At 59.5% G+C, this 57,671-nt stretch carries 49 protein-coding genes and 1 riboswitch (2 of these 50 cut by a window edge); of the genes, 35 read left to right on the forward strand and 14 right to left on the reverse strand.

Annotated elements, in window-relative coordinates:
- Positions 1-9, reverse strand: the 5' portion of a protein-coding gene (locus ACZ25R_RS03430) for a DUF992 domain-containing protein (protein WP_223614686.1). The gene continues 510 nt to the left of window position 1, outside the view; 9 of the gene's 519 nt are visible here — the first part of the coding sequence; it begins with the start codon at positions 7-9; the stop codon falls past the left edge of the window.
- Between the two features lie 301 nt (positions 10-310).
- Between ACZ25R_RS03430 and ACZ25R_RS03435 the strand changes: the two genes are divergently transcribed.
- The 9 genes from ACZ25R_RS03435 (at position 311) to ACZ25R_RS03475 (ending at position 10,187) form a co-directional block, all read left to right on the forward strand.
- Complete coding sequence (locus ACZ25R_RS03435; protein ID WP_288192119.1) at positions 311-1,219, forward strand: LysR family transcriptional regulator; 909 nt, start codon at positions 311-313, stop codon at positions 1,217-1,219.
- A gap of 184 nt (positions 1,220-1,403) precedes the next feature.
- Positions 1,404-2,348 (forward strand): ABC transporter permease, encoded by a 945-nt coding sequence (locus tag ACZ25R_RS03440; protein WP_223614684.1) that lies wholly within the window; start codon positions 1,404-1,406, stop codon positions 2,346-2,348.
- The gene (locus tag ACZ25R_RS03445; RefSeq protein ID WP_223614683.1) at positions 2,345-3,163 is read left to right on the forward strand and encodes an ABC transporter permease; all 819 of its coding nucleotides are present in this window, start codon (positions 2,345-2,347) and stop codon (positions 3,161-3,163) included. The genes ACZ25R_RS03440 and ACZ25R_RS03445 overlap by 4 nt, the downstream gene beginning before the upstream one ends.
- Positions 3,160-4,791 carry an ABC transporter ATP-binding protein gene (locus tag ACZ25R_RS03450; protein WP_472460049.1) on the forward strand — a complete coding sequence of 544 codons (1,632 nt, stop codon included), beginning with the start codon at positions 3,160-3,162 and terminating at the stop codon, positions 4,789-4,791. The genes ACZ25R_RS03445 and ACZ25R_RS03450 overlap by 4 nt, the downstream gene beginning before the upstream one ends.
- A 22-nt stretch (positions 4,792-4,813) precedes the next feature.
- Positions 4,814-6,358, forward strand: a complete 1,545-nt coding sequence (locus ACZ25R_RS03455; protein WP_472460050.1) for an ABC transporter substrate-binding protein — start codon at positions 4,814-4,816, stop codon at positions 6,356-6,358.
- Between the two features lie 60 nt (positions 6,359-6,418).
- Positions 6,419-7,867 (forward strand): M20 family metallopeptidase, encoded by a 1,449-nt coding sequence (locus tag ACZ25R_RS03460; RefSeq protein ID WP_472460051.1) that lies wholly within the window; start codon positions 6,419-6,421, stop codon positions 7,865-7,867.
- Between the two features lie 183 nt (positions 7,868-8,050).
- On the forward strand, positions 8,051-8,680 hold the full coding sequence (locus ACZ25R_RS03465) for a DedA family protein (protein WP_464664774.1): 630 nt from the start codon (positions 8,051-8,053) through the stop codon (positions 8,678-8,680).
- Positions 8,681-8,746: 66 nt separating this feature from the next.
- Positions 8,747-9,409 carry a GntR family transcriptional regulator gene (locus ACZ25R_RS03470; protein WP_472460052.1) on the forward strand — a complete coding sequence of 221 codons (663 nt, stop codon included), beginning with the start codon at positions 8,747-8,749 and terminating at the stop codon, positions 9,407-9,409.
- A gap of 88 nt (positions 9,410-9,497) precedes the next feature.
- Positions 9,498-10,187: a nitroreductase family protein gene (locus ACZ25R_RS03475; RefSeq protein ID WP_472460053.1), complete on the forward strand. Its 690-nt coding sequence runs from the start codon at positions 9,498-9,500 to the stop codon at positions 10,185-10,187.
- Between the two features lie 16 nt (positions 10,188-10,203).
- Here ACZ25R_RS03475 and ACZ25R_RS03480 read toward each other — a convergent pair whose 3' ends face one another.
- Positions 10,204-10,470: a HigA family addiction module antitoxin gene (locus tag ACZ25R_RS03480; protein WP_223614676.1), complete on the reverse strand. Its 267-nt coding sequence runs from the start codon at positions 10,468-10,470 to the stop codon at positions 10,204-10,206.
- Positions 10,471-10,729: 259 nt separating this feature from the next.
- On the opposite strand from ACZ25R_RS03480, the gene ACZ25R_RS03485 reads away from it, so the two are divergent.
- From ACZ25R_RS03485 to ACZ25R_RS03515, 7 genes are all read left to right on the forward strand, one after another.
- Positions 10,730-11,452 (forward strand): FadR/GntR family transcriptional regulator, encoded by a 723-nt coding sequence (locus ACZ25R_RS03485; RefSeq protein WP_472460054.1) that lies wholly within the window; start codon positions 10,730-10,732, stop codon positions 11,450-11,452.
- Between the two features lie 108 nt (positions 11,453-11,560).
- A complete protein-coding gene (locus ACZ25R_RS03490; protein ID WP_472460055.1) occupies positions 11,561-13,066 on the forward strand; it encodes an ABC transporter substrate-binding protein in 1,506 nt (501 codons plus the stop codon).
- A 72-nt stretch (positions 13,067-13,138) separates the two neighbouring features.
- Positions 13,139-14,086, forward strand: coding sequence for an ABC transporter permease (locus ACZ25R_RS03495; protein WP_464664769.1), 948 nt, complete (start codon positions 13,139-13,141; stop codon positions 14,084-14,086).
- A 2-nt stretch (positions 14,087-14,088) separates the two neighbouring features.
- Complete coding sequence (locus ACZ25R_RS03500; protein WP_472460142.1) at positions 14,089-14,958, forward strand: ABC transporter permease; 870 nt, start codon at positions 14,089-14,091, stop codon at positions 14,956-14,958.
- Between the two features lie 19 nt (positions 14,959-14,977).
- Positions 14,978-16,759: a gamma-glutamyltransferase family protein gene (locus ACZ25R_RS03505; protein ID WP_472460056.1), complete on the forward strand. Its 1,782-nt coding sequence runs from the start codon at positions 14,978-14,980 to the stop codon at positions 16,757-16,759.
- 4 nt (positions 16,760-16,763) lie between these two features.
- Complete coding sequence (locus ACZ25R_RS03510; RefSeq protein WP_472460057.1) at positions 16,764-18,620, forward strand: ABC transporter ATP-binding protein; 1,857 nt, start codon at positions 16,764-16,766, stop codon at positions 18,618-18,620.
- Positions 18,621-19,145: 525 nt separating this feature from the next.
- Entirely contained in the window at positions 19,146-20,045 is a 900-nt protein-coding gene (locus tag ACZ25R_RS03515) for a recombinase family protein (protein ID WP_472460058.1), read from the forward strand.
- A 97-nt stretch (positions 20,046-20,142) separates the two neighbouring features.
- Here the strand turns inward: ACZ25R_RS03515 and ACZ25R_RS03520 are convergent, their stop codons facing one another.
- Both ACZ25R_RS03520 and ACZ25R_RS03525 read right to left on the reverse strand, forming a co-directional pair.
- Positions 20,143-20,847: a L,D-transpeptidase gene (locus ACZ25R_RS03520; protein ID WP_472460143.1), complete on the reverse strand. Its 705-nt coding sequence runs from the start codon at positions 20,845-20,847 to the stop codon at positions 20,143-20,145.
- 322 nt (positions 20,848-21,169) lie between these two features.
- Positions 21,170-22,537 (reverse strand): dicarboxylate/amino acid:cation symporter, encoded by a 1,368-nt coding sequence (locus ACZ25R_RS03525; protein ID WP_472460059.1) that lies wholly within the window; start codon positions 22,535-22,537, stop codon positions 21,170-21,172.
- A gap of 314 nt (positions 22,538-22,851) precedes the next feature.
- Here ACZ25R_RS03525 and ACZ25R_RS03530 point away from each other — a divergent pair, with 314 nt between their 5' ends.
- Both ACZ25R_RS03530 and ACZ25R_RS03535 read left to right on the forward strand, forming a co-directional pair.
- Positions 22,852-23,835, forward strand: a complete 984-nt coding sequence (locus tag ACZ25R_RS03530) for a helix-turn-helix transcriptional regulator (protein WP_472460060.1) — start codon at positions 22,852-22,854, stop codon at positions 23,833-23,835.
- Positions 23,836-23,873: 38 nt separating this feature from the next.
- Positions 23,874-25,163, forward strand: a complete 1,290-nt coding sequence (locus ACZ25R_RS03535; RefSeq protein WP_472460061.1) for a Hint domain-containing protein — start codon at positions 23,874-23,876, stop codon at positions 25,161-25,163.
- 55 nt (positions 25,164-25,218) lie between these two features.
- Here ACZ25R_RS03535 and ACZ25R_RS03540 read toward each other — a convergent pair whose 3' ends face one another.
- From ACZ25R_RS03540 to ACZ25R_RS03565, 6 genes are all read right to left on the reverse strand, one after another.
- Positions 25,219-25,992 carry a phosphodiesterase gene (locus tag ACZ25R_RS03540; protein ID WP_472460062.1) on the reverse strand — a complete coding sequence of 258 codons (774 nt, stop codon included), beginning with the start codon at positions 25,990-25,992 and terminating at the stop codon, positions 25,219-25,221.
- A 17-nt stretch (positions 25,993-26,009) separates the two neighbouring features.
- Positions 26,010-27,056 (reverse strand): LacI family DNA-binding transcriptional regulator, encoded by a 1,047-nt coding sequence (locus ACZ25R_RS03545; RefSeq protein WP_464664761.1) that lies wholly within the window; start codon positions 27,054-27,056, stop codon positions 26,010-26,012.
- A gap of 10 nt (positions 27,057-27,066) precedes the next feature.
- Entirely contained in the window at positions 27,067-27,876 is an 810-nt protein-coding gene (locus ACZ25R_RS03550) for an ABC transporter permease (RefSeq protein WP_472460063.1), read from the reverse strand.
- Complete coding sequence (locus tag ACZ25R_RS03555; RefSeq protein ID WP_472460064.1) at positions 27,876-28,697, reverse strand: ABC transporter permease; 822 nt, start codon at positions 28,695-28,697, stop codon at positions 27,876-27,878. Before ACZ25R_RS03555 ends, ACZ25R_RS03550 begins: the two co-directional genes overlap by 1 nt.
- Positions 28,698-28,762: 65 nt before the next feature.
- Positions 28,763-29,899 carry an ABC transporter substrate-binding protein gene (locus ACZ25R_RS03560; RefSeq protein ID WP_346306329.1) on the reverse strand — a complete coding sequence of 379 codons (1,137 nt, stop codon included), beginning with the start codon at positions 29,897-29,899 and terminating at the stop codon, positions 28,763-28,765.
- Between the two features lie 76 nt (positions 29,900-29,975).
- Positions 29,976-31,085: an ABC transporter ATP-binding protein gene (locus ACZ25R_RS03565; protein ID WP_472460065.1), complete on the reverse strand. Its 1,110-nt coding sequence runs from the start codon at positions 31,083-31,085 to the stop codon at positions 29,976-29,978.
- A 235-nt stretch (positions 31,086-31,320) separates the two neighbouring features.
- On the opposite strand from ACZ25R_RS03565, the gene ACZ25R_RS03570 reads away from it, so the two are divergent.
- Positions 31,321-32,295 carry an ABC transporter substrate-binding protein gene (locus tag ACZ25R_RS03570; RefSeq protein ID WP_472460066.1) on the forward strand — a complete coding sequence of 325 codons (975 nt, stop codon included), beginning with the start codon at positions 31,321-31,323 and terminating at the stop codon, positions 32,293-32,295.
- Between the two features lie 114 nt (positions 32,296-32,409).
- Positions 32,410-34,053: an ABC transporter permease gene (locus ACZ25R_RS03575; RefSeq protein WP_472460144.1), complete on the forward strand. Its 1,644-nt coding sequence runs from the start codon at positions 32,410-32,412 to the stop codon at positions 34,051-34,053.
- Position 34,054: 1 nt separating this feature from the next.
- Here ACZ25R_RS03575 and ACZ25R_RS03580 read toward each other — a convergent pair whose 3' ends face one another.
- On the reverse strand, positions 34,055-35,092 hold the full coding sequence (locus ACZ25R_RS03580; RefSeq protein ID WP_472460067.1) for an ABC transporter ATP-binding protein: 1,038 nt from the start codon (positions 35,090-35,092) through the stop codon (positions 34,055-34,057).
- Between the two features lie 108 nt (positions 35,093-35,200).
- A complete protein-coding gene (locus tag ACZ25R_RS03585) occupies positions 35,201-36,106 on the reverse strand; it encodes a LysR family transcriptional regulator (RefSeq protein WP_472460068.1) in 906 nt (301 codons plus the stop codon).
- Between the two features lie 113 nt (positions 36,107-36,219).
- On the opposite strand from ACZ25R_RS03585, the gene ACZ25R_RS03590 reads away from it, so the two are divergent.
- The 7 genes from ACZ25R_RS03590 (at position 36,220) to ACZ25R_RS03620 (ending at position 44,195) form a co-directional block, all read left to right on the forward strand.
- On the forward strand, positions 36,220-37,050 hold the full coding sequence (locus ACZ25R_RS03590; RefSeq protein WP_472460069.1) for an SDR family NAD(P)-dependent oxidoreductase: 831 nt from the start codon (positions 36,220-36,222) through the stop codon (positions 37,048-37,050).
- 240 nt (positions 37,051-37,290) lie between these two features.
- Entirely contained in the window at positions 37,291-38,307 is a 1,017-nt protein-coding gene (locus ACZ25R_RS03595) for a LacI family DNA-binding transcriptional regulator (RefSeq protein ID WP_403182541.1), read from the forward strand.
- Positions 38,308-38,364: 57 nt separating this feature from the next.
- Positions 38,365-39,420 (forward strand): sugar phosphate isomerase/epimerase family protein, encoded by a 1,056-nt coding sequence (locus tag ACZ25R_RS03600; protein WP_464664754.1) that lies wholly within the window; start codon positions 38,365-38,367, stop codon positions 39,418-39,420.
- A gap of 18 nt (positions 39,421-39,438) precedes the next feature.
- A complete protein-coding gene (locus ACZ25R_RS03605; protein WP_472460070.1) occupies positions 39,439-40,611 on the forward strand; it encodes a Gfo/Idh/MocA family protein in 1,173 nt (390 codons plus the stop codon).
- Positions 40,611-42,161: a sugar ABC transporter ATP-binding protein gene (locus tag ACZ25R_RS03610; RefSeq protein ID WP_472460071.1), complete on the forward strand. Its 1,551-nt coding sequence runs from the start codon at positions 40,611-40,613 to the stop codon at positions 42,159-42,161. The genes ACZ25R_RS03605 and ACZ25R_RS03610 overlap by 1 nt, the downstream gene beginning before the upstream one ends.
- Positions 42,158-43,168, forward strand: a complete 1,011-nt coding sequence (locus tag ACZ25R_RS03615; protein ID WP_288192149.1) for an ABC transporter permease — start codon at positions 42,158-42,160, stop codon at positions 43,166-43,168. The genes ACZ25R_RS03610 and ACZ25R_RS03615 overlap by 4 nt, the downstream gene beginning before the upstream one ends.
- 82 nt (positions 43,169-43,250) lie before the next feature.
- Positions 43,251-44,195, forward strand: a complete 945-nt coding sequence (locus ACZ25R_RS03620; RefSeq protein WP_346306407.1) for a substrate-binding domain-containing protein — start codon at positions 43,251-43,253, stop codon at positions 44,193-44,195.
- Between the two features lie 20 nt (positions 44,196-44,215).
- Here ACZ25R_RS03620 and ACZ25R_RS03625 read toward each other — a convergent pair whose 3' ends face one another.
- Positions 44,216-44,485: a hypothetical protein gene (locus tag ACZ25R_RS03625; protein WP_472460072.1), complete on the reverse strand. Its 270-nt coding sequence runs from the start codon at positions 44,483-44,485 to the stop codon at positions 44,216-44,218.
- A 188-nt stretch (positions 44,486-44,673) separates the two neighbouring features.
- Between ACZ25R_RS03625 and hemP the strand changes: the two genes are divergently transcribed.
- From hemP to metH, 8 genes are all read left to right on the forward strand, one after another.
- Positions 44,674-44,814 (forward strand): hemin uptake protein HemP, encoded by a 141-nt coding sequence (gene hemP, locus ACZ25R_RS03630; RefSeq protein ID WP_472460145.1) that lies wholly within the window; start codon positions 44,674-44,676, stop codon positions 44,812-44,814.
- Between the two features lie 24 nt (positions 44,815-44,838).
- The gene (locus ACZ25R_RS03635; RefSeq protein WP_472460073.1) at positions 44,839-45,897 is read left to right on the forward strand and encodes a hemin-degrading factor; all 1,059 of its coding nucleotides are present in this window, start codon (positions 44,839-44,841) and stop codon (positions 45,895-45,897) included.
- A gap of 4 nt (positions 45,898-45,901) precedes the next feature.
- A complete protein-coding gene (locus tag ACZ25R_RS03640; RefSeq protein ID WP_472460074.1) occupies positions 45,902-46,819 on the forward strand; it encodes a heme/hemin ABC transporter substrate-binding protein in 918 nt (305 codons plus the stop codon).
- Positions 46,816-47,937, forward strand: coding sequence for a FecCD family ABC transporter permease (locus ACZ25R_RS03645; protein ID WP_472460075.1), 1,122 nt, complete (start codon positions 46,816-46,818; stop codon positions 47,935-47,937). The genes ACZ25R_RS03640 and ACZ25R_RS03645 overlap by 4 nt, the downstream gene beginning before the upstream one ends.
- A gap of 2 nt (positions 47,938-47,939) precedes the next feature.
- Positions 47,940-48,731 carry a heme ABC transporter ATP-binding protein gene (locus tag ACZ25R_RS03650; RefSeq protein WP_472460076.1) on the forward strand — a complete coding sequence of 264 codons (792 nt, stop codon included), beginning with the start codon at positions 47,940-47,942 and terminating at the stop codon, positions 48,729-48,731.
- Positions 48,732-48,781: 50 nt separating this feature from the next.
- A riboswitch (cobalamin riboswitch) is annotated at positions 48,782-48,992 on the forward strand.
- 108 nt (positions 48,993-49,100) lie between these two features.
- The gene (locus ACZ25R_RS03655; RefSeq protein ID WP_472460077.1) at positions 49,101-51,980 is read left to right on the forward strand and encodes a ribonucleoside-diphosphate reductase subunit alpha; all 2,880 of its coding nucleotides are present in this window, start codon (positions 49,101-49,103) and stop codon (positions 51,978-51,980) included.
- A 53-nt stretch (positions 51,981-52,033) separates the two neighbouring features.
- Complete coding sequence (locus ACZ25R_RS03660) at positions 52,034-53,173, forward strand: ribonucleotide-diphosphate reductase subunit beta (RefSeq protein ID WP_130272649.1); 1,140 nt, start codon at positions 52,034-52,036, stop codon at positions 53,171-53,173.
- 192 nt (positions 53,174-53,365) lie between these two features.
- Complete coding sequence (gene metH / locus ACZ25R_RS03665; protein ID WP_472460079.1) at positions 53,366-57,142, forward strand: methionine synthase; 3,777 nt, start codon at positions 53,366-53,368, stop codon at positions 57,140-57,142.
- Here metH and ACZ25R_RS03670 read toward each other — a convergent pair.
- Positions 57,127-57,671 carry the 3' portion of an AraC family transcriptional regulator gene (locus ACZ25R_RS03670; RefSeq protein ID WP_223614644.1) on the reverse strand. Its footprint extends 283 nt past the window's final position, so only the last 545 of its 828 coding nucleotides appear in the window; the start codon falls outside the window, past its right edge; it ends in the stop codon at positions 57,127-57,129. The two genes, metH and ACZ25R_RS03670, sit on opposite strands and share 16 nt — an antisense overlap.

Genomic DNA, 57,671 nt, shown 5'->3' on the forward strand with positions numbered 1-57,671 from the left:
CTTCTTCATCATACTCTCCTTCTCAAATTGTGACCGGTGCACCGCAATCGATCCTCCAGCCCACAAATTCAGCAACAGGTTACAGAAGGTATCGCAGGGCGATCTCATTCGATATACCTGGAGCAACACATGTGAAGGCGTGCCGGAATGCGCAAGTGACAGACCATTCACAATTCGCCTCCCAATGGGACATTTTGAAGGCACGTGACGGATTGTTTACGCAAAATTAACAGTTTAGCTTCGACGCGGCTCAGCCTGTTCCATCGAATCGAGACACAATCGCCCTGTCCATGAGATCTGTGAGAATCCAATGAATGTCCGGCAGCTCGAAGTCCTGCGCACCCTGCTCGTTACCGGCTCCACAATTGCAACGGCGCGGGCCATGGGCCTGAGCCAGTCTGGCGTCAGCCGCCTGCTGCAGCAGCTCGAGGCCAACCTGTCGATGCAGCTGTTTGCACGGGACAAAGGTCGGCTGATCCCGACACCGGAGGCGGAAAAGCTCGCCTATGACGCCGAACTTGTCCTTGCCGGAATAGACCGCTTCACCAACCTTGCGCAAGACCTGCGCAGCGGGGCCGTCGGGCCGGAATCGGTGCGCATCGCCCTCCCAAACAGCCTTGCCGACCAGTTTACCCCGGATCTTCTCGCGGATTTCGACAGGGATTTTCCGCGGGTGCGCATAGAAACGTTCTTCGACACCTCGGGCGCCATCACCCGCCTGATCGAACAGCGCATCGTGGATTTCGGTTTCCTGCGCTATGAAGGACAGCAGAGCACCAGCGTCGAGCTTGAGGTGGTCGTGAGCGGCCGAAAGGTATGCGTCATTCCCGCAGAACACCCCCTCGCCGCGCTGGACATCGTCACACCCAAAGATTTACGCAATATTCCGTTGATCCTGACCGGCCGCAACAGGCCCACCCGCATGAAACTCGATGAGATTTTTCGCCAGGCCGGTGTGACGCAGACCGTCAAGATTGAAACGCACAGCAACAATTCCGCCTTTTCCTATGCCGCGCATGGGCTTGGGATAGCCATCATCAGCAGCTTCTTCGCGCACCTGACCAAGGATACAAGGATCGTCATACGGCCCTTCGATCCGCCGCTCACGCAGAGTTTCGGCCTTGCCAAGGCGGCTGGCGTTCCGCTGTCCATCGCTGCCGAAGCGCTCAGCAGACGGATGAAGCAAAGGCTTCTCAACGTCGAGGGCCCGCAAAACTGAATGGATGGCTTTCCGCCCCATATGGATGGTCCCGACATCCCGCAGCAAGTACCCGCTTGCATAGCACTATGACATTTACTCATAATATTGCGCATGGTTTTCACATATGCTCATAGTCCGGCACACAATGGCCAGATGACTGCGGGGAACTTCTGCGCAGCCAAAAGAGCAGAATGGGAACCACGTGATCAAATTTATACTCGGCCGAATGCTGATGGCTGTGCCCACGATTGTCATCGTGGCAGTGGCAGTGTTCACCCTTATCCGCCTCATCCCGGGCGATCCGGCAGCTCTCATGCTCGGGGATCTTGCCGAACCGCAGCAGATCGCCGCCCTGCGTTCCACGCTGGGGCTCGACCAGAGCATTCCGGTGCAGTTCATGATCTGGGTAGGGCATTTGTTCAACGGCGATTTCGGCAAGTCCATCGTCACGGGTGAACCCGTCCTGCACCTTGTCCTCTCGCGCTTTTTCATCAGCGCGCAAATCGTTGTTCTGGCGGTTCTGATTGCAAGCGTGATCGCCGTCCCGGCCGGTGTTATCGCGGCATGGAAGCAGAACAGCCTCACCGATCTGGCGCTGGTCGGCACGGCAACGGTTCTCCTGTCCATTCCCACATTCTGGCTCGGACTGCTGTTGCTGCTTTTCTTCGGGCTGAAACTCGGCTGGGTGCCGGTGCTCGGCTACGTCTCGGTGACGACGGACTGGAAGGCCGGGCTTATCTACATGGCCCTGCCGGTTGCCACACTCTTTATCCACGAGATGGGTGTCATCATCCGCATGGCCCGCGCATCGACGCTGGAAGTCTTGCGCCTTGACTACATCACCCATGCCCGTGCCAAGGGCCTGTCGGAACAGGCAGTTCTGTGGCGTCACGCCTTCAAGAACGCCTTCGGTCCGACCTGGACCATGATCGGTCTGATTCTTGGCAATCTGCTCGGCGGCATCGCCGTTATCGAAACCGTATTCTCCATACCGGGCCTCGGCCGCCTGCTCGTCGACAGCATTTTCCAGCGCGATTATCCCGTCATTCAGGGCTGTCTCCTGCTGGTTGCAGTTGCCTATGTCCTGGTCAACCTCGTCGTGGATCTTCTCTATCCACTCTTTGATCCACGGGTGGTGGCGGAATGAAAAAGCTTACATTCAACGGGGTGATCGGTGGCACCATCATCACTCTCCTCTTTATCGTCGCGGCCATCGGCATGCTCTGGACGCCGTTCGATCCGATGAAGCTCAGTTTTTCCGCGCGTCTGGCCGCACCGAGCGCAGCGCATCTTCTCGGCACCGACGAGTTCGGACGGGATGTCCTGAGCCGGCTGATGGTCGGGGCACAGGCCAGTGTCTGGATCGGCTTTGCCACAGTCTGTTTTGCCGTGTTCTTCGGCACCCTTATCGGCCTGATCAGCGGTTATGCACGCGGCTGGGTCGACGGCGTCATCATGGCGTTCAACAATGCCCTGCTGGCCTTTCCCGGTATTCTTCTCGCCCTCGGACTGCTCGCGGTTTTCGGCGCCAACCAGTACGGCATCATTTTCGCACTTGGGATCGCCTATACCCCGTCGATGGCGCGTATCGTGCGCGGTGCCGTCCTGTCCCTGCGCGAACGGGAGTTCATCGAAGCCTCCAAGGTCATGGGCAACAGCGAAATCTATACGATTCTCCGCCACATCCTGCCCAATTGCCTGGCACCGATTACGGTTCTGGGGACATCCATGTTCGGCTGGGCGATCCTTTCGGAAAGTGCGCTGAGCTTCCTCGGCCTTGGCGTTCCGCCACCCGCACCCACCTGGGGCAACATGCTTGCCGCCGGCCGGCCGTTCATCGAACAGGCAGCCTGGCTCGGCTTCTTCCCCGGCCTTTGCATCGCGCTGACCCTTCTCGGCATCAACCTGCTTGGAGATGCCCTGCGTGACAAGCTCGATCCCCGCATGAGAGGTTTGAAATGAGCAATCAAAACGCGCTTCTCAGTGTTCGCGGGCTGACGCTTGAGGTCATCCACAATGGCGGCGCCGTCGTCAAAGATGTGAGCTTCGATGTCTCACCCGGAGAGATCGTCGGTATCGTCGGTGAATCCGGGTCGGGCAAGACGCTGGCGACACGGTCGATCATCGGACTGATTGCGCCGGGCATCCGGCATGCCAGCGGTTCGATCGTTTACAAGGGTCAGGATACGCTTCAGGCCAACGACCGCACGTTGCGGCGTTTGCGTGGCGGCGAAATCGGCGTCGTCTTCCAGGAGCCGATGACCTCCCTCAATCCGTCGATGACCATTGGCCGCCAGTTGGAAGAAGGGCTCATTCTCCACACCAAACAGACACCCGAGATGCGCCGGACCAACATCCTGCACATGCTGACCCGTGTCGGCCTGAAGGACCCGGCCGGTGCATTGACCGCCTATCCGCACGAATTTTCCGGCGGCATGCGCCAGCGCATCATGCTGGCCTCGGTCATGCTCCTGAAGCCGGCGCTGCTGATTGCCGACGAGCCGACGACCGCGCTCGATGCCGTCGTACAGCGCGATGTCATGGAACTGATGGTGGAACTGACCAAGGAGCAAGGGACCGCCGTCCTCCTGATCAGCCACGATCTGCCGATGGTTGCCCGCTACACCCATCGTTTTGTCGTGATGGAACGGGGTGTGGTGGTCGAGCAGGGGACGACGGAAGAAATCCTCTCAAGACCGAAGCATCCCTATACGCGCAAGCTGCTGTCCTCCCTGCCGTTCCGCGGTGACGTGCGTGTCATTGACACGAGCGTCAGCCCGATCGTTTCAGCGCGCGACATCGTGGTTGATTATGCCGGACGCAAAAGCCTGTTCAAGAAAGGCATTGCCAAACGCGCCCTTCATGGCATCAGCATTGATATCCATCCCGGCGAGGTGGTGGCTTTGGTCGGCGGCTCGGGCTCGGGGAAGACCACGCTCGGCCGCACCATCGCCGGACTGGTCAAGGAAACCAGCGGCGAAATCCTGTTCCACGGCAAGCGCCGTGACAACGACTGGTTCAACTACCGCATGAACTGCCAGATGGTTTTTCAGGATCCCTATTCGTCGCTCGACCCGCGCATGACCATCATGGCACTTGTCGAGGAAGCGTTGCGACTTATTCCCGATCTGACGGCCGCGGAAAAAAAGCAGCGTGCTGCCGAGACGCTCGAAGAGGTCGGCCTCGACAAGGCCTTTGCCGATCGCTATCCGCACCAGCTTTCCGGCGGTCAGCGCCAGCGCGTTGCCATCGCCCGGGCGATCGCGCGCCGACCCAAATTCCTCATCGCCGACGAACCGGTATCGGCCCTGGACGTGACGGTGCGCGCGCAGGTTCTCGAGCTCTTTTCAAACCTGCAGAAGCGTTATGGCTTTTCCTGCCTCTTCATCAGCCACGATCTCGGTGTTGTCGAGCAGATCGCCGACCGGGTGATCGTCATGCAGGATGGCCGGATCATCGAGCAGGGCGAGAGGAACGCAATCTTCGATACCCCGAGGGAAGCCTATACGCGCAAACTGCTTTCAGCCATTCCCGCACTGGATCTCAACGACAATGGCGGCGTCAAACTCAAATGGCGGCTGGACGCCTGAACCTATGGAAAAAGAGTGGAACATGAAAAAGATACTTCTCGCAGGAACAATTCTGATGACGGCCGGCGGCCTTGCTCAGGCCCGTGACATCAATGTCGCGCAAAGCTCGGATATTCGCAGCAACGTCCCCGGCGTCAACCGCGACGGCAACACCGACTCCGTCATATTTCATCTGGTGGAAGGGCTGGTGGGCTATACGGAGAACGGCGATGTGAAGTCGCTTCTCGCCCAATCCGTCAATGTGTCGGCGGACGGTCTGACCTATACATTCCCGTTGCGCGACAATGTAAAGTTCCACAATGGCGACCCGCTAACCGCCGCCGATGTCGTGTGGAACTGGAACCGCTATATGGCAGAGGACACCAAGTGGACCTGCCGCGCCGATTTCGACGGCAGCCGAACCGTCAAGGTCACCGGCATCGAGGCCGTCGACGCCCATACGGTCGCCATGAAGATCGCATCGCCTTCGGCGGTGTTCCTCGGCCTGATGGCACGGCCGGAATGCGGCTACACCGGCATCATCAGCCCGAAGTCGGTGGCGGCCGACGGCAGTTTCGTCGCTCCCATCGGCACAGGGCCGTTCAAGTGGGGTGAATGGAAGCGCGGCGAATATGTCCGTCTGGCAAAGTTCGACCAGTATGTATCACCGCCGAACGACGGCAAGCCGGATGGCATGGTAGGTTCCAAGCGCCCCCTGGTGGACGGCGTAAAATTCACGGCGGTTCCCGATGCGTCCACGGTCAAGGCAGGCCTGCTGTCAGGCGCGCTGGATGCGGCGGAAGTGCCCGCCGATCTCGTCCCCGAACTGAAGGACAATGGTGCGATCCAGCTGATCATGAAGCGCAACAACGGCAAGAACCTTCTCTACATCCAGACCCGCGATCCGGTGCTGAGCAAAACGGGCGTTCGCCGCGCCATGGCCGCAGCCCTCGATCTCGACGATCTGGTCGGGGCCGTTTCCAACGGCACCGGCGCTGCCAATGCCTCCATGGTATCGCTGGACTCGATCTACTATTCCGACGTGCAGAAGAAGCGGATTGCCACCGATCTTGAAAAGGCCAAGAAAGAGCTCGCCGAGTCCGGTTACAAGGGCGAAGTCATCAAGATCATTGCCAACAAGCGCGGCAATGTTCCAAGCTATCCCGTCGCCGTGGTTGCCCAGGCCATGATGCAGCAGGTTGGCCTCAACGTGCAGATCGAAGTTCTGGACTACGCCACCCAGGTCGACCGCCGCCGCAGCGGCAACTACCAGGTGATCTCGCAGTCGGTGACGCCGCGCCTCGATCCCGCGCTGATGTACAGTTTCTATGTCGGCAACAAGGATAAGAACGCCTCCCTCATGTGGGACAACCCCAAGGCGATCGCGCTGATGGATGCGGCCTACCGGGAAGCCGACCAAGGCAAGCGTCAGGCCATCTTCGACCAGTTTCACGAGCTCATGCTGCAGGATGTGCCAGGTATTTTCCTCTATGACCTGATGGATCTCTGGGGCGCATCGAAGAAGGTGCACGGCACGCCTGTATGGCAGTCGAATGCACGAGTTTGGGAAGTATCACTCGACGATTAATTCGAAGGTTTGTTTGCGGGCGTTCGTGCCCGGACATTGAACAACCAAAGGGAAGACATGATGACCACCAAGCAAACTGTTGCAGCCGTTGCTGCAACTGTCGACCGGTTGCAGCCTGAATTTGCTGCAATGAGCGACGCCATCTGGGACTATGCGGAGTTGAGCTTTTCGGAACACCAGTCTGCGCAGACGCAGATTGCCATGCTGGAGAAGCACGGCTTTCGCATTGAGCGGGAGATCGCCGATATCGAAACCGCCTTTATCGGCGAGTCCGGTCATGGCAAGCCGGTCATCGCCTTTCTCGGTGAGTTCGACGCCCTTGCCGGATTGAGCCAGAAGGCGGGTGTCGCCGCCGAGCAACCGGAAAAATCCGGGGGCACGGGGCATGGATGCGGGCACAATCTGCTCGGCACCGGTTCGATGTTGGCCGCAGTCGCCCTGGCGAAGCACCTGGCGGAGAACAAACTGCCGGGCACCATCCGCTATTACGGCTGCCCCGGCGAAGAGGGTGGCTCGGGAAAAACATTCATGGCCCGCGCCGGTGCCTTCGATGATGTGGACACCGCGCTGACATGGCACCCTGCGCCGTTCAACGGTGTGCGTTCCACCAACAATCTGGCGGTGCTGGAGATCTACTATCGTTTCAAGGGTGTGGCCGCGCATGCGTCCAATGGCGCCCATCTCGGCCGCAGCGCGCTCGATGCGCTGGAACTGATGAATGTCGGCGTCAATTTCCTGCGCGAGCACATGCCGCAGGATTGCCGTGTCCACTACGCCATCACGGACGCCGGCGGGAAAGCCGCCAACGTGGTTCAATCCCGCACGGAAGCGCTCTATCTCGTGCGCGCGCCGGAACTGCCTGTGGCGCTTGATCTGGCGGCGCGCGTTGACCGGATCGCCAAAGGCGCAGCGATGATGACGGATACCGAGGTCGAAATCGTGTTCGACCGAGCGGCAACAAACCTTCTGCCGAACATCACCCTCGAAAGTGCAATCCACGCCAATATGGTCGATCTTGGTCCTGTGCCGTTTGACGACAAGGATGTCGCCTTTGCCCAGGAAATACAGAACACGCTGACACCGGAGGCCATCAAAAGCAGCGTCCGGCTCTATCAGATCAAAAAGGACGTGTTCCTCAACGGCAAGGTCGACGGTTCCAGCCCGCTGCATCTCGGGCTGCGCGACTTTGAAGGCGAATCGCATTTCCGCGCCGGTTCGACCGACGTCGGCGACGTCAGCTGGGTCACGCCGACCGCGCAGTGCTGGGCACCCGCATGGGCCATCGGTACCGCCCCGCACACCTGGCAGGTGGTGGCGCAGGGCAAGAGTCCGGCCGCGCACAAGGCTTTTGCCCATGCGGCAAAGTCCCTGGCTTCGACCGGCCTTGATCTCATTCTCAATCCCGGCCTTCTGGCCCAGGCTAAGGCGGAGTGGCTGGAAAAAACCGAAGGACGCCCCTATCAATGCCCGATTCCGGCGCATATCGGGCCGAAGATCGACCGTCCCTAGAACCCGGCCATCCATGGCTGTTTGGCGGGGACACTCCGTGGCCTCGTGTCACCGCCAATACATTGCTCTGGAAGTTATGCGACAATTGCCGTAGAGGTTCTGGCGCAACAGGGCCTTTCACAGGCCCGTGTTGGAGGAAAGACACTACACCGCCGACCTCGGCATAAAAGATCGTGAACTTGAATGCCTGCAGCCGATATAGCCGCCGAAGCGCCCGCAACCATCGCGACACTCCTGAGCTTTGGTCTCGTTGGTTTTGGGTCTCTGGCATTGCTTGAGAAGTTCATCCCGGTCATCCCCTCCTATGTCCTCTTCATGCTTCTGGGAATGACAGTGCCCGATGGCAGCGGCCTGGGTCTGGCGATTCTGGTCACGACAATCGGCTCTGCTGCCGGGGCATTGGGCTGGTTTGCCCTAGGATGGCTGCTCGGGCCGGAGCGAGCAAAGGCTATCGTCGCACGTTACGGCCGCTATGTTTTCCTCAAACCTGCCTTCTACGAGCGGTTGACCAATTCGTACCGCAGCAATCATTTCTGGGTAACGTTGACCGGACAGGTCATTCCCACCGTCCGTATTTACCTCGCGCTGCCGGCTGGCGTTCTGCGGCTGGATCCGCGCGCGTTCACCCTGGCCACAGCGGTCGGCACGTTCCTTTGGAACACGCCGTTTCTCTGCCTTGGCTATGCGCTGCGCGGAACCCCCTACGACCCCATTCATGTCGGCTTCTGGGCATCCGTCGTCTTGTTCATTGCCGAGGGCTCGATCATCCTGTTTTTCAGCCTTCGCCGAAAGCGCCGCACCAGCCAAAGTTAGGATCTGGTCCCGATGCGCTCCGGCACAGGCTCGGTACAGACAACGACATGAGGGCAACATCGTACCATGCGTGACCATGCACACGCTTCCACCGTTGAAAACGTGGTCACCGCCATTACCGCGCGCGTCCGCTCAGGCAATCTGGCGCCAGGCCAGCGCCTGACGGAAAGCGAATTCACCCAGCGCCTCGGTGTATCGAGGTCGACGGTCCGGGAAGCCTTTCAGCGCCTGGCTTCCGACGGACTCCTCGCCTTTGAGCCCAATCGCGGGGTGACGGTCAGACAATTGTCGCGCAAGGGCGTGGATCAACTGTTTCAGGTTCGCGGGGCGCTCGAGGTCCTGGCGGTTCGTCTGGCCGCTCCGGTCATCCTGGCAGAGCCGGCAAAACTCCAGACCTTGCAGATGCAGCTGGACGATGCGGTTTCCGGCGGCGATATGCAGCGATTCTCGGATCTGAACCAAGAGTTTCACGGCTTGTTCGTGACACGCGCCGGCAATGCGCTTCTGGCGGAAACCCTGCGACGCCTCAACAACTCCATCTACTGGCTGCAGTTCCGCATGCTGGTTCACCGCCAGGAGGTGTTGAACTCCAATGCCCAGCATCAGGCATTGGTGAGCGCCATTCTTGACGGACAGGTGCAACGCGCCGAGGCCATCATGCTCGACCATATCGAAGCGTCGCGCGCACTCATACAGTCGCTGACCGACGACCATTTCACTGCTGACTAGGAATAAAGGCCTGCCTCCTACACGAAGAGGGATTGCTTCGCGAGAATTGTCTGACAATATAAGCGGACAATATGCGAGGATTTTTACCATGAGCGAAGCCAAGCCCACGGCCTACCAACCCATTCCCCTGCCGGACTATCAGGAATTGCCCGTCGACCTCATGCGCCGCAATGCGCTTGATTTCTACGAGGAAATTCGCCGTCGTCATACCGTGCGGGATTTCGATACAAGGCCAGTGCCCCGGGATATCATCGAAAGCTGCCTGCTTGCGGCGGGAACGGCACCCAATGGCGCCAATCATCAGCCATGGCATTTTGCGGTCATCGGCGATCCCGACATCAAGCGGCAGATTCGCGTTGCTGCGGAAGAAGAGGAGCAGGCCTTCTATGCCGGCCGCGCCGGCGAAGAATGGCTCGAAGCCCTGGCACCGCTGGGAACCGACAGCAGCAAACCCTTTCTCGAAGACGCTCCCTGGCTTATCTGCATATTTGGCGAGCGAAAGAGCCGCTCTGCCGACGGGGTATTGCGCAAGAATTATTACGTGCCGGAATCGGTCAATATAGCAACCGGCTTTCTCATCGCAGCGCTGCACAAGGCCGGGTTGGCCATGCTGACCCACACGCCCAACCCCATGGGATTCCTGAACGAGATTTGCGGGCGCCCCGCACAGGACAAGCCCTATATCATGATGGTTGTAGGTTACCCCAGTCCCGGCGCCACCATTCCGGCGCATGCGACGGAAAAACGGCGGCTGGAGGATATCGCCACTTTTCTATGATCCCATTCAGATCGGGCTAGGACGCCTTCTGCTGGCGATGCCATTTTGACTGCAGAATGAACCAGAGATCCGGCATGATGCCGAGCGAACGCTCTATGCGCACGGCGATGTCGAGCGTGATGGGGTGCTGGCCGGCGATGATCGCGTCGATGGTTTCCACGGGAATGTCGGCGGCCCGGGCGAATCTCTCGCGTGAAAGCCCATGCGATCCGATACAGGCCGCCAGATGCTCGCCGGGATGAACGGCCCAGTGCGGATTCCATTGATCAGTTGTGGCGCGCATTTTCGTCACCGATTCCGTTTCGCTTCGGTGAAGGATTCCTACCAGCGCCTCATGTCAGACCGATGTAAAAAACATGGCTTCAAAGTGGCAAGTTGTGAACAAAAGTTTCAGCCGCAACACGTCTGATTCCAAAGGGTTAGCCCGTACGCGCATGCCCACAATTTGAGCAGAAACATAAATGCTCAAAATACCATCTTGACGTCATCGAAAAAATACCGTCGACTGAACCAATATCACAATTGGTCCGGACCAATACCGCATGGCAAGCAACCAGTCCCAGGAAAACTCGAACTACGCGCTTGACCGGTTGCGCCGGCTTCTCGCATCCGACGAATTTGGGAAAGACGGCAAATTGCCAACGGAACGCGCGCTGTCGGAATCACTCGGCGTCAGCCGCCGCTCGGTCCGGCGGGCACTGGAAGTGCTGGAGGCTGAAGGCCGGATATGGCGCAGGCAGGGTCAGGGCACATTTGCCGGACGCGAACCTGATAGCTGGGGCGAGCATGTCGATACCATTATCGCCGGCACGAACTTCATGGAAATCATGGAGGTCCGCTTGAGGATAGAACCGCAGCTGGCACAGCTCGCGGCCATGCGGGCCAAGAAAACCGACATCGACCGCATGCGTGAACTGGCGCTGAAATCGCGCGAAAGCCAGGATGCCGACTCGCATGAGCTGTGGGATGGATCGCTGCATCGGCAAATTGCCCAGAGTGCCGGCAACCAGTTTTTTCTGACCATCTTCGATGTGGTCAACCGGGTGCGCCAGGATGAAGCCTGGCAGATCATCCGTGAGCGCGCGCGCAGCGGCAACAACGCCGCGGTGACATCCTTTGACCACCACTTAGCCATCATCGATGCCATCGAATCCCGCGACCCGCTGAGGGCGGGCGAAGCTATGCGCCAGCACTTGCTGATGCTGCAGGAATGGCTGATCCGCCTGACATCGCTGGACGGATTTGAAACGAAACAGCCCGGATAAGTGCCGCAAGCACAGACCGCCATCGCGATAAGGACCGGAAGATAACCGGCCATCAACACGGAACAAACAAGCGGATTTGACCGCTCTGATGAAAAGAGGAGAACTTCAATGCAAAAGACCAGACTTCTTGTAAGCCTGCTAGCCGGTATTCTCATTGCTGTGCCTGCGGGTGCCAGCGAATTGCGTATCGGCCTTCAGGACGATGCCGATGTCCTCGACCCGGCACAGTCGCGCACCTTCGTCGGCCGTATCGTCTATACGGCCCTGTGCGACAAGCTGGTCGATGTCAGCCCGACACTCGAGATCGTGCCGCAGCTGGCGACGGACTGGAAATGGTCCGATGACGGTTCCGAATTGACCATGAACCTGCGCAAGGACGTGGTTTTCCACGACGAGACGCCGTTCAATGCCGCGGCCGTCGTCGCCAATATCCAGCGCTCGCAGACATTGCCGGAATCCCGCCGCAAGAGCGAATTGTCTTCCGTGAAGAGTGTTGAGGCAACGGGCGACTATCAGGTCAAGTTCACCCTCAAAAGCCCTGATGCATCCCTGCTTGCCCAGCTGTCGGATCGCAGCGGCATGATGGTTTCGCCAAAGGCCGCGGCGGAACTGGGGGCAAACCTCGGCAGCAAGCCGGTCTGTTCCGGTCCCTTCAAGTTTGTCGAGCGCGTGCAGCAGGATCGCATCGTGCTCGAAAAATTTCCGCACTACTGGAATGCGGCCAATGTCTTCATCGACAAGGTGACGTTCCTGCCGATCCCGGACTCGACCGTGCGTCTCGCCAACCTGCAGTCCGGCGATCTCGACATGCTGGAACGGCTCGCCGCCACGGACGCTGCGGCGGTGAAAGCGGATTCGAAGCTCACCTATGCCGATGCGATCGGTGTCGGATATCTGGCCATGATCGCCAATGTGGGCAACGGGCCGCTTGCCGACAATCCGTTCGGCAAGGACAAGCGGTTGCGGCAGGCCTTCTCGCTCGCCATTGACCGCGAAGCTGTCAATCAGGTTGTTTATGAAGGCACGTCGGTTGCCGGGAACCAGCCCTTCCCGCCCAACAGCCCCTGGTATGACAAGGACATTCCTGTACCGGCCCGGGATGTCGAAAAGGCCAAGGCCCTGATGAAAGAGGCTGGGTTTGCAACGCTCGACATAGAATTTGCAACCCCGAACAATCCGGTGACCATGCAGAGAATGCAGGTTATCCAATCGATGGTTGCGGAGGCCGGGTTTAACGTCAAACTGAAGGCAACGGAGTTCGCAACGCTCCAGTCAGAACTACCCGCCGGAAAATTCCAGTTTGGCCATGCCGATTGGTCCGGACGTGTTGATCCCGATGGCAATCTGCGCGAGTTTGTCACCTGCAAGGGTGCCATCAATGATGCCAAGTACTGCAATCCTGAAGTGGACACCCTTCTCAACGCGGCCCGCAGTTCTACGGATAACGCCGCGCGCAAGCAGAAATACGATGCGGCGGCGCGGATTCTCAATGACGATCTGCCCATCATCTATCTTGGTCATCAGGCATGGATCTGGGCCCTCAAGAAGAACGTCACAGGCTTTGTCCCCTCCCCTGACGGCATGATCCGCCTGCAGGGTGTCAAGAAGAGCTAACGAAACGGCTTGAAGCGAAGCTACAATATTCTGCAGCTTCGCCGCCAGGCGATGCGTCAGGATTTTCAGCCCATGTATACCTACATCGGAAAGCGGCTTCTGCTGGCCATACCGACACTGATCATCATATCGATCTTTGCATTCTCGCTGCAAAAGCTGCTGCCGGGCGACCCGATCCTAGCCATGGCCGGTGAAGAACGCGATCCGCAGGTGCTGGAACTCCTGCGCGCCAAATACCGCCTGAACGACCCAGTCATCGTCCAGTATTTCTATTGGGTCGGCTCCGCCCTCAGGGGCGATTTCGGCATATCCCTGCGGACCAACCAGCCTGTCCTTTCCCTGATTGCCGAAAAGCTGCCGGTGACCATTCAACTGGCTGTCATGGCCATGACGTTCGCCTTGGCCATCGGCGTGCCCATCGGAATAATAGCGGCGGTCAGGAAGAATACTGCCGTCGACTACATCGCCAATGTCGTCGCGCTCTCCGGCCTGTCCGTACCCAATTTCTGGATGGGCATCATGCTCATCCTGCTCGTGTCGGTAAAACTGGGCTGGCTTCCCGCATCGGGCTACGAACCGTTCTTCAAGGACCCGCTGCGGTCGCTGCAGACAATGATCATGCCGGCCTTCGTTCTCGGGCTGGCACTGGCAGCAACCCTCATGCGCCACACCCGGTCGTCCATGCTGACGGTCCTGAGTGCCGATTACATCCGCACGGCCCGGGCCAAGGGCGTTTCCGAACGATCCGTTATCCTGCGGCACACGTTCCGCAATGCGCTTCTTCCCATCATCACCATGACCGCGCTTCTCTTTGGTGAGCTGCTGGCGGGCGCCGTGCTGACGGAACAGATCTTTACCATTCCCGGTTTCGGCAAACTGATCGTCGATGCGGTTTTCAACCGGGATTACGCGGTTGTCCAGGGCGTTGTCCTTTGTACCGGGGCTGGCTTCATCCTGATGAATCTCGTCGCCGACGTGCTCTCCATCCTGCTCAACCCGAGAATGAGGGCCACGCTATGACGATGCAGCAGGCAATACCGGCATCGCCCCAGCAAAGCCGTTCAGGCAACCGTGCATGGAAAAAGCTGAAGGCGAACAGGAGCGCCCTCGCCGGGCTTCTGATTATCAGCGTTTTCCTGGTCCTCGCCGTCACGGCGCCGCTCTTGCCCATAGCGGATCCTGTTGCCACCAGCTGGTCGGCCATCCGCAAGGCTCCCTCCGCCGCGCACTGGCTGGGAACCGACGATATCGGCCGGGACATTCTTTCGCGCATGATCTGGGGTGCCCGCGCCTCGCTGATGGCCGGTGTATTCTCCGTGGGCATCGCCGTTGCCGTCGGCGTGCCGCTCGGGCTGATATCCGGTTATTTCGGCGGCTGGATCGACATCATCATTTCGCGCATCACCGAGGCATTCCTTGCCATGCCGTTCCTCATCACGGCCATTGCGCTGGCCGCCTTTCTCGGACCAAGCCTTGGCAATGCGATGATCGCCATCGGGTTTTCCGCCATGCCGCTGTTTGTCCGGCTGACCCGCGGACAGGTGCTGACCGTGAAAACCGAAGACTATGTGGAAGGGGCGCGCTCCGTTGGGCTCGGGCACTACCGGATCATCACCCGCTACATCCTGCCCAACGTGTTCTCGCCGCTGCTCGTACAGGCGAGCCTGACCATCGCGACCGCCATCATTGCCGAGGCCAGCCTGTCCTTCCTCGGACTTGGGCAGCAGCCCCCCGCGCCCAGCTGGGGTTCGATGCTCAATGTCGCCAAGAACTTCCTCTCCCAGGCACCCTGGATGGCCATGTGGCCGGGTGCCGCCATCTTTCTCGTTGTTATCGGTTTCAATCTTCTTGGCGACGGCCTGCGCGACGCCCTCGATCCGCGCGAAGCATAATATCTGAAAGGACAATGCAATGACCCGTTTCACCACCCGACCCGAGATTCTTGGAACCTTTGGCGTTGTGACATCGACCCACTGGATCGCCACCGCCGTTGGCATGAGCATTCTGGAAAAAGGCGGCAATGCGTTTGATGCGGCCGTGGCGACAGGCATGGTTCTGCAGGTGGTGGAGCCGCATCTGAACGGCGCAGGCGGTGACATGCCGGCAGTCTTCTACTCAAAGAAGAAGAACAAGGTCGAAGTCATCTGCGCACAGGGACCGGCGCCGGCAGGCGCGACAATCGACCATTACAGGCGCGAGGGTCTGGACCTGATCCCTGGCGACGGCCTGCTGGCCACCGTCATACCCGGCGCATTCGATGGCTGGATGCTGATGCTGCGCGACTATGGCACGATGTCGGTACGGGACGTGCTGGAACCGGCGATCTACTACGCCGAGAACGGTCATCCGGTTCTGCCGCGTGTCGCCGCGACCATCAGCGGTTTGGGCGAGTTTTTCCGCAAGGAGTGGCCGACCTCCTTCGCCACATGGCTGCCGGGCGGCACGGCACCGGCGCCGCACGCCAATTTCAGGAATCCGGTCCTTGCAGCAACCTGGAAACGCATCATTGCCGAAGCCGAAAGCAGGAAGGAACGCGAAAGCCAGATCGAGGCAGCGCGCGATGCGTTTTATCGCGGCTTCGTTGCCGAGCATATTGCAGACTATCTGCACAGCGCCGAAGTCATGGATGCCAGCGGCAGTCGCCACAGGGGAGTCCTGACCGCTGACGACATGGCGAACTGGCACGCAACGATTGAAGCACCGCAAACCTACGATTACCACGGCTGGACCGTTGCCAAGACAGGCCCATGGGGCCAGGGACCCGCCCTGCTGCAATCGCTTGCGCTGCTGAAAGGCTTTGACATTGCGGCCATGGACCCAAACGGCGCGGAGTTCGTGCACACGGTGGTCGAGGCAATGAAACTCGCCTATGCGGACCGGGAAGTCTACTACGGCGATCCAAAGCATGCCGATGTGCCGATAGACCATCTTCTGTCTGATGCCTACACGGATGAACGCCGCAAGCTGATCACGGGAGAAGCCTCCCGCACGCTTCAACCCGGCAGGATACCCGGCTTTGACGCGCAGTATGACCTGACCATGCATATGTTGAAAGGCATGGGCGGCGGCGTTGTCTATGAGCCGACCATGGCGCACCTGTCGGAAAAGCGCGGGGATACGGTCCATATCGACGTGATCGACCGCGAGGGCAATCTGGTCTCCGTCACCCCGTCCGGCGGCTGGCTGCAATCTTCGCCCATCATTCCCGGTCTCGGCTTCTGTCTCAACTCGCGCGCGCAGATGTTCTGGCTGCGGGAGGGCCTGCCGACATCGCTTGCGCCCGGCAAGCGCCCCCGCACGACGCTTACCCCCACCATCGCCCTTTTCGAAGGACGGCCGGCCATGGCTTTCGGCACCCCCGGCGGCGACCAGCAGGACCAATGGCAGCTGCCGTTCTTCTTGCGCCACATCCATCACGGCCTGAACCTGCAGGAAGCAATCGACCAGTCATTGTTCCACACGGCGCATTTCCCAAGCTCCTTCTATCCGCGCACGAGCGAGCCTGGAAACATCACCATCGAGACCAGTATCGGAACAGATGCGTTGAACGCACTCAAGCAGAAGGGCCACCTGATCACCCCCGCAGACCCGTGGACCGTGGGCCGTCTGACCGCGGCGAAACGCGAAGCGGACGGGCTGTTGCGTGCCGCTGCCACCCCGCGCCTGATGCAGGCCTATGCGGCAGGACGCTGACAGGATGACGGTGAACCCTGTGACGGCTCCTTCAACCAACCACTCTTCCGGAGAGACAGCCAAACCGGTGCTGTCTGTCGAAGGGCTCACCACATCCTTCCTCGTCGACGGCAGTTGGAAAAGCGTGGTGCGCGACGTGTCCTTCGAGGTCATGCCGGGCGAGACCGTCGCCATTGTCGGTGAATCCGGTTCCGGGAAAAGCGTTACATCGCTCTCCGTCATGCGTCTGCTGGCAAAGGCAACCAGCCGCATCGAAGGCAATATCGTTCTCAACGGCAAGAACCTTCTTTCACGCTCCGACCGGCAGATGCGCGATATCCGCGGCAACGATGTTGCGATGATCTTTCAGGAGCCGATGACCAGCCTCAATCCGATTTTCACCATCGGGCGGCAGATCTCGGAAGCCTTGACCTGTCACCGCGCGATGACACCGGCGGAGGCGCGGGCCGAAACGATACGCCTGCTGGAAAAGGTCCGCATTCCCAATGCCGCAGCGCGCTTCGACGAATATCCGCACCAGTTCTCCGGCGGGATGCGCCAGCGGGTCATGATTGCGATGGCGCTTGCGAGCCGCCCGAAGCTCCTCATTGCCGACGAACCGACAACGGCCCTCGATGTGACGATCCAGGGACAGATTCTCGATCTGATCAAGGTCCTGCAGGAAGAGGAAGGCATGGCGGTCCTCTTCATCACCCATGATATGGGTGTGGTCGCCGAAATCTCCGATCGCACCATTGTGATGTATCGCGGCGAAGCGGTCGAGAGCGGCCTCACCGCCGATATCTTCCATCGCGGCAAGCATCCCTATACGCGGGCGCTGCTTTCAGCCGTGCCTCGCCTCGGTTCAATGAAAGGGCAGCACTGGCCACTGCGCTTCCCTATTGTCGACATTCAAACCGGTGAGACCACCGTTCCAGCCCCGGTGGCCGATACGGTCGACAAGCGCAAAACGCCGATCCTTGAAGTCAGGAACCTGACCACCCGTTTCGATATCCGTTCAGGCTTGTTCTCGCGCAAGACCGGCGCGGTTCACGCGGTCGAGAACGTGTCATTTGACCTGTTCCAGGGCGAGACACTGTCCCTTGTCGGCGAATCCGGTTGCGGGAAGTCGACCACCGGCCGGTCCATCACCCGTCTCGTGCAGCCCAACAGCGGCGAGGTGATCCTCGACGGTACCAATGTCCTCAACCTTGACCAGATCGCCCTGCGCACCATGCGCAAGAGCATCCAGATGATCTTTCAGGATCCCTTCGCCAGCCTCAACCCGCGCATGAGCGTCGGCGCGACCATCGCAGAGCCGTTCATCGTCCATCGGCTGGGAACCCAGAAACAGGCCCGCGAGAAAGCCGTGGATCTGCTTGAGCGCGTTGGCCTGTCCGCCGACATGTTCTCCCGCTATCCGCACGAATTTTCCGGCGGGCAGCGCCAGCGCATTGCCATTGCCCGGGCACTTTCGCTCGACCCCAAGGTCATCGTTGCGGACGAATCCGTTTCCGCGCTCGACGTGTCGATCAAGGCGCAGGTGGTCAATCTGCTCCTCGACCTGCAGCAGGATTTCAACCTGTCATTCCTGTTTATTTCGCATGACATGGCGGTCGTCGAACGGGTGAGCCACCGCGTGGCCGTCATGTATCTCGGCGAGATTGTCGAGATCGGGCCGCGCGCGGCGGTTTTCGATAATCCCCAACACGCCTATACGAAGACACTGATGAATGCCGTTCCCGTGCCTGATCCGGCGCGGCGGGCCATCAAACGCAACACCGTAATCAGTGAGTTGAAAAGTCCGGTGCGCCCGGTCGGCTACAAAGTACCGCAGCGTGACTATGTGGAAGTGACGAAAGGCCATTTTGTTCAGCGGTGAGCGGATGTCTTGCCTCGTGCCCCCGTCGCCATGCTGTACTCGCGTCAAAATCGGTGCAACGACCCAAACTGACTCATCTATCCTTCAAGAAGGCCTCTGCAGGGACTCGATTTCAGTATCGGGCCAACCTTGTCGAAAAACTGTTTGAAGACGCGTCAAACCATGAGAATATGTAGCCAAAGCGAGAGCTGTCATACTCCGGAATGCGCATGATACTATAGATGCGATTTGAACGAATATCATTGTATTTATTGAATAATATTATCAAAAGTGCAGGCAAAGCAGATTTAATTTCTGCATGATGGACTAGCACGGCGCTCTTGGCGGCCTATCCAGCAAGAATTATAGCAGATCCGGACTGTACGTGGATAAGTTATTTGCCTTTCCCCCCCCTCCCCTTCCATGGGTGGCATGCCCCGGCGCCCATCATGAGGGCCTCCCGGCACTCCTATTTGCGGATGGGAGTACCGCCCAATCCCCTCGTCTGGCATTGCAAGTTGCTGGACGGTTGCTAGGATCGCGACCATGACCGCAGCACCCAGACCCATCTTGATTGGCTACGCCCGCGTCTCGACGGAAGAACAGGCCAATGATGCCCAGCTTCTGGAATTGAGGGCCGCGGGCTGCGGCACCATCTTCGAAGAGCATGGCTCGGGTGCATCGCGCGCTCGTCCCGTCCTCGCCCGCCTCCTGCGGGAGATCAACCGCGGTGACGTGCTGGTCGTGGTACGCCTCGACCGGCTGGCCCGGTCCGTCAGTCATCTCCTGACTGTCATCGAACAGCTGGAGGAAAAGGGTGCGCATTTCCGGTCGCTGCATGACCCCATCGATACCTCGACGCCGCAAGGCATGTTTTCCCTGCAGGTTCTCGGCGCCGTGGCCCAGCTGGAACGCGCCCTGATTTCCGAACGTACCAAGGCGGGGATCAATGCCGCCCGTGCGCGGGGCAGGCTTCCCGGCAATCCCGGCCTGCGTGAGAAGCAGCCCGAGGCATTGGCAAAGCTCTCCGCGGCGCGCAGGCGTGGCCATCTGGCGGACCTGACGGCTGGGATGTCATCCTGGCTGCCCATCGTGCGGCGCATGCGTCCCGAATACCCCTGGGACGAGGTGGCTCGCAGCCTGCGCCATCAGACCGGACAAATCTGGAATGCCGACCGCTTGCGCCGTTCGGTACGACTGCTGGTCAATGAGGGGCTTGCGGATGCGCGCCTGATAGCCCCCTCCCCTCGCCGCACGCCGGAGGATCGGCTGATGATGCTGGTGACCGGCATTGCCAATGCCAACCCGGATTTGACCTTGCGCGATATCGCCGGTCAGCTTGAAGCCATGCACGAGCGGACGCCGCGCGGCGCAGCTCGCTGGGCGGCATCATCGGTCAAGAACCTCATGGACAGAGCACGCAAGCTCGGGCTCATCCGCGTCTGAACCCCATGCGCACAGGCATGCCCATGAAAGCAATCAGGCCGGAGACGATAGGTCCCGGCCCGATATCCAGTTCTGCAATGATTCCTGGGTGTTTCCCCTACCCCACGACAACCGTGGCTTTGCCAGGCACGCGACTATAGAGATCGATAATATCCTGATTGATGAGACGCACGCAGCCGGATGACATGGACTTTCCGATCGACCACCATTCCGGCGAGCCATGGATGCGATAGCCTGTATCGACACCATCCTTGTAGATGTAGAGCGCACGCGCCCCCAGCGGATTCTGCGGTCCCGGTTCCATGCCGTTTTCGAATTTCACCAGTTCAGGCTTGCGCTGGATCATCTCGCGCGGCGGCGTCCAGCGCGGCCATTCCTTCTTGTACTGGATGTTGGCGCGGCCGCTCCACAGGAACCCGGCCTTACCGATGCCAACGCCGTAGCGGATGGCATCACCGCCCGGCTGCACCAGATAGAGGAAACGCTCCTGCAAGCGCACGACGATTGTCCCCGGCTGCTCGCCTGTCGGGTCAACGACGATCTGCCGCCGGAACTCGGCTGGAACCTTCTGATAGGGAATCGCCGGGAGCGAATATGGCCCCTCCTGCACGGCGGCGTACATGACGTCGGGAACCGTGATGGATTTATCCACGCTGATCTGCGGCCGAATACTGCCGGTCGACATGGTGTCAACGCTCATGTCGGGAAGCTCGAATGTCTGCGAGCATCCGGATACGCCGAGAACTGCGAGGGAGCCTGCGCCCAGCAAGAGATGGCGCCGGGAGATGGCGGTAGTGTGCAGACTATGGTTGACTGCCTGATTACGCTTGGACAACTCGGTACTCGCTTACAACTGTGGCAATTGCGTAAAACTCTATGGAAGTGTGGTTTACAAAGAGTGAATCGCCCGCGATGTATTTTAACCATAAGGCGCGCGTGTAGGGATTCAACGGGTTGACAGCTGTCAACTGATTCCAGAATCACCCTGCAACTGGTATGGTCGGTGCGCGTTCACAACCATGCGCTGTCCAACCGTTACCCCCGAATCGGGAGGCAGTTGACAGCTGTCAACGCCAAAAAAAAGCGCGGCATCGCTGCCGCGCTTTATCAAATTGCAGATATCCTCAGGCTGCAGCGGGCACGGCAGCAGGATCAATGACGTCAATCGTCGTCGTGCTGTCATAACGGTCCTGATCGAGAATTCCCTGTCGCTTGGCGACGATCGTCGGAATCAGTGCCTGCCCCGCAACATTCACCGCCGTGCGGCCCATATCCAAAATCGGATCGACCGCCAGCAAAAGCCCGACACCCTGCAAGGGCAAACCCAGCGTGGAGAGCGTCAATGTCAGCATGACAATCGCGCCGGTCAGCCCGGCGGTCGCGGCGGAGCCGATGACCGATACAAAGGCGATCAGAAGATATTCCTGAACACCCAGCGGTACGTTGTAGAACTGGGCGACGAAGATCGCGGCGATAGCCGGATAGATGGCGGCGCAGCCATCCATTTTCGTCGTCGCTCCCAGCGGCACGGCAAACGCCGCATACTCCCGCGGCACCCCGAGATTGCCTTCCGTCACGGCTTCGGTCACCGGCAGGGTTCCGATCGATGAGCGGGAGACAAAACCAAGCTGGATCGCCGGCCAGGCTCCCGCGAAAAACCGGGCCGGATTGAGACCATTGGCCAGAAGCACGATCGGATAGACCACAAAAAGCACCAGTCCAAGACCGATGTAGACCGCAGCGGAAAACCAGCCCAACTGTGCCAGCGTTTCCCAGCCATACTGCGCCACGGCCGTGCCGAGAAGCCCGATCGTTCCGATTGGCGTCAAGCGGATCACCCACCAGAGAATCTTCCGCACCACAGCCAGCAGCGCGCGATTGAAATCAAGGAACGGCTCCGCCACCGATCCGACGCGCAGCGCCGCGACTCCAACCACAATGGAGATGATGACAATCTGCAGCACGTTGAAAGACAGATACGTGCTCGCCGAACCGCCGGTCACTTTGGTCGACGCCTGCAGACCGAGCATGTTGGCAGGAACGAGCCCTTTCAGGAAATCGAGCCACGAGCCGGTCGACGACGGAACGGATGCGGCAGAGGCAAGGACGCTGGAATTGATTCCGGGCTGGATAACAAGTCCAAGCGCAATGCCGATCACCACCGACACGAGCGCCGTAATGGCGAACCACAGCAGTGTTTGCCAGACAAGAGCGGCTGCATTGTTGAGGGCGCGCAGGTTGCTGATGCTCGCCACGATCGCGGTGAAAATCAGCGCCGGAACCAGTGCCCGCAGGAGTTGCACGAAGATTGATCCGACGGTCTGCAGCGTTACGCTGAGCCAATTCGGATTGCCTGCCGCATCGGGGCCAAGATTACGGGCGACGAGGCCGAGCAGGAGCCCGACGATCATCGCGGCAATAACCTGAAAACCAAACGAACGGTAAAAGGGCTTTGGACCGGCCGGTATAGGACCAGAAGATGGCTTGCTCATTTCAACTATCTCGCTAAGGGGAACACAAGGAATTGGGTCGCCTCGGCGACTCCTGCAAAGGGCGCCAACCTATCATCAATCAACGCGCCCGCAGAACAATCAGTTCCTGAATTCAGGTGCTCTTCAACTGTTTCTTTCCAGAAACAGCGCGATTCATGGCAAATAATTCCCTTGTACTAAAGTTGCATTTACGCGACAGCGATCCCTAGCTATCAATACAACCTAAAATTACGTATAAAATATATTCTATTTAAAATTGTATTTTGTCTGGCGCATCGATTTCAATCACCATCTGTTTTTCAAGGATTGAAGCAATGTTCGATACAATTCGGAATGACAATCCTGCTCGCGACCGCCTGTCCCATCCTCCGGCACAAATGCCCGCCACGGGAACACCGGTTGCCGAGAGACCCGCAATATTTCCTCGTTTACCCCTGGACGAGATCTACCGCCTCAATGAGACACAGGTCCTGAAAGGTTCGGCCTCCCATCCGATGGAAATCGTTTCGGACGGAAAGGCAGACCACCTCCTTTATGTCTTTGTGCTCAGCGGTGTGATCGAATGCGGCAACACCAGATCGCGCCTCGCGTCGCTCATCCCGGACGGCTGCACCGGAGCCATCATCAACGACCCTGCCGCTTCGCTCAAAATGACCAAGGGGTGTCGTTGGCTCGCATTCCAGATTCCACTTTCCCTGTTGCGCAATCAGTTTGGCCTGTGGTCGGGACAATTCTGCTTTCATGAGCCGCGGTTTGCGGCTGTCGCCGATTTCCGCAGGCACGCCGTATCCAGCCTGTACCGCACGCTCAATCTTCTGCTTTTCAGGAAAGGGGAGGGCGAGACGCCGCCGCTGGTCATGAGCTACGAGCAATTGCTGATGGCGCAGCTCTACGCCTCAGCGCCGCACAATCTTTGCCATGGCGATCCTTCCACACGGCAGCCATGCCCAAGACAGCTTCGCCGTGCCGAGGAATTCATCCGAAACAATCTCTACGTTCCGGTAACGGTCGATCATATCGCGGGTGCCGCGGGGTGCAGTACGCGAACACTGCAGCGAATATTCCGGCATTTCCGTGACGCAACGCCAATCCAAATTCTGTCGCATTACCGCATCGCAGAGGCGCATGACCTGATCAAGATGGGCAAGGCGAGAACCGTCACTGATGTCGCGAGCAGTCTGCAGTTTTCAAACCCGGCGCGCTTCGCCGCCACCTATCGCGAAATTTACGGACAGAAGCCGTCCATCGACCTCCGCGCTCATCTCCGCGCCGGAGCGGAAAGAGCCACGCCCGTTTGATTTTCATCACCAGTCCATTTTCAGAAGGAAACAGAAGCATGGTCAACCAACCGACGCCTATTCCATTACCCGACTGGCTGATACCAATCGCGGATCATCACTATGCTATTGACGGCGGCAATCAAACGCTGGACAGCCATATCGTGGACATCAAGGCTCTTGCCAACGCAAGAATTGACCTCGTCGACGGCGCTCATCTGACAGTAAACCCGGCCGAACTTGATATAAAAGCGCTCGGACGCATCACCTATGGAGTAGGGAAAAACTGTACACTCACCCTCAGTGCGCCGCCTGCCGCCGTTAACATTGCAAATTCGACGACCATCGATTTTGGCAACTCAGACGGCACTGGCACATTCGAATACCAGCCCGGCAATCTCGGTATCAACGTGGCCAGCCCCATCGAGATCATCAATCTTCACGGAGGCGACAAGATCAAAGTGGATGGCGCAACCTCCGCCGAACTGAAGGGTGGCACACTTCTCTTCAAGACTGGAAAGACCACCGAGCCTGCGCCTGCTGAAAAACCGGGTCTTTTGACTGGTCTTCTAAATCCCATTGCAACGACAATCAAAGGCGCCACCAACACAGTCAAAGATGTGCTCAGTACGGGCGCAAAGTTCACAATCGATCCCGCTGCCAAATTCGACTTTGCCCGGGTGGATAATGACGGTCAGATCACTATCACAACACCCTGTTTTGTCGCGGGAACGCTGATCTCCACACCGGCAGGGGAGATAGCCGTTGAAAGGCTCCGGATCGGCAATCTGGTCTATACGATGAACGGCGAAGCCGTACCCATCATCTGGATCGGAAGCCGCAGGATCGATCCGATAACCATCGACAAGCTGCGCGATCATGCACCTATCCGCATCCGTCCGGGCGCGCTTAATCACGGCGCACCGAACCGCGACCTCCATGTGTCGCCGGATCATTGCCTGTTTCTGAATGGGTCACTTGTCCCGGCAAAGTTCCTCATCAACGGCACGTCCATCACGCAGAACGCAACGCTCGAACCATTCATTTATTACCATATTGAATTGGAGCAGCATGGCGTGCTGATCGCGGAAGGCGCCTATGCGGAAAGCTACCTCGATCTTGGCAACCGGGTCACGTTCCTGGAACCCGGAACGCTCATGTTCACATCACCGGAACGTGCGGTAAATTCGTCTCACTGCCATCCTCCGGTCTATTACGGCCCGATCCTCGACGGGATCAGAGAAGAACTCGACCAGCGCGCGCAAGCATTGGGCTATTGCTTCGGCAAGAAACCGGAACCTGCCGGAAACATATCCAATATATTTCCTTTTTACAAACGAATACAATGAGATAGGAGAAATCCTCCTGCGCGGCGGGCAACCGACCGGCCAATCCGGCGAACCTCTAGCGATAGGCGGCCGTGCGATCGAGAAAATCGTGAAAATGGGCGATCACGGTATCCTGGTCGATAAACACGACGGCATAGGCCGGCGGTTCGAGCGTCGTCATGATCCTGTCGGGTGAAAAATCCAGTGCCGTCTGGTGGTTGGTGCCGCGTATGACGCTCACAGGAATGCCGCGCCAGCTGCCCGCCACCGGCCTGTGCGCATGGCCGACAAAAATATGCCTGACGTTGCCATGCTCCCGCAGCAAGGCATGAAGCGCTTCCGATTCGACAAGTCCGAGCCCATCGAGGAGCGGCAGGAAAATAGGGAAGGGGGGATGGTGCAGGAAGAGGAAAACCGGCCGACCGGCCGCTTCGGCCAGACGCTGTTTCAGCCAGGCTTGCCGGGTTTCATCCAGACGCCCTTCGACAAAACCTTCCGATAGCGTGTCGAGCAGTATCAAGCGCCCCTCCGCCGTATCGACCACGCTTTGGACGAAACCGTCCTCCGGCGTGACGGAAGCGAAAACCCGTAGAAATGCGCTGCGGTTGTCGTGATTGCCGAGAAGCAGTTTATACGACGGAATGAGCTTCTCCAGTTCACCCGCCAGTGCCTGGTAGCTGTCCTCATGACCGTTATCGCTGAGATCGCCGGTGAAAATCACCAGTTCTGCATCCGCATGGTTCTCGTTGATGTCGGCGATACAGGCCTGAAGATTCTTCAGCGGATCGCGCTCACACAGAATATCGCCCGGCGTGACGAGATGCAGATCGGTAACCTGGATAATTTTCATGGAATGTCTCGGACGTGTCAGGGCTTGAATGAATGGGGAATGCGTGCACTGCCACGCACAACAATGTGCGTGTTCAGCCGGTCGTGCATGGGCGGGCAATCCGGCTCGGCCTGCCGCTGGTCGAGCAGGGCCACGGCGTGTGCAGCCATGACAGCCGGGTCCTGGCGGAAGGTCGTGAGATTGTAGGTTTCCCACGCCGCTTCCGGTATGTCGTCAAACCCGATGACGGACAGGTCCTCCGGAATCCTCAGGCTTGTGTGCCGCCGCACATGATCGATAAGGCCAAAGGCAACCAGATCGTTGACGCAGAATACGGCCTGCGGGTGTTCGCTGCCGGCAAAAAGCTGCCGCGCGGCTTCCTGCCCGCCCGCATAATCGGAATTGCCGCCATGCCCCATGATGACGGTCGCGCCATGCGCAGCCGCTTCCTGGCAGAATCCGTTCTCGCGTTCGATGGTCGTCGGCGTACGGGACACGGTTCCGGCGAAGCCCAATGCCGTCAATCCATTGGCGAGAAAAACCCGGGCAGCCTCGCGGCCTGCGCCTTCATTGTCGATATTGACGTCATCGGCCCCGGTTTCAGACCGCCCGAGCACGATGAGCGGCTGACCGTTGCGCCGCGCCAGCTCGACGAAAGAGGAGGGGGGAGAACCGGACAGAATGATCGTTGCCTCGGCGCGGTAGCCGAACAGCGTCTTTTGCGCGGCGACAAGTTCCTCTTCCGTGCGGCCTGTATTGATGACGATGGGTACGCTGCCGCGATGGATCAGCGCCTTGGTCAAGGCTGCGACGAGATGCGAGCGGTAGCCCAGTTCCGGATTGGTAACGACAAGGCCGACTAGCCGGCTTGTTCTTGCCAAAAGACCCCGCGCCAGATCGTTGACCTGATAGCCGAGCTCCTCGGCGGCAGCCATGATCTTTTCGCGTTTCTTGGCAGAAACACTGGCACCGGGTGTGAACGCCCGCGAGACGGCAGAGCGGGACACGCCAGCCTTTCTTGCCACCTCGACGGCACTGACATAGTGCTGGGTCTTCTTCGGTAGATCGTCGCCGTTCGAATCCATGCTTCTTCCTCTAGTGTCCCACCTTGGACAGCACATCGGCGCGCAAGAATCGCTCCACCACCAGCATAAAGCCGATAGACGGGATGAGTAGCAGCAGCGCGGTGATCGATGCAATCTGATAGTTGCCGCCAGACCCTGCCGTATAGAGCAATAGCGGCAGCGTGTTCACATCGGGCGCGCCGACGAAATAGCTGCCGGTAAACTCATCCAGAGACTCCAGAAACACAAAAATAGCGCTGGCGAGAAGCCCGGGCGCCGCAAGCGGCAGGGTCACGTCACGAAAGGCGCGCAGGGGACCGGCACCAATCGACCGGGCTGCTTCCTCCAGATCGATCTGCACGGCGGAGAACGCTGCCGTGGCAATCCACACCGCATAGACGAGACCATGGGTGACATGCACCAGCACCACGCCCATGACCGTGCCGTTCAGGCCAATCTGGTAGAAGAACCGAGCGATGTTCACATAGACGGGCAGATTGGGGAAAGCCTGCGGAATGAGGAAGGCGAGCAGGATCAGGCTGCGGAACGGCAGTTTCAGCCGCGACAGCGCGTAACCGGCGGGAACGGCCAGCGCGAGGGCCACCACTACCGTCAGGCTGGCCACGACAATGCTCGTCACCAGCGATTCCATGGCATTGCCGCGCGGCGAGAACACCCGCTGCCAGAAGCTGAAACCATATTCCAGCGGCAGCATATGCGGAAAATACCATTTCTCCGCGACGGTCCACAGCAGGAGATTGGTCAGCGGCCCGAAAATCACAAAGGCAAGCAGGCCAAGGACGAGCGCGCGGGGAACCCACCAAAAATCGATCCGGGTCATCACGAACGCTCCTTCACCGACTGGCGCAGATAGATCAAGGCGACACCGGCCGTCAGCAGCAGCGATATCATGCCGAGCGCATTGGCAACGCCATAGTCGCCATGGGCATTGATGCGGAATGCAATATCGGCGGTCAGCATGGTGGGGGATTGCGCATTGATCATCAGCGGCACCGAAAGCACCGACATCATGGTGACAAAGGAGAGGATAAGGCCGACCAGCAGGGTTCCCGCGATTTGCGGGACAATGATTTCGATGAGGATGCGCAGCCGCGAGGCGCCAAGATTGCGCGCGGCTTCAATGGTGCTGCGGTCGAGCGAGGCCATCGCGCCCGCAACCAGCAGCGTCACGAATGGTGTCTGCTTCCAGACGAAGGCGATGACAATGCCGCGCCAGTCAAGAAAACCGACCGTTTGAAGCGGTGTCAGGACGCCCAGGCTGACAAGGATATTGTTCATCAGGCCATTCTTGGCAAGGAATGTGCGCAGGATCTGACCAACGACGATAAACGGAATGAACATGGGCCAGCGGTAGAGCCAGCGCAGTACGGCGACAGCACGCGGATTCTCGCCCAGCGTGAGATAACCGCCGATGGCGATCGAGAAAAAGCCGATCAGCAGGGTGGAAACGCCGACGATCAGCAGCGTGAAAATCATGTCGCTGGAGTAAAGCTCGAAGGATTTGGAAAAATTCCCGATGCCGTAGCCATCGCCGACAACGAAGGCACCGACAATCGACGCGCCAAGCGGCACGATGAAAAACAGCACGATCATGACCAGTGCCGGGATCACGAGAAGAATGGCGAGAAGGCGTTTCTGCATCGGCATGTTCCAGAAGAGGGGAGGGGACCACCGGTGTGGGCCGGTGGTCCGAAGGGCACGCGCTATTAGTTGGCTACGTTGCGCTCATATGCTTCGAGAATTGCCGAATTGTACTTGGCAATCGGGAAGGGCTTTGCCTTGGTGGCAAGATCTTCCGGGGAAATATCGACGAAGAGCTTGTCCCAGCTGGCTTTGTCGAGTTCCGGCTGCACATATTTCGCATCGATACCAGGATACCAGTTGAAGCGCTTGACGATGCCTTCAGCCTGAACCTTCGGGCTGGTGGCAAGGGCAACAAACTTTTCAGCCAGCGCTGTGTTCGGGCTCTTGGCAGGGATGACATAGTGCATCGGCTGACCGGGCATGCCGGGAGCAGGGAGGAACAGCTTCATTTCCGGCGGAAGCTTGCCGTCTGCCTTCCAGGAATAGAACATATCAACCCAGACCGGGCCCATGGCGATTTCGCCGCGGCTCAGCATGTCGAGCGTTCCGGCATTGCCCGGCGTCAGGGTGGCGTTGGTGGTGAAATCTTTCAGACCGGCAAATGCCTTGTCCCACTTCTTGGTTTCCGCTTCTTCGAACGGGCCATTCATCAGTTTCTTGGCATCGCCATCGCCGAAGGCATAAATCCAGCCCATGACGAAGCTGACGCCCGAGGCACCGCCCTTGATGCCGTTGTAACCGAACTGCTTCGGGTTCTTCTTGGCCCAGGCAACCAGCTCTTCATAGCTCTTCGGCGGGTTGGGGATCAGCGCAGGGTTGTAGGCGATAGCCGTCTGGCTGGAGAACATCGGCATGACATAACCGTCGACATTGGCGCCAAGCGCCATTTTTGCCTTGTCGCTTGTCACCATGACGCCGGAAGGAATCTTTGCACGATAAGATTCCAGATAGCCTTCCTTGACCATGGGACCGGCAAACTTCTCGTGGACGACGGCCACGTCGGCATCCCATTTTTCCGTGTTGGCCTTGGCCTGCGCGTCGAACCGCTCGACGATCTTCTGCGAACCGGCATCGCCGGGGCCCGTGCCGACAACCCGCACCTTGGTGCCCGGATTTTCCTTTTCGAAGATCGGGGCGAGGTAATCATTGACGTAATCGACCATGTTCTGGTCACCCGCCGTCAACACGGTGAGGTCACCGGCAGCCGCAGGTGTGGCCGCCAGTCCGAGGATAAGTGAAGCCTGTAGTAACGTTTTCATCGTGAACTCCCGTTGAGCATGGATGTTTTGTTTTGGCAGTCTATGGGGCAGGGGCCGGCGGACCGGCCACCTGTCCTCAATGGGCATGTGCGGCCGCAGCAACCTGCGGCGCGTTGAAAATGAAAAGCGAATGCGCGGGGATATGCACCTTGACGGTTTCTCCCTCGGCAAAGGCGGTATCCGCATCGACAAGGATTTCATCATTGCCCAGCCGCACGGCATGGCGCCAATGACCGCCGGGATAGCTGACGCTGGCAATCCGGCCGCGCAGTTCGAGCGCACCCGGCTCGGCGGAAACCGTATCGCCGCTGCCGGCAAGGCGGGCGGCTTCGGCACGAAAACGCAGCTGCACCGGCCCGCTGGCAAGCGCACGGCCCGACAATGCCGTGACCGTCGAGGGATTGAACGCGCCTTCCGCCAGTTCAATCTGCGCGCCGTTGACACGCGCCTGCATGGACAGAACATTTTCCGCGCCCATGAACGCTGCAACGAAGAGCGATGCAGGCTTGTTGTAGACGTCTTCAGGCGTTCCCTGCTGCTCGATCCGCCCGGCATTCATGATGACGATACGGTCAGCCATCACCATGGCTTCCTCGCGGTCATGTGTGACGTGAATGGCGGTGATGCCAAGCCGCTTTTGCAGCGACCGGATCTCGTGGCGTACCGTCAGGCGGATACGGGCATCGAGGTTGGAAAGCGGCTCATCCAGCAGCAGGATTTCCGGATCGATGGCCAGCGCCCGGCCGAGAGCGACACGCTGGCGCTGCCCGCCGGAAAGCTGAGCCGGCTTGCGGGCGCCGAGACCGCCAAGGCCAAGCAGGTTCTGCATCTCGTTGACCCGCGCGTCGATGACATCCTTGGAGCGCTTCTGCAGCTTCAGCCCATAGCCGATATTCTGGGCAACGGTCATGTGCGGCCACAGCGCATAGGACTGGAACACCAGCGCCATGCCGCGCTTGTCCGGCGGCATCTGGGTGACATCGCGGTTCGCAACCTGGATGGAACCGCTGAACGGCTTGGAAAAGCCGGCAATCGTCCGCAGAAGTGTTGTCTTGCCGCAACCGGACGAGCCGAGAAGCGCCACGAATTCACCCTTGTGAATGTCGAGGTCTAGATTGTCGAGTACTGTCGTCGGGCCATACCCCACGCTCATTCGCTCGACTTTGAGGAAAGCAGTTTCAGTCATTTTCCATCCCATTGCGCAGCTGTGCAATTTTTTTCTTTGTACTGTCTGTTTATAACAGCGGGATGACAAGTAAAAAATTTTGACGGGGTTTTCCGGGCCAATTCGCTCGATGAAAACCTTACAACTTTTGTCTAGATGTCATAGAACCGTTATCCGGCTTGTATAGGGGTGACCGATCATTATGAGCCTGCAAAAATCAAAGCGGGTTCGTCTCGTCCTGACAAAAGGGGTTATCATGCGCCGCATTCTCATCGCTTCCGTTTTGCTTGCCGCCGGTCTTCAGCCGGTGTTTGCCGCAGATGGCAAACTTGTCCTCTATACCAGCCAGCCCAACACCGATGCGCAGCAAACCGCCGATGCATTCATGGCAAAGAACCCCGGTATCAAGGTTGAATGGGTGCGCGACGGAACGCCCAAGATCATGGCCAAGCTGCGCGCCGAAATCGAAGCCGGCCAGCCGCATCCCGACGTTCTGCTGATTGCCGATGTGGTGACGATGGAAGGCTTGAAGAAGGAAGGCCGCCTGCTGCCCTTCAAGGACGCAAAGACTTCGGGTATCGACGCGGCGCTCGTTGACAAGGACAGCACCTACTTCTCCACCAAGCTCATCACGACGGGCATTGTCTACAACACCAAGGCACCGTTTGTGCCGGCAAGCTGGGCCGATCTCGCCAAGCCGGAAGCCAAAGGTCTTGTCACCATGCCAAGTCCGCTGACATCGGGTGCCGCCCTGATTCACACCGTTACACTCACCGAAAATCTCAAGCAGGGTTGGGACTATTATGCCGAGCTGGCCAAGAACGGCGCGCAGGCTGCGGGCGGCAATGGCGATATCCTCAAAGCCGTCAGCGGCGGCGACAAGCTCTATGGCATGATCGTCGACTACATGCCGATCCGCGAGAAGGCCAAGGGCGCTCCGGTCGAGTTCGTGTTCCCGAAGGAAGGCGTTTCGGCTGTCACCGAGCCGGCCGGCATTCTTTCGACGGCGAAAAATCCCGAAGCGGCAAAAGCCTTCATCAACTTCCTCCTGTCGAAGGACGGTCAGGAGCTCGCAGCCAAGATGGGCTATATCCCCGCGAGTGCCGACGTTGCCTTGCCGGCGGGCTATCCGGACCGCGCCTCGATCAAGGTCATGACGTTCGATGCCGCCGGCGCGCTCGCCAACGAGACCAAGAACAAGGAAAAGTTCAGCGAAGTGATGGGGCAGTAAACGCCTTTGGCCATTACACATTCCATAGACAATGCCGGACCCGCATCCACACATGCGGGTTCCCCGGCATACAGGTTGTGGCGTTATTTCCGGCGGGATGGCGGATTGTCCGCCGTGCTGGTTCTCGCCGTCATCTTTGCCTTAAGCTTTTTGCCGATGCTGCGACTGCTGGTGACAGCCGTCGCACCCGGCGGCGAGGTTGATCTTGCCGCCATGGCCGGGCGGCTTTCCAGTGCCTCGGTCATGCGGGCCACGCTCAACACCCTGGATACAGCTTTCTTCGGCGCACTGCTTGCCCTCGTGGTCGGCGCGCCTTTTGCCATCGGCATCGCCATGACCGACCTGCCGGGGCGCAAGACACTCGGCTTCCTGCTGCTGTTGCCATTGATGATTGCGCCACAGGTGATGGCCCTGTCATGGCTGCACCTGTTCGGGCCATCCAGCACGCTGCTTGGTGCTTTCGGTCTTGCACCGCCGCCGGGCACGTCCAATCCGCTGCTCGGTCGCAATGGCATCATCCTGCTCTATGCCATCCAGCATGCACCCATTGTTTTCATCACCTTGCGGGCAGGGCTCACCCGCGTTCCCCGCGATCTGGTCGAGGCCGCGCGTTCTTCCGGGTCATCGCCGCTGCACGTGCTCCTGACGGTCATCCTGCCGATGGTACGGCCCTATCTCGTTGCGGCCACGGCGCTTGCCTTCGTGTCCGGTGTTGGCAATTTCGGCATTCCGGCTCTGCTTGGCATGCCGGTCAACTATCTCACCCTGACGACGATGATCTACCAGCGCATCGCCAGTTTTGGCCCGAGCGTGCTGCCGCAGGTTGCCGCGCTCTCGGTCCTTATTGCCATGCTTGCCTTGCTTGGCGTCGTCCTGCAGGCGCTGGCACTCAAGAAGGTCAGCCACCGATTTACGGCAGGCACACCGGCACGATTCACCCTTGGCCGCTACCGCTGGCTGTTCGCCGCCCTTGGCTGGGTCGCCATCCTGTTCATGCTGATCCTGCCGGTGCTTGCCCTGATAACCACGGCATTGATCCCGTCTTTCGGTGTCCCGCTCAACTGGTCCACCCTGACATTCTCCAATTTCGAGGAAGTCCTATTCCGGCAGGCTTCCACCAGCCGCGCCTTCTGGAACTCGGCCATTCTCGCCGGAAGTGCTGCTCTCATCCTCGCCATTGGCTCCATTCCGGTCGCCGTGGGCCTGGAGCGCTTCTCGCGCCTGTCGCAACGCGTCCTGCATGGCGCAATCGAACTGCCCTATGCCTTGCCGGGCATCGTGCTTGCCATCGCCTGCATCCTGTTGTTCCTGCGGCCGCTGCCATTGATCGGCAGCCTCTACGGCACCGCGTGGATTATCCTGGTTGCCTATCTCATGCGCTTCTTCGCCCTGGCCATGAAACCTGTCACGACGGCAATCGGGCAGCTATCGCGCGATCTCAATGAAGCGGCGGCCGTGTCCGGCGCCGGTCCGCTGCGCCGTCTCATGACCATCACCGGTCCATTGACGGCACCCGCAGCGGTTGCAGGCGCTTTGCTTGTCTTCATGAGCGCATTCAACGAATTGACGGTCTCGGCACTGCTTTGGTCGAGCGGGCATGAAACACTCGGCGTCGTGTTGTTCAGCCTCGAAGAGGCCGGGCTTGGTACCCATGCGGCGGCCATTGCCGTGACGACAATCCTGATTGTCGTGATACTTTTGGCGGTTCTCGACCGTCTCGGCAAAAAGCTCCCGCCTGGTGTATTGCCCTGGCGGTAGATCAGCCGGGAATGATCCAGGCGTCAGCAATGGCGACATGCACGGTTTCACCAATGCGCAGCGCCGAGGGGCTGTCGAGCGTCAGGCGCTCGCCGTTGGCCAGTTCGAGCCGGGTTTCGTAGACGGCACCGCGATAGGTGCTTTCCTGTACTGTGGCAGCAAGCCCGTCATCGACGAGACGGAGAGCTTCGGGGCGCAGCAGCAGCTTGATCGCGTCGGAGCCATCGGCAACGCCGCGCGCTGCAAGACGATACCCCTCCACATCAACGAGAGCCGATGACGCCTGCCTCTCGACAACCGTGCCGGAAACCGGCGTGCCGCGGCCGATAAATCCGGCCACGCGCTGATCCGCAGGGGAGTGATAGACCTCCACCGGTGCAGCGATCTGCAGGATGTTGCCGGCATTCATCACCGCGATGCGATCGGAGAGCGCCAGCGCCTCCGACTGGTCATGTGTGACATAAACGATCGTCGCGCGGGTGCGCCGATGGATATCCCGAAAAGCCTCGATCATCGAAGCACGCAAATGCATGTCGAGATTGGCAAGCGGTTCATCGAAAAGGATGATTTTTGCGTCGGCAACCAGACAGCGGGCGAGGGCGACGCGCTGCCGCTGGCCGCCCGAAAGTTCCTCGATCCGCCGATCGGCGAAACTGCCAAGACTGACGCTTTCCAGCACCGTTTTGACGCGCTGCGCGATCTCGGCCTTGGCAACCTTCCTGGTCTTCAGCGGGTAGGCGACGTTCTCGGCCACATTCATATGGGGCCACAGGGCATAGGACTGGAAGACCACGCCGACACCGCGCTCCTCCGGCGTTTTCTGGCGGCGCACATCGGCGATCCGCTCGTCGCCAAAATCGATGGCGCCATCGTCGGGCGCCTCGAACCCGGCAATCAGACGCAGGAGAGTGGTCTTGCCGCAACCGGAGGGTCCCAGCAGCGAGGTAAACGACCCTGCGGGGAAATTGATGGAGATATTTCTGAGAGCAACCGTCTCGCCGAAGCGCTTGGTCAGATTCTGGATGTGAATGTCGGTCATGCGCCGCTTTTACAATGCTTTTCGATCTTTGGCACCGCCTATGCGCCAATCGCGTTACAACCATGTGACGGGGCGGTGGTCTGCGGACCGCTGGCAGAAACTGAGCATTCAGGCGCCCGCACGCACGGCATCGATGAAAACCCGCAGCGCAGGTGCCATATGACGCTGCCTTGGATAGCACAGGAATAGCCCTGGAAACGGAGCGCACCATGGATCCAGCAGGCTAACGAGCCTACCCTCGGCAATGTGATCGACAACGGTGTCCTCGATCGGAAAACCGATCCCGATTCCGTTGAGAGTGGCACCCAGTGCCATTTCCTTGTCACTGAAGATCAACGGACCTTCGACAGAGACACTGAACCAGGTTTCATTCTCGAAGAACTCCCATGCGTAAGGCGTAGCCCGGCCCGGCCAGCGCCACCGTATGCAACGATGACTGACGAGATCGCGCGGGTGCTCCGGATATCCATGACGCGCCAGGTAATCAGGCGTCGCCACCACCACCTGCCGAAGCTCGGATCCCAGACGAACGGCGATCATGTCGCGTTCGATTACCTCCCCTATGCGCAAGCCCACGTCAAAACCGCCTGCGACGATGTCAATGACCTCGTCATCCACCGTGATGTCGAGCAGCACTTCGGGATAGCGCTGGGCAAAGCTGGCAAGAATCGGTTCGATGTGCTTTCGGGCTGCGGATCGGAACGAATGCACCTTTACCGTGCCGGCAGGGTGCTCGCCTGAGCGGCGAGCCTGTGCGACGGCGCTTCCAAGCTCGAATGCCGCAGGCCTGACCCGCTGGAGCAGATTCTCACCAGCCTCCGTCAGTGACACATTTCGCGTCGTCCGATGGAGGAGGCGCATCTCCACCCGTTCCTCGAAACTGCGCACCATCTGGCTCAACGCTGAAGGGGAGACGCCAAGGCTGTCGGCGGCCCGGGAGAAGCTCAGAAATTCGGCGACGGCAATGAAGGCGCGAAGCTGATTGTAGTCATGTCCGGCGAGCAGGATGTCCATTTCAGCACCATACATTACTTAGCTGAGCTAACAAGCGCTGTAATTTCTTAGCGCATTATAAAGGCGCAGCCTTTCTGCCATTTTCTCTTTGGTTCATTGAAAAGGATAAAGAAATGACAACTTGGTTCATCACAGGAATTTCGCGTGGCCTTGGCAAGGCACTTGCCGCGGCAGCACTGGCAGAGGGAGATACTGTGATTGGGACAGTTCGTACGGGGTCGTTCGAACTTGATCATGATCGCGGCAGGTTGCATGTGCTGAATGTTGATCTGGTCGACGGCCAGGCCGCAGTTGCCAGCGTAGCAAAAGCTTTTGAAATAGCGGGCGAGATCGACGTCATCGTAAACAATGCCGGATATGGGCTGCTGGGTGCATTGGAGAAGGCATCGGATGCGGATGTCGAGAGACTGTTTGCAGTCGATGTTTTTGCACCGTTCCGGATCATTCGGACGGCATTGCCTTACCTCCGCGCGCAGCGCCGCGGTCACATCATCAACATCACCTCCATTGCCGGGCGCGCGCCAACCACCGGATCGGCCGTTTACGCTGCCGCCAAATATGCGCTTGAAGGCCTTTCATCAGCATTGGCTTTGGAGATCGCACCGCTTGGTATCAAAATAACGGCCATTGCCCCTGGCGCATTCAGGACGGACTTCCTTTCGTCTCACTCAATCCGCAAAAGCGACGCCGAAGACGCTGCCTATGCCGAGACGATCGGACGGAGTTCTGCCGCCTTCGATTCCGTCGCGGGTCGACAGCTGGGCAATCCAGATCTCGCAGCACAAGTGATCATCAACCTGGTTCGTGCCGACAATCCACCTCTTCATCTGCTGCTCGGCAGTGATGCGCTGCGCCGTGCCCGCAGCAAACTGGATCAGATTGTCGATGAGATCGATGCCTGGGAAACCATCACCCGCAGCACCGATTTCGAGAAAGGCGAATAATTTAAACAGTCAAACTCCGCATCAATCGGACAATTCGGGCAAGGTCACGATCGTGAGACGGTGACCTTGCTCAAGGCATGCGTTGCTCACATCGTCACCAGCGATCAACACAACGACACGCAAGTTGCAGCAGGACGACATTGCGTCCATCAAAATTCCCATCAAAACCCGTCAAAAAGAGTTGCACACCTCATTTCGCCGAACTAGTATATCAAGCGGAGGAGAATTCTCGTGGTAAAGATGACGCTTGAAGACGTCGCCCGAGAAGCCGGTGTCAGTCTTGCAACGGTTGATCGTGTTGTGAACGGGCGGAATGGTGTGCATGCGCGCACCATCGAACGCGTCAACGCGGCCATCAAGCTGCTTGGATTTCATCCGGATCAGCACGCATCACGCCTTGCGCGCGGACGGGACTATGATTTCCGGATTATCCTGCCGACCGGCGAAAACGAATTCATGCAGGCACTGGATGCGGAGTTTCGTGCAACCCGCGAACGCCAGTTGAAGGAACGCGTGCGGCTTTCCATTCAATATGTCGATACTTTCGACGGCGAGGCTTTGGCGGCGGCGCTCGAACGGCTGCCCTCCAGCATCGACGGCGTCGCTGTCGTCGCGCTCGACCATCCCGCCGTGACAGAAGCGATCAACGCCCTTGCCGACAGGGGTGTGGTTGTCCTGACACTGGTTTCCGATGTGCCGAACTCACGCCGCGCCCATTTTGTCGGCATCGACAATTACGCCGCCGGCCGCACCGCGGCTTCCCTGATTGGCCGCTTTGTCGGACCGCGCAAGGGCAAGGTCGGCATGATTGCCGGCTCGCTGGCCCTGCGCGACCACGTGGAGCGGCAGTTCGGTTTCGAACAGGTTATTTCCCGCGAATACGCCAATCTTGAAGTTCTGCCCGTGCGGGAAGCACGGGACGAGAACGCACGGGTCGAGACGGTCGCCCGCGCGCTGCTGCGCGATCACCCCGATCTGGTCGCCATCTACAACGCCGGCGGTGGACAGGCGGGTGTCGTCGCTGCGCTCGAAGCAACCGGCCGTGTCTCCGACGTGATTTTCGTGGCGCATGAACTCACCGCCTCGACCCGCCGCCATCTGGTGCGCGGCACCGTGGATGCGCTCATCAATCAGGATGTCGGGCATATGGCGCGCAGCACCGCGCGCATTCTCACTGCCCTGCGTGAAGGCCGTCCCATCGTACCGGGGCAGGAACATATCCGCATCGATATTTTTCTCAGGGACAACATGCCCTGAACAGAGACCGGAGGGGTGCCTGCCCGAGGCGCCCGCATGAATTGGAGGAGACGAGACATGAAGACGATCAAGGGACCAGCCATTTTCCTCGCGCAATTTGCGGGCGATGCGGCACCGTTCAACTCATTCGACGCGATCTGCCAATGGGCAGCATCCCTCGGCTACAAGGGTGTTCAAATTCCCACCTGGGATGCCCGGCTGTTCGATCTCAAGAAGGCCTCGGACTCCAAGACCTATTGCGATGAAGTCGCCGGCATTGCCCATGCGCATGGCCTCACCATCACCGAGCTTTCAACCCATCTGCAAGGCCAGCTCGTCGCCGTTCATCCGGTCTACGATGAACTGATGGACGGTTTTGCCGTGCCTGAAGTGCATGGCAACCCCAAGGCCCGGCAGGAATGGGCGGTCGATCAGGTGAAGCGCGCCGCGCGTGCCTCCAAACACCTTGGCCTCAAGGTGATGCCGACATTCTCGGGCGCACTGGCCTGGCCATTCCTCTATCCCTTTCCGCAGCGACCTGCCGGTCTCGTCGAAGCGGCATTCGACGAACTGGCCAAGCGCTGGACACCGATCCTCAACTACCTCGATGAACAGGGTGTCGATGCGGCCTATGAAATCCATCCGGGCGAAGATCTGCATGACGGGATCACCTACGAGATGTTCCTGGAGCGCGTGAACAATCACCCGCGCGCCAACCTGCTCTATGATCCCTCGCACTTCGTGCTGCAGCAGCTCGACTATCTCGACTACATCGACATCTATCACGAGCGCATCAAGGCGTTCCACGTCAAGGACGCCGAATTCAATCCGACCGGCCGTCAGGGTGTCTATGGCGGTTTCCAGTCCTGGGTGAATCGTGCCGGCCGTTTCCGTTCGCTCGGTGACGGACAGGTGGATTTTGGCGCCGTCTTTTCCAAGCTGACGGCTTATGACTTCGATGGCTGGGCCGTGCTGGAATGGGAATGCGCGCTCAAGCATCCGGAAGACGGTGCACGTGAAGGCGCTGAATTCATCAACGCACATCTGATCCGCGTGACCGAAAGGGCATTCGATGATTTCGCTGGCGCAGGAACCGACGACGCGGCCAACCGCCGTATCCTTGGTCTGGTATAAGAACGGAAGGAAGCGGCAATGGCTATTGAAGCAAGCAGAGAAAAAGCGGCAACCCGGCGCATTCGCATCGGCATGGTCGGAGGAGGGCAGGGTGCCTTCATCGGCGCCGTGCATCGCATCGCCATGCGCATCGACGACCAGTACGAGCTCGTCGCCGGAGCCCTGTCTTCCGATCCGGCGCGCGCCAAGGCCTCGGCGAAGGAGCTCGGCATAGCGGAAGACCGTGCCTATGGTTCTTTCGAAGAGATGGCGAAAGCGGAAGCCAAGCGCCCGGACGGGATCGAGGCGGTGGCGATCGTTACCCCGAACCATATGCATGCACCTGCCGCAAAAGCGTTTCTGAGAGCGGGCATCCATGTGATCTGCGACAAGCCGCTCACCACCACTGTCAAGGATGCCAAGGAACTCGTGGCACTGGTGAAGAAGACCGGCAAGATTTTTGCCGTGACTCACAATTACACCGGTTACCCCATGATCCGGCAAGCCCGCGCCATGGTCGAAAAGGGTGTCCTTGGCAAGATCCGTCTGGTGCAGGCCGAATACCCGCAGGACTGGCTGACCGAAAAGGCGGAGGACTCAGGATCGAAGCAGGCGGAATGGCGCACCGATCCGGCGCGTTCGGGCGCAGGCGGCGCCATCGGCGATATCGGCACGCATGCCTATAACCTTGCTTGTTTTGTTTCCGGCCTGACGCTGAAGCAGCTGTGCGCCGAACTCACCAGCTTCGTCGAAGGCCGCAAGCTCGATGACGACGTGCAGATCCTGATGCGCTTCGATGGCGGCGCCAAAGGCATGCTGTGGGCAAGCCAGGTGGCGCCCGGACACGAGAACGGCCTGAAACTGCGTGTCTACGGCATCAAGGGCGGGCTGGAATGGACCCAGGCCGATCCGAACTATCTCTGGTACACGCCGTTCGGCAAGCCCAAGCAATTGCTGACCCGCGGCGGAGCCGGCGCGTCGCCGGAAGCCGCCCGTGTCACACGCGTTCCCGGCGGTCATCCGGAAGGCTATCTTGAAGGTTTTGCCAATATCTATACGGAAGCCGCACAGGCGATCATTGCCGCCCGGACGGGCAAGAAGACGCCGAAGGATGTGATTTATCCGACGGTCGAGGATGGACTTGCCGGCATGGAGTTCATCGATGCGGCGGTAAAGTCGTCCAAAGCCGGCGGCGTGTGGACGAAGGTGTGATGAACAGCGACCAAACCCATCGCAACGACGGAGTGCCCGTGCTTGAAGCCCGGGGCATCGCCAAGGCTTTCGGGCCGGTGGAGGTGCTGACCGATATCAGCCTCACCATCGAGCCCGGCGAGGTGCATGCAATCATCGGCGAGAACGGTGCTGGCAAGTCGACGCTGATGAAGCTTCTGAGCGGCCATCTGCAGCCGACCCGCGGCTCGGTTGCGATGGATGGGGAGGACGTGACCCTCGCCGGTCCCGTCGATGCGGAACATCGCGGCCTTGTACTGGTGCACCAGGAAATCCTGCTCGCACCGCATTTGACGGTCGCGCAGAATATTTTCATGGGGCGCGAGTTGAAACGCGGTCTCATGGTCAATGACCGCGAGATGAACCGGCTGGCTGCGGAAGCCGTGCGCAAGCTCGGAGCTGATATTGATCCGACAACACCTGTGTCGCGGCTATCCATTGCGCGGCGCCAGCTCGTGCAGATTGCCCGCGCGCTGCAGGTGCCGCACCGCGTCGTGATTTTCGATGAACCCACGGCATCCCTCACGCCCTATGAGACGGAAGCGCTGCTCAAGGTGATCCGCAACCTGCGCGACCAGAACGTCGCGGTTCTCTATATTTCCCATCGCCTGCCGGAAGTCGCCGCCATTGCCGACCGCATCACCGTTCTGCGCGACGGCAAACTCATCGCGACCCGCAATGCCTCGCAATTGCAGCCCGTTGACATGGCAAAGCTGATGGTCGGACGCGATATGTCAAAACTCTATCCCGAAAGGGAAGAGACCGCGACGCGCGAGACGATCCTTGATGTGAGCAATTTCGACGTTCCGGGTTATGCCCGCAGCGCCTCGTTCGCCTTGCGCAAAGGTGAAATTCTCGGCTTTGCCGGGCTGATCGGCGCCGGACGGACTGAACTGTTCGAAGGCATTGTCGGGCTGCGTGCCGGACATGGGCAGGTCAAATTGAACGGCAAGCCGGTGCGGTTTCACAGCGTGCGCGACAGCATGGCCGCCGGGATTGTCTACCTGAGCGAAGACCGCAAGGGCAAGGGACTGCTTCTGGCACAGAACCTGCGGACGAACCTCACGCTGGCCTCATTGGAAAAATTCACCAAAGGCCCGCTCATCGAGCGCAAGCAGGAAGAACAGGGGCTGGACAAGGCGATTGCCGAATTCGACATCCGGGCCCGGCGGCGCGATCTGCTGGCGGGCCAGTTGTCCGGCGGCAATCAGCAAAAGCTGTTGCTCGCCAAGATGATGCTGCTTGATCCGAGCATCGTCATCATCGATGAGCCGACCCGCGGCATCGATATCGGCACCAAGGAACAGATCTACAGATTCATCGCCGATCTCGCCAAGTCAGGAAAATCGGTCATCGTCATCTCGTCCGAGATGCAGGAGCTGATCGGCATCTGTCACCGCATCCTTGTCATGCGCTCCGCGCGCATTGTCGGCGAGGTCTCGGGTGACGCGATGACGGAAGATGAAATCGTCGTCTACGCCACCGGCGTCAAAACAAACGAAGCAGAACTATACGCAACGGGGTCCGCATGAGCGATACGCAAGCAAATACCGACACGCGCGGCCTTGGCCGCAAGCTGGCGGATATCGACAAGACGGCGGTTGCGCCATTCCTGGCGCTTGCCGCGCTTTTCGTTCTGGGCGCCCTGGTCAATCCAAGCTTCATCGGCATCGACAATATATTGAACGTGCTGACCCGCTCGTCCTTCATCGCCATTATCGCGGTTGGAGCGACCTTCGTGATTTCGGCTGGCGGGCTTGATCTGTCGGTGGGATCGATGGCTGCGCTTGTCGCCGGCATCATGATCCTGTTTCTGAATTCTGCCGCCATCGACGGCAATTTCGCCATGCTGGCCGCCGGTGTCGTCATCGCCATCGGCGTCGGGGCAGGCGCCGGGCTGGTCAACGGCGCAGTCACCACGCTGGGGCGGATCGAACCATTTATCGTGACGCTTGGAACAATGGCCATCTACCGCTCCGTCACTGTCTGGCTGGCCAATGGCGGATCGATTGCCATGAAATCCAGCGAAATGCGCAACCTGTTCCGGCCGGTCTATACCGGCACGTTCCTCGGCTTGCCGATACCGGTCTGGATCATCATTGCGGTCGGTTTGCTCGGTGCCTTCATCCTCTACAAGACCTCCTTTGGCCGGCACGTCATCGCAGTGGGCTCGAATGAGGATGTCGCGCGGTATTCCGGCATCCACGTCAATCGTGTCCGCGCCATGACCTATGTCATTCAGGGGATTTGCGTCGCCATAGCCGTAGTGGTCTACGTGCCGCGGCTTGGGGCGGCAACCACGACCACCGGCATGCTGTGGGAATTGCAGGCCATCACGGCGGTCGTCATTGGCGGCACGGCGCTGAAAGGCGGCGTCGGGCGCATCTGGGGCACGATCTGCGGCGCCTTCATGCTGGAGATCGTCGGCAACATCATGGTCCTGTCCAACTTCGTCAGTGAATATCTGATCGGTGCGGTTCAGGGCGTCATCATCATCATCGCCATGCTGGTGCAGCGGACACTGCAACGCAAGGGATAACGGCGATAAAAGTTTGGGAGGGGGAGAATGGGCCACCCGCCGACCTCGACACAAAGGCCCGTAGAATATTTGGGAGAGAAATATGCGTAAACTCATCGTGGGACTTGCCGGCGCGCTGCTCGCGTCAAGCATGGTCCTGGCTCACGCCGCGGACAAGAAAGTCAATATCGCCGTTTCCATTCCGGCTGCCGATCACGGCTGGACCGGCGGCGTCGTCTATCACGCCGAACGGGCGGCCAAAATTCTCGAGGCCAACCATCCCGGCCTCAAGATCACCATCAAGACATCGCCCGATGGTGCTTCCCAGGCCAATGCGCTCGAAGACCTGACCACGCAGGGGATCGATGCCCTCGTCACCCTGCCGCATAATTCCGACGAACTGACCGACCCGATCCGTCAGGTCAAGGCAAAGGGCGTATTCGTCACGGTTGTCGACCGCGCCCTATCCGATCAGAGCATTCAGGATCTGTACGTCGCCGGCAACAATCCGGAGCTCGGCCGTGTCGCCGGCAAATATCTGAAGGACAAGCTTGGCACCGGTGACGTCGTGGTCATTCGCGGCCTGCCGATCGTCATTGACGAAGAACGCCAGAAGGGTTTTGACGAAGCCATTGCCGGAAGCGGTATCAAGGTGCTCGACAAGCAGTTCGGCAACTGGTCCCGCGACGATGCCTTCAAGGTCATGCAGGACTATCTGACCAAGTTCCCGAAGATCGATGCCGTCTGGTGCCAGGATGACGACATGGCCGTCGGCGTGCTCGAGGCCATCAGCCAGGCCAAGCGCACCGACATCAAGATGGTCATCGGCGGTGCCGGCATGAAGGACATGATCAAGCGCGTCAGCGATGGCGATGCCATGACACCGATCAATGTTCTCTATCCGCCGTCCATGATCGCAACGGCACTCGAACTGACGGTTGCCAATTTCTACGATCAGGTTCCTGTACGCGGCAAATACATCCTGGATGCCACCCTGGTCACCAAGGACAATGCCAAGGAATTCTACTTCCCTGATTCGCCGTTCTGATCTCCACGATCAGGGCATGATCAGTCTGCACATGGAAAAGGCCCGCAAGGGCCTTTTTCTTTTGTCAGGGTTGGCGCCGGGGAGGACTCGTACCCCGACGCCTTCCCTGTTGCAGCAGGCTTCATCATGGCTGGAGCAGCGGTCATGCTCAAACCATTTCCTGCCGCAAATTGCGCGTCGCACGTCGAAATTTCCAGCCGTTGCGCTTGCCGGGATAGCTCGAACTTCAAGAATTTTTGCAGGCTCGCGGTCAGCGCGCTTGCAATTTTGTGATGTTTTTCAAGCGCCAACTAACTTGACTCGTTGACTCCTCTTTATGTTGAGTAATAAATATGATCATACGAGTCAAGTTTGAACTATCCGTTGCCGGAACATTCCGGCAGCAACAGCACGAAAAGGCTGGCCAGCAATGTCACGACGCCAAATCATCGATCTTCAAGTCCGGCTTCCGAGGCTGGCCCCGCTCGCACGCGAACTCATGCCGGCCCGGCAAACGGATATGCGCGTTTACGGCAGCGAAATCCTATTCGACGGCTCCAACGAAGTCGGCATCGAACATGCCGGCTCGCTTTACCGCCTGAAAATCACCCGCCAGGGCAAACTCATTCTCAACAAGTAACGCATTGATAGGCATCCGAAGACAATGACTGATACGCACAAGCCAGCACCCCAGGACATCCGGCAAGCTCGGGCAGACAACCCCAAAATGCGCGAGCGCGATCTTGCCCAGCAGCTTGGCATCACCGAGGCTGATCTGGTTGCAGCCTTTTGCGGCCTCAATGTCATTCGCATCACCCCGCGCATCGAGACCTTCCTGACCGAGATACAGACCCTCGGCGAGGTGATGGCGCTGACGCGCAACGAAAGCGCCGTGCACGAAAAGATCGGCGTCTACGACAAGCCCATCGTCGGCAAGCACGCCTCCATGCTGCTGGGCGAACAGATCGATCTGCGGCTGTTTCCCGACAGCTGGGCGCACGGTTTCGCGGTGGAAAAGCAGGACGGCGAATTCACCCGCCGCAGTCTCCAGTTCTTCGATGCCGCCGGTGAGGCAATCCACAAAATCCATCTGCGCCCCGCTTCGGACCTCGACGCCTACCACGCGCTTGTTGCCAAGTTGCGTCTCGACGACCAGTCGCAGAGTATCGAACTGACGGCCTTGCCGAAGCCCGAGGAGAAGATTGCGGAAATTCATGAACTCGATGCGGATGGCCTGCGGGACCGCTGGACCCAGATGAAGGATGTGCATGAGTTCTTCGGCATTCTGCGTTCACTGAAGATGACGCGCCATCAGGCGGTGCAGGTGATCGGGCAGGACTATGCCTGGGCGCTGGATCGCGACGCCTTGAGCGCCATGATGCAGCATGCGGCGCAGGAGCAGATACCGATCATGTGCTTTGTCGGCAATCGTGGCTGCATCCAGATTCATTGGGGTCCGATTGCGAACATCAAGGCGATGGGGCCTTGGCTCAATATCCTCGATGAAACCTTTCATATGCATCTGCGCCTCGACCACATTGCCGAGTTGTGGGCTGTGCGCAAACCGACCAAGGACGGTCATGTGACATCGCTCGAAGCCTACGGCGCCGAAGGGGAAATGATCATCCAGTTCTTCGGCAAGCGTCATGAAGGCTCGGGGGAGCGGGAAGACTGGCGCCAGCTTGTCGAAAACCTGCCGCGCATCCTGCGTTCGGCCGCGTAAGGAAATGACCATGTTCGCTAAACGCCAGAGCAAGCCGGCAAGGCTGCATCTCGCCGCTTCGCTCGCCGGGCTGATGGCATTGCTTTCCGCACAAAGCATGGCTTCTGCAGAAGAAGTCACCGGGCGTCTTCCCGATGCCAGCCGGGTGGTGTCCATCGGCGACTCTATCACGGAGATCGTCTATGCGCTCGAAGAGGAGCAGCACCTCGTCGGCCGTGACCAGACGAGTACCTACCCGGAGGCAGCGCAGAAGCTGCCCGATGTCGGCTACATGCGCGCGCTGTCCGCCGAAGGGGTTCTGTCCATCAACCCGACAGCCATCATTGCCGTGGAAGGCAGCGGCCCGAAGGAAACCATCGATGTCCTGAAGAAGGCCAGCGTGCCCTTCGTTTTTGTGCCGGAAGATTACACAGGAAAGAGTATCGCGGCGAAAATACGCGTGGTGGGCACAGCCCTCGGTGTTGATGAGAAAGCCGAAAAGCTGGCATCGCAAGTCGAGAAGGATTTGCAGGCGGCTGAAGACGCAACGAAGAACATCAAGAACCGCAAGCGGATTCTGTTTGTGCTCAGCGCTCAGGGCGGCAAGATCATGGCCTCCGGCACCAAAACGGCAGCCAATGGGATCATCGCACTGGCCGGTGCCGACAATGCGATCACGGAATATCCCGGATACAAGCCATTGACGGACGAAGCGATCATCACGGCCAAACCCGACGTCATTCTGGTCATGGACCGCGGTGGTGACCATGCGTCCGACAATGCCGACCTTCTTGCCAATACGGCGATTGCCGCAACGCCCGCCGGCAAGGACAAGAAGATCATCCGCATGAGTGGTCAGTATCTGCTGGGCTTCGGGCCGCGTGCGCCCAAGGCAATTCACGAGCTGGCAGAAGCCATTTACGGCAACGAACTCGGCAAATGAGTGAGACCGTCTTGAGAAAACCTGCCGTCCTTGCTTCCGCACAGGGCGGCAGCAGACTGCGCCCGGAGGGTGACCGGTCGGCGTTTGCGCGCATGGTCATTGCCTGCCTGTGCGTGGCGCTCGTTGCCACAGTCCTTTTCAGCCTTGCCTTTGGTGCATCCGATGCATCTGTCCTCTCCGTCGTGAAGTCCCTGATTGCTGGATCCGACACCACGGACAATGCGCTCTCCGTCCGCGACCGCATCATCATTTACGATATCCGCTTGCCCCGCGTCATTCTCGGCGCGCTGATCGGCGCGTCGCTCGCCGTATCGGGCGCGGTCATGCAGGGATTGTTCCGCAATCCGCTGGCCGACCCCGGCATCGTCGGCGTCTCGGCGGGCGCCGGGCTTGGCGCGGTCAGCATCATCGTTCTCGGCGGAACCTTCCTCGCCCCGGTGATCGCCCTGTTCAGTCTCTATGCCTTGCCGCTCGCCGCTTTCTTCGGCGCCCTCATCTTCACGCTCATCCTCTACCACGTCGCGACGCGGCGCGGGCAGACATCCATCGCCACCATGCTGCTCGCCGGTATTGCGCTCGGCGCCATGGCCGCCGCCTATATCGGTGTCCTGGTCTATGTCGCCGACGACAAACAGTTGCGCGATCTGACATTCTGGGGGCTGGGATCGCTGGCGGGAGCCAATTGGGTCAAGATCGCCGCATCAGGCCCGCTCATTGCGCTCGCCCTCGTCATTTCACCGTTCCTCGCCCGCGGCCTCAACGGGCTCGCCCTCGGGGAAGCATCGGCCAGCCATCTCGGCATCCCGGTGCAGCGGTTCAAACGCATTGCCATTGTCACCGTCGCTGCGGCCACCGGCGCATCGGTTGCGGTCAGTGGCGGCATCGGCTTTGTCGGCGTCGTCGTTCCGCATCTGCTGCGCCTCGTGATCGGTCCCGATCATCGCTATCTCCTGCCGGCCGCCGCCCTCCTTGGCGCCAGCCTGCTGCTGATTGCCGATGCGGTCAGCCGAACGATTGTTGCGCCATCGGAACTGCCGATCGGCATCGTCACGGCAGCCGTCGGCGCACCGTTCTTCCTGTGGATATTGCTGCGCCGCCGCGGCATTCTGGACCTCTGACCATGATCCGTGTTTCCGATGTCTTCGTATCCCTCGGCCGAAACAGAATCGTCGAGGACGTATCCTTTGATGCGCAGGCCGGCGCATTCACAGTTATCGTCGGCCCCAACGGGTCAGGCAAAACGACCCTGATGCGCGCACTCTCCGGTGATCTGCCGCATGAGGGCGTCATCAGCATCAACGGCACGCCGATCGACCGGCTGAAGCTCTGGCAGATGGCAACCATGCGGGCGATCCTGCCGCAATCCACCTCGCTGTCCTTCCCGTTTACCGTGCGTGAGATCGTCAAGCTGGGCATGACCAGCGGCCGCTCCGGTGTTTCGCGCCACAACGTGGACACACTGCCCGATGAAGCGCTTGAGCGCGTTGACCTCGCGGGTTTCGGCGGGCGGTTCTATCAGGAACTCTCCGGCGGCGAGCAGCAGCGGGTGCAACTGGCGCGCGTCCTCTGCCAGGTCTGGCAGCCGGTGCTCGACGGCCAGCCGCGCTTTCTGTTCCTCGATGAGCCGGTATCGAGCCTCGATATCAAACATCAGCTGATCATCATGCAGATTGCCCGCGACTTTGCCGATCGCGGTGGCGGGGTCATCGCGATCCTGCATGACCTCAACCTCACCTCCATGTTTGCCGACCGGGTGGTGGTCATGCACAGGGGGAGGGCCGATTCTGTGGGCACCCCCATGGAGGTCTTGACCGATGACCGCATCCTGCGCGTCTATGAATGTGCGCTCAAGGTGGGCGGTCTGCCCGGAAAATCCGTGCCGTTCGTCTTGCCGCAATCCGCAGTGTTCTGAGCAAGTGAAGATGCCGCCATCCACCTATTGACTAAAAACGGTGATTTGATACTAAATATAGATGTTATGGTTCTCCCCGAGTCGCAAGACCGGGAGCTAAGAGGGAAGCCGGTGAAATGTCCTGGACATTGATACCGGCGCTGCCCCCGCAACTGTAAACAGCGAGTTGTTGTCGACAATGCCACTGGAGCCGCGCTTCGGGAAGGCCGACACCAGCGTCGACCTGTGAGCCAGGAGACCTGCCATGACATGATGAACGTCCACGGGCGGGGTGTCCCGGTGTGTCGCTTGCAATGGTCGGCCGCAAGCTGACCGGATTCTTGCACGCGTGCGCTCGACCTTTGCCCCCAACATTTGGGGTATAAGCACATGTCTCTTTCTCTTCAAACCACCCGCGTCGACGGTCAGTCGCCGGTTCGTCCCGCCGAATTGCTGCCATCATCCAGCGAGCCCGGCTATCGCGTCATTCGCCGCAATGGCTCGGTCACGCCCTTCGACCCGCTGAAAATCACCGTTGCTCTCACCAAAGCCTTCCTCGCCGTCGAAGGTAATGTCGCTGCCGGTTCGCGCCGTGTGCACGATGTCGTCGAAGGCTTGACCGCCGACATCGTGACAACATTGAAGCGCCGCAGCAGTGAAGGCCGTCTGTTCCACATCGAGGATGTGCAGGATCAGGTCGAACTTGCCCTCATGCGCAGCGAAAACCACAAGGTTGCGCGTGCTTACGTGCTCTATCGGGAAGAACGCGCGAGAGAACGCGCAAAACTGGTGGAACCCGTGGCCACAACCGGCCCGTCGCTGAGCGTTACGCTCCTCGACGGAACCAGGGCACCGCTCGATGCGGCGCGCCTCGCCCGCATCATCGATGAAGCCTGTGAAGGACTTGAGGGGGTCAGCGCCGCACCGATCCTCAGCGAAACCCAGCGCAATCTTTACGACGGTATCACGCTCGATGAATTGTCGCTTGCGCCCATTCTGGCTGCACGCACACTCGTTGAAACAGAACCGAACTATTCCTTTGTCACCGCGCGGCTGCTTCTCGACAAACTGCGCCGCGAAGCCTTGAGCTTTGTCTTCGGCAGGCCCGAACAGGCGACCCAGCATGAAATGGCGGAGCGATACGCCGATTATTTCCCCGCCTATGTGAAGGCCGGCATTGAAGCCGAACTGCTCGATCCGGAACTCGCCCGCTTCGACCTGCGGAAAATATCAGCCGCTCTGAAGCCGGAACGCGACCTGCAGTTCCAGTATCTTGGCCTGCAGACATTGTATGATCGTTATCTCCAGCAGACACGCGGTATCCGGTTCGAACTGCCACAGGCCTTCCTGATGCGCGTTGCCATGGGCCTCGCCACCCGTGAGATCGACCGGGAAGCACGCGCCATCGAATTCTACGATCTGCTGTCGTCGTTCGACTTCATGGCTTCCACCCCGACCTTGTTCAATTCGGGCACGTTGCGCCCGCAGCTGTCCTCCTGCTTCCTGACCACCGTCGCCGACGATCTCGATGGCATCTTCAAGGCGGTGAAGGACAATGCGCTTCTGGCAAAATATTCCGGCGGTCTTGGCAATGACTGGACGCCCGTGCGTGGCCTTGGCGCCCATATCAAGGGAACCAACGGTGAAAGCCAGGGCGTTGTACCGTTCCTGAAAGTGGCCAATGATACGGCCATCGCGGTCAATCAGGGCGGCAAGCGCAAGGGCGCGGTCTGCGCCTATCTCGAGACCTGGCATGTCGACATCGAGGAGTTCCTCGATCTGCGCAAGAATACCGGTGACGACCGCCGCCGCACCCATGACATGAACACTGCCAACTGGGTGCCTGACCTGTTCATGAGCCGCGTCGAGGCGGACGAGCCATGGACCCTGTTCTCACCCGACGAGACGCCGGATTTGCACGACCTCTATGGCGCGGCATTCAAATCCGCCTACGAGGCCTATGAAGCCAAGGCCGCACGCGGGGAAATCCGTGTCTTCCGCACCGTGCGGGCACTGGATCTCTGGCGCCGGATTTTGACGATGCTGTTCGAGACCGGCCACCCATGGGTCACGTTCAAGGACCCCTGCAATATCCGCTCGCCGCAGGGTCATGTCGGCGTGGTGCATTCCTCGAACCTGTGCACGGAAATTACCCTCAACACATCGAAGGATGAGGTTGCGGTGTGCAACCTCGGCTCGATCAATCTTGCCAATCACATTGCAGCCGAAGGTCTCGACCTCAAGCGTCTGGCGCGCACTGTGGCAACGGCCATGCGCATGCTCGACAATGTCATCGACATCAACTTCTACACGATTCCGGAAGCGCGCCATTCCAACCTGCGTCACCGTCCGGTCGGCCTCGGGCTGATGGGCTTCCAGGATGCATTGCAGGCATTGCGTATTCCCTACGCCTCCAACGAGGCCGTGGCTTTCGCCGATCTCAGCATGGAAGCCATTTCCTATCACGCCATTTCGGCATCTGTTGACCTCGCCAGCGAACGCGGCAGCTATCCGAGCTTCAGCGGTTCGCTCTGGTCAAAAGGCATTCTCCCGATCGATTCCATCGAACTGCTCGATCAGGCCCGCATGGCGGCTGGCGCCAGGCTTTCGATGGATCGCAGCACTACCCTTGACTGGGAAGCCCTGCGCAAGCGGGTGACGACAACCGGAATGCGCAATTCCAACACCATGGCGATTGCCCCCACCGCAACGATTTCGAACATTTGCGGCGTTGCCCAGTCCATCGAGCCCGCCTATCAGAACCTATTCGTCAAATCCAACATGTCGGGCGACTTCACTGTCGTGAATGCAGCACTGGTGCATGACCTGAAGCAGCGCGGGCTATGGGACGAGGTGATGATTTCGGACCTGAAATATTTCGACGGCTCGGTGGGTGAGATCGACCGCATTCCCGCCGACCTCAAGGCGCTCTATGCCACGGCATTCGAAATCGACAGTGCATGGCTGATTGCCGCGGCCTCGCGCCGGCAGAAATGGATCGATCAGGCTCAGTCCCTCAATCTCTACATTGCCAACCCGAGCGGCAAGAAACTGGACGAGCTCTATCGCCTCGCTTGGAACAGCGGCCTGAAGACGACGTATTACCTGCGCTCGCGCTCGGCCTCGCACGTGGAAAAGTCCACGCTGAAAGGTACCGATGGCAAGCTCAACGCTGTCGCCGCCAAGCCGATTGCCGAACCGATCATCCTGTCGGAACCGGCCGGTAATGCCTGCTCGATCAATGATCCGGACTGTGAAGCCTGCCAGTAAGCGCGCAACCGCGCCTGCCACACATGCTTTGCAATGAATTGAAGGAAAAGACCATGCTTGACTGGACCAACACCGAAGCTGCCGCCAATGCGGCCCGCGCCATCCACCCCGCCCTTGCACCGGATCAGGCACCCGCCGCCGATGCCACGGGTCTTGGCGATATCGTACGCGGCGGTGGCCGTGTGCGCGTCGACGACAAGGCGATGATCAATTCACGTGCCGACGTCAACCAGCTTCTGCCGCTCAAATATCACTGGGCCTGGGAGAAATATCTCAATGGCTGCAACAATCACTGGATGCCGACTGAGGTATCGATGCAGGCAGATATCGCCCTGTGGAAATCCAGGGACGGGCTAACCGACGACGAACGCCGCATGATCAAGCGCAATCTCGGTTTCTTCGCGGCATCCGAGTCACTTGTTGCCAACAATATTGTCCTTGCCATCTACCGGCATCTGACCAATCCGGAATGCCGCCAGTATCTCTTGCGTCAGGCTTTCGAGGAAGCCGTCCACACCCACACCTTCCAGTATATCGTGGAAAGTCTCGGGCTGGACGAGGGCGAACTCTTCAACATGTATCGCGAAGTGCCATCGATCACCGACAAGGCGGCATGGGCGCTCAAGCACACGCAAAATCTCGACAACCCGGATTTCAAGACCGGCACGCCGGAGATGGATCAGCAATTCCTGCGCGATCTCGTCGCCTTCTACGTCATTTTCGAGGGCATGTGGTTCTATACGGGCTTTGCCCAGATCCTGTCGCTTGGCAGGCGCAACAAGATGGTCGGCATTGCCGAACAGTATCAGTACATCCTGCGCGACGAGAGCATCCACATGAATTTCGGCATCGACGTGATCAACCAGATCCGTCATGAGAATCCGCATCTGTGGACCAAGGCTTTCACCGAAGAACTGCGCGGGATGATCAGGGATGCAGCAGAGCTTGAGGCGTCCTACGGCCGCGATACCATGCCGCGCGGGTTCCTCGGGCTGAATGCTGCGCTTTGCGAAAGCTATATGCACTTCATCGCCAACCGCCGCTGCGCCCAGCTCGGTCTCGCACAGGTCTTTCCCGACACGGACAATCCGTTCCCGTGGATGTCGGAAGCCATGGATCTGAAGAAGGAAAAGAATTTTTTCGAAACCCGGGTCATCGAATACCAGAATGGCGGGGCGCTGGCATGGGATTGACGCGTATAATGCCGGCTCCCGAGGATATTTTCGTCGCCTGACCGCGCTTGATGCGGGCATCACGGCTGCGGCGGGACAGGACGCCGCAGCTGCGACAGAATCTGCCGCCAATGGAATTGATTTGTTGACATAAAGATATCTTTATGTGAGTTTACGCCTCTCATCCCAAGATGGCCAAGAGGCGTTTGAGTCATGAATATTGCAGTCGATAATCTGTTCGGTCCCATGGGCGCTCCGCGGGATGGCTCGGAGGTGTTTGAAGCGCTGACCAAGGCGGCGCGCGAACGCATCCTGATTCTCGACGGGGCCATGGGCACGCAGATTCAGGGCCTCAGCCTGAACGAGGACGATTTCCGCGGCGAACGCTTCGCCGACTGCTCCTGTCACCTGCAGGGCAATAACGACCTTCTGATTCTCACGCAGCCCCAGGCCATCGAGGACATCCACTACGCCTATGCCATGGCCGGTGCGGACATTCTCGAAACCAACACCTTCTCTTCCACGACCATTGCCCAGGCTGACTACAGCATGGAAGAGGTTGTCTATGAGCTGAACCGCGATGGCGCCCGCCTTGCCCGCCGGGCCGCGATCAAGGCCGAACAGAAGGACGGCAAGCGCCGCTTCGTGGCCGGGGCGCTCGGACCGACGAACCGCACCGCATCCATTTCGCCTGACGTGAACAATCCCGGCTATCGCGCCGTCACCTTCGACGATCTGCGCGTCGCCTACGCGGATCAGGTGCGCGGCCTGATGGATGGCGGCGCCGATATCATCCTCATCGAAACGATCTTCGACACGCTGAACGCCAAGGCAGCGGTGTTCGCCACACAGGAAGTGTTCGAGGAAAAGGGCATTACGCTGCCCATCATGATTTCGGGCACGATCACCGATCTCTCAGGCCGCACCTTGTCCGGTCAGACGCCGACGGCATTCTGGCATTCCGTGCGTCATGCGGAACCCTTCACCATCGGCCTGAACTGCGCGCTTGGCGCCAATGCGATGCGCGCCCATCTGGCTGAAATCTCCGGCGTTGCCGATACATTTGTCTGCGCCTATCCCAATGCCGGTCTGCCCAATGAATTCGGCCAGTATGACGAAAGCCCCGAAGCGATGGTCGAGCAGCTGGAAGGCTTTGCCAGTGAAGGCCTGCTGAACATCGTCGGCGGCTGCTGCGGTTCGACGCCCGATCACATCCGGGCGATTGCCGCGGCGGTCAGCAAATATCCGCCGCGCCAGATCCCGGAAATTTCCACGCATATGCGCCTGTCCGGCCTTGAGCCGTTCACGCTGACCAAGGACATTCCATTTGTGAATGTCGGCGAGCGCACGAACATCACCGGCTCGGCCAAGTTCCGCAAGCTGATCACCGCCGGCGACTTTGCCACGGCGCTGGATGTGGCGCGCGACCAGGTTGCCAATGGCGCGCAGATCATCGACATCAATATGGATGAAGGCCTGATCGACAGCGAGAAGGCGATGGTCGAGTTCCTCAACCTGATCGCCGCTGAGCCGGATATTGCCCGCGTGCCCGTCATGATCGACAGTTCCAAGTGGGATGTCATCGAGGCCGGATTGAAATGTGTGCAGGGCAAGCCGCTCGTCAACTCCATCTCCATGAAGGAGGGGGAGGAGGCTTTCCTGCACCATGCCAAACGCGTCCGCGCCTATGGCGCAGCCGTCGTGGTCATGGCCTTCGACACGGAGGGCCAGGCCGATACGCTGGAGCGCAAGGTCGAGATCTGCACCCGCGCCTACGAACTCCTGACCAAGGAAGCCGGGTTCCCGCCCGAAGATATCATCTTCGATCCGAATGTGTTCGCGGTTGCCACCGGCATCGAGGAACACAATGGTTATGGCGTTGCCTTTATCGAAGCGACACGCCAGATCACCGAAACGCTGCCGCATGTCCACATCTCCGGCGGCATCTCGAACCTGTCCTTTTCGTTCCGCGGCAACGAGCCCGTGCGCGAAGCCATGCATGCGGTGTTCCTCTACCATGCGATCCAGGTCGGCATGGACATGGGCATCGTCAACGCCGGGCAGCTGGCGGTCTATGAATCCATCGATCCGGAATTGCGCGAGGCCTGCGAGGATGTCGTGCTCAACCGCCGCGACGATGCGACGGAACGGCTGCTCGACCTCGCCGAACGCTACAAGGGATCCGCCGGCAAGGAAGCGCGCGAGCGTGATCTCGCCTGGCGCGAATGGAGCGTGGCCGACCGCATTTCCCATGCGCTCGTCAATGGCATTACCGAATTCATCGATGTCGACACGGAAGAGGCGCGGCTTGCGGCCGAACGGCCGCTGCATGTGATCGAAGGTCCGCTGATGGCGGGCATGAACGTTGTCGGCGATCTCTTCGGTGCAGGAAAGATGTTCCTGCCGCAGGTGGTGAAATCCGCCCGCGTGATGAAACAGGCCGTCGCGCTGCTTCTGCCGCATATGGAGGCGGAGAAACTGGCCAATGGCGGCACGAGTGAACGCGAAAGCGCCGGCAAAGTGCTGATGGCGACTGTCAAGGGCGACGTGCATGATATCGGCAAGAACATTGTCGGTGTCGTTCTCGCCTGCAACAATTACGAGATCATCGATCTCGGCGTGATGGTGCCCGCCACCAAGATTCTGCAGACAGCCAAGGAGCTGAACGTCGATATCATTGGCCTCTCCGGCCTGATCACGCCGTCGCTCGACGAAATGGTGCATGTGGCGTCCGAGATGGAGCGCGAAGGGTTCAATATTCCGCTTCTGATCGGAGGGGCAACGACCAGCCGCGTGCACACGGCGGTGAAGATCAATCCGCGCTATCACAAGGGCCAGACGGTTTATGTCACCGATGCGAGCCGTGCCGTCGGCGTCGTCTCCCAACTTCTCTCGCCGGACACCAAGGGTGGCTTTGTCGATAACATCCGTAGCGAATACACGAGGGTTGCCGAGACCCATGCCCGCAATGAGGCAGACAAGCAGCGGCTGTCACTGGAAAAGGCCCGCGCCAATGCCCACAGGATCGACTGGTCGGGCTATGAACCGCCGAAGCCGTCCTTCCTTGGAACGCGGGTGTTCGAAAATTACGACCTCGCCGAACTGTCGCGCTACATCGACTGGACGCCATTCTTCCAGACCTGGGAGCTGAAGGGCCGCTATCCCGCCATTCTCGAAGACGAACATCAGGGCGCGGCAGCGCGGCAATTGTTTGCCGACGCGCAGGCCATGCTGGCCAAGATCATCGAGGAAAAGTGGTTCAATCCGAAAGCCGTCATCGGCTTCTGGCCGGCGGGAACCGTCGGCGATGATATCCGCCTGTTCACCGACGAGGGGCGCCTGAAAGAGCTCGCCACACTCTATACATTGCGCCAGCAGCTGTCGAAGCGCGATGGCCGCCCGAACGTTGCGCTTTCGGATTTCGTCGCCCCTGTTGCCAGCGGCAAAGGGGATTACATCGGCGGTTTCGTCGTGACGGCAGGCATAGAAGAAATCGCCATTGCCGAACGGTTCGAGCGGGCGAATGACGACTATTCGTCGATTCTGGTGAAGGCCCTTGCCGACCGGTTTGCCGAAGCCTTTGCCGAATTGATGCATGAACGGGTGCGCAAGGAATTCTGGGGCTATGCACCGGATGAAACTTTGAAGCCAGATGAACTGATCGGCGAGCCCTATCGCGGCATCCGCCCGGCACCCGGCTATCCCGCGCAGCCCGATCACACGGAAAAGGATACGCTGTTCAGCCTGCTCGACGCGGAAAGGCAGATCAACGTGCGCCTCACCGAAAGCTACGCCATGTGGCCGGGCTCGTCGGTTTCGGGCGTCTATCTCGCCCACCCGGAATCCTATTACTTTGGCGTCGCCAAGGTGGAGCGCGACCAGGTCGAGGATTATTCGGAGCGCAAGGCAATGCCCGTCGAAGAGGTGGAGCGCTGGCTCGGCCCGATCCTCAACTATGTTCCGGCCCCGCGGGTTCAGGCGGCGGAGTGAAGATAGTTGCGGGGAGGGGCGCCCAGCATGCGTTTGAACATGGTGGTAAAGGCGGGAACGCTGTTGTAACCGAGATCGAGCGCAACGCTGGTCACCGCTTCGCCTCCGGACAGACGCGGCAAGGCGGATAGCAGGCAGGCCTGCTGGCGCCAGGTCGACAGGCTCAAGCCCGTCTCGCGCCGGAAAAACCGCGTAAAGGTGCGGCGGCTCATGCCGAGGCGATCGGCCCAGTTGTCGATATTGGTGCGGGGCGAAGGGTCTTGCAGAAAACCCCGGCACAGCGCCGCCAGCCTGGTGTCATCGGGGAAGGGCAGGCCGAGCGGGCGCTCTTCCAGCTTGGGAATCTCGTGCAGCAGCAATCCCATCATGAACGTCGTGCGCGGGCTCGCCTGCTCGTCGGACGGAGAAGCGACAACCTCCCGGATCAGCGTATCCATGAGCGGGGTCAGAGCAACCACGTGCAGATGGTTCTTCAATCCTTCAACGGCATCGGGACGGACATAGATCGAATGCATGGCGACATCGCCGT

The organism is Phyllobacterium sp. RCAM01083 (assembly GCF_055685835.1).

What these genes read in the sequence shown, in the direction of transcription:
- ACZ25R_RS03530 (WP_472460060.1), top strand. Translation starts at nt 22,852, where the DNA reads ATGTTCGATACAATTCGGAATGACAATCCTGCTCGCGACCGCCTGTCC.
- ACZ25R_RS03610 (WP_472460071.1), top strand. Translation starts at nt 40,611, where the DNA reads ATGAACAGCGACCAAACCCATCGCAACGACGGAGTGCCCGTGCTTGAA.
- ACZ25R_RS03550 (WP_472460063.1), bottom strand. Translation starts at nt 27,876, where the DNA reads ATGACCCGGATCGATTTTTGGTGGGTTCCCCGCGCGCTCGTCCTTGGC.
- ACZ25R_RS03620 (WP_346306407.1), top strand. Translation starts at nt 43,251, where the DNA reads ATGCGTAAACTCATCGTGGGACTTGCCGGCGCGCTGCTCGCGTCAAGC.
- metH (WP_472460079.1), top strand. Translation starts at nt 53,366, where the DNA reads ATGAATATTGCAGTCGATAATCTGTTCGGTCCCATGGGCGCTCCGCGG.
- ACZ25R_RS03505 (WP_472460056.1), top strand. Translation starts at nt 14,978, where the DNA reads ATGACCCGTTTCACCACCCGACCCGAGATTCTTGGAACCTTTGGCGTT.
- ACZ25R_RS03470 (WP_472460052.1), top strand. Translation starts at nt 8,747, where the DNA reads ATGCGTGACCATGCACACGCTTCCACCGTTGAAAACGTGGTCACCGCC.
- ACZ25R_RS03540 (WP_472460062.1), bottom strand. Translation starts at nt 25,992, where the DNA reads ATGAAAATTATCCAGGTTACCGATCTGCATCTCGTCACGCCGGGCGAT.
- ACZ25R_RS03495 (WP_464664769.1), top strand. Translation starts at nt 13,139, where the DNA reads ATGTATACCTACATCGGAAAGCGGCTTCTGCTGGCCATACCGACACTG.
- ACZ25R_RS03580 (WP_472460067.1), bottom strand. Translation starts at nt 35,092, where the DNA reads ATGACCGACATTCACATCCAGAATCTGACCAAGCGCTTCGGCGAGACG.
- ACZ25R_RS03515 (WP_472460058.1), top strand. Translation starts at nt 19,146, where the DNA reads ATGACCGCAGCACCCAGACCCATCTTGATTGGCTACGCCCGCGTCTCG.
- ACZ25R_RS03500 (WP_472460142.1), top strand. Translation starts at nt 14,089, where the DNA reads ATGCAGCAGGCAATACCGGCATCGCCCCAGCAAAGCCGTTCAGGCAAC.
- ACZ25R_RS03475 (WP_472460053.1), top strand. Translation starts at nt 9,498, where the DNA reads ATGAGCGAAGCCAAGCCCACGGCCTACCAACCCATTCCCCTGCCGGAC.
- ACZ25R_RS03555 (WP_472460064.1), bottom strand. Translation starts at nt 28,697, where the DNA reads ATGCAGAAACGCCTTCTCGCCATTCTTCTCGTGATCCCGGCACTGGTC.
- ACZ25R_RS03510 (WP_472460057.1), top strand. Translation starts at nt 16,764, where the DNA reads ATGACGGTGAACCCTGTGACGGCTCCTTCAACCAACCACTCTTCCGGA.
- ACZ25R_RS03485 (WP_472460054.1), top strand. Translation starts at nt 10,730, where the DNA reads ATGGCAAGCAACCAGTCCCAGGAAAACTCGAACTACGCGCTTGACCGG.
- ACZ25R_RS03605 (WP_472460070.1), top strand. Translation starts at nt 39,439, where the DNA reads ATGGCTATTGAAGCAAGCAGAGAAAAAGCGGCAACCCGGCGCATTCGC.
- ACZ25R_RS03570 (WP_472460066.1), top strand. Translation starts at nt 31,321, where the DNA reads ATGCGCCGCATTCTCATCGCTTCCGTTTTGCTTGCCGCCGGTCTTCAG.
- ACZ25R_RS03645 (WP_472460075.1), top strand. Translation starts at nt 46,816, where the DNA reads ATGAGTGAGACCGTCTTGAGAAAACCTGCCGTCCTTGCTTCCGCACAG.
- ACZ25R_RS03600 (WP_464664754.1), top strand. Translation starts at nt 38,365, where the DNA reads ATGAAGACGATCAAGGGACCAGCCATTTTCCTCGCGCAATTTGCGGGC.
- ACZ25R_RS03565 (WP_472460065.1), bottom strand. Translation starts at nt 31,085, where the DNA reads ATGACTGAAACTGCTTTCCTCAAAGTCGAGCGAATGAGCGTGGGGTAT.
- ACZ25R_RS03545 (WP_464664761.1), bottom strand. Translation starts at nt 27,056, where the DNA reads ATGGATTCGAACGGCGACGATCTACCGAAGAAGACCCAGCACTATGTC.
- ACZ25R_RS03455 (WP_472460050.1), top strand. Translation starts at nt 4,814, where the DNA reads ATGAAAAAGATACTTCTCGCAGGAACAATTCTGATGACGGCCGGCGGC.
- ACZ25R_RS03535 (WP_472460061.1), top strand. Translation starts at nt 23,874, where the DNA reads ATGGTCAACCAACCGACGCCTATTCCATTACCCGACTGGCTGATACCA.
- ACZ25R_RS03660 (WP_130272649.1), top strand. Translation starts at nt 52,034, where the DNA reads ATGCTTGACTGGACCAACACCGAAGCTGCCGCCAATGCGGCCCGCGCC.
- ACZ25R_RS03615 (WP_288192149.1), top strand. Translation starts at nt 42,158, where the DNA reads ATGAGCGATACGCAAGCAAATACCGACACGCGCGGCCTTGGCCGCAAG.
- ACZ25R_RS03450 (WP_472460049.1), top strand. Translation starts at nt 3,160, where the DNA reads ATGAGCAATCAAAACGCGCTTCTCAGTGTTCGCGGGCTGACGCTTGAG.
- ACZ25R_RS03655 (WP_472460077.1), top strand. Translation starts at nt 49,101, where the DNA reads ATGTCTCTTTCTCTTCAAACCACCCGCGTCGACGGTCAGTCGCCGGTT.
- ACZ25R_RS03445 (WP_223614683.1), top strand. Translation starts at nt 2,345, where the DNA reads ATGAAAAAGCTTACATTCAACGGGGTGATCGGTGGCACCATCATCACT.
- ACZ25R_RS03480 (WP_223614676.1), bottom strand. Translation starts at nt 10,470, where the DNA reads ATGCGCGCCACAACTGATCAATGGAATCCGCACTGGGCCGTTCATCCC.
- ACZ25R_RS03490 (WP_472460055.1), top strand. Translation starts at nt 11,561, where the DNA reads ATGCAAAAGACCAGACTTCTTGTAAGCCTGCTAGCCGGTATTCTCATT.
- ACZ25R_RS03435 (WP_288192119.1), top strand. Translation starts at nt 311, where the DNA reads ATGAATGTCCGGCAGCTCGAAGTCCTGCGCACCCTGCTCGTTACCGGC.
- ACZ25R_RS03635 (WP_472460073.1), top strand. Translation starts at nt 44,839, where the DNA reads ATGACTGATACGCACAAGCCAGCACCCCAGGACATCCGGCAAGCTCGG.
- ACZ25R_RS03595 (WP_403182541.1), top strand. Translation starts at nt 37,291, where the DNA reads ATGACGCTTGAAGACGTCGCCCGAGAAGCCGGTGTCAGTCTTGCAACG.
- ACZ25R_RS03460 (WP_472460051.1), top strand. Translation starts at nt 6,419, where the DNA reads ATGACCACCAAGCAAACTGTTGCAGCCGTTGCTGCAACTGTCGACCGG.
- hemP (WP_472460145.1), top strand. Translation starts at nt 44,674, where the DNA reads ATGCCGGCCCGGCAAACGGATATGCGCGTTTACGGCAGCGAAATCCTA.
- ACZ25R_RS03585 (WP_472460068.1), bottom strand. Translation starts at nt 36,106, where the DNA reads ATGGACATCCTGCTCGCCGGACATGACTACAATCAGCTTCGCGCCTTC.
- ACZ25R_RS03560 (WP_346306329.1), bottom strand. Translation starts at nt 29,899, where the DNA reads ATGAAAACGTTACTACAGGCTTCACTTATCCTCGGACTGGCGGCCACA.
- ACZ25R_RS03525 (WP_472460059.1), bottom strand. Translation starts at nt 22,537, where the DNA reads ATGAGCAAGCCATCTTCTGGTCCTATACCGGCCGGTCCAAAGCCCTTT.
- ACZ25R_RS03650 (WP_472460076.1), top strand. Translation starts at nt 47,940, where the DNA reads ATGATCCGTGTTTCCGATGTCTTCGTATCCCTCGGCCGAAACAGAATC.
- ACZ25R_RS03465 (WP_464664774.1), top strand. Translation starts at nt 8,051, where the DNA reads ATGCCTGCAGCCGATATAGCCGCCGAAGCGCCCGCAACCATCGCGACA.
- ACZ25R_RS03590 (WP_472460069.1), top strand. Translation starts at nt 36,220, where the DNA reads ATGACAACTTGGTTCATCACAGGAATTTCGCGTGGCCTTGGCAAGGCA.
- ACZ25R_RS03640 (WP_472460074.1), top strand. Translation starts at nt 45,902, where the DNA reads ATGACCATGTTCGCTAAACGCCAGAGCAAGCCGGCAAGGCTGCATCTC.